The following is a 45,175-nucleotide window of genomic DNA, read 5'->3' as shown; positions in this document are numbered from 1 at the left end:
CCTCGACGCGCTCACCGTCGCCGCCGTCGTGATCGCGGTGGCGACCGGCTTCTACACGCTGTACCACCGGTACGCGTCGGGGGTCGGACAGGAGGAGACCCACGACCACGAGGACGACAGCCGCGTCGCGGACGCGCACCGGGCCGACCTCGAGGGCTTCCGCGCGTTCCTGCGCAGCCTCCTGATGCACGCCATGGTCGGCACCGCGCTCGGCGGCCTGGCGACGCTCGTGGGCGAACCGCAGAACCTCCTGATCGGCGAGACGGTCGGGTGGGGGTTCGGCGAGTTCCTGACCCGCATGCTCCCGATCTCGATCCCGGTCCTCCTCGCCGGTCTCGCCGTCACGGCCCTGCTCGAGCGCACGAGGCGGTTCGGCTACGGTGCCGAGCTGCCCGCCTCCGTCCGTGCCGTGATGGAGGAGGAGGACCGGCGCCGCACCCGCGACCGCACGCCGCGCGGGCAGGCGAAGCTGGTCGTCCAGCTCGTCACGGCGCTGCTGCTCATCGCGGGGCTGGCGCTCCACGTCGCCGAGGTCGGGATCATCGGCCTCGCCGTGATCGTGCTCGCGACCGCCTTCAACGGGGTCACGGGCGAGCACGCGCTCGGCCACGCGTTCCAGGAGGCGCTGCCGTTCACGGCGCTCCTCGTGACATTCTTCGCGATCGTCGCCGTCATCCACGACCAGCACCTGTTCGAGCCCGTCATCTCCGCGGTGCTCGCGCTGGGCGGCACGCAGCAGATCGCGGCGCTGTTCGCGGCCTCGGGCGTGCTCTCCGCGATCAGCGACAACGTGTTCGTCGCCACCGTCTACATCGGGGAGGTGGCGCGGGAGTTCGACGCGGGCACGATCGCCCGCGGGCAGTTCGAGCACCTCGCGATCGCGATCAACGCCGGCACGAACATCCCGAGCGTCGCCACCCCGAACGGCCAGGCGGCCTTCCTGTTCCTGCTCACCTCCGGCATCGCGCCGCTCGTGCGGCTCGGCTACCTCCGGATGCTGTGGATGGCCCTCCCCTACGCCGTGGTGATGACGGTGGTCGGCTTCCTCGCGGTCACCCTGCTGCTCTGACCGGTGACTCGCCCGACGGCGGTGCGGTTCAGTTCTGCGGGAACCCGAGGTCGACGCCGCCGTGGGAGGGGTCGAGCCAGCGGGAGGTGATCGCCTTCTGCTGCGTGAAGAACTTCACGCCCTCGGCGCCGTGGGCCTTCGTGTCGCCGAAGAGCGACTGCCGCCAGCCGCCGAACGAGAACGTCGCGACCGGGACGGGGATCGGCACGTTGATGCCGATCATCCCGACCTCGACCTCGTTCTGGAACCGCCGGGCGGCCCCGCCGTCGTTCGTGAAGATCGCGGTGCCGTTGCCGAACGCGCCCCGGTTGATGAGCGCGACGCCGTCCTCGTACGACGCGACGCGGACCACCGAGAGCACCGGGCCGAAGATCTCCTCCGTGTACACGCGGGAGGTGGTGGGGACCCGGTCGATCAGGGTCGGGCCGAGCCAGAACCCGTTCGGGTCCCCGTCGACGTCCACGCCGCGGCCGTCCACGACGACCTCCGCGCCGTCCTCGATCGCGACCTCGATGAACGAGGCGACCTTGTCGCGGTGCCGCTACGTCACGAGGGGACCCATGTCGCAGGATCGGCGCCCGTCGCCGATCCGGAGCGCGGCCATGCGCTCCGCGATCCTCGGGATGAGGGCATCGGCCGCCTGGCCGACCGCGACGACGACCGAGACGGCCATGCACCGCTCCCCCGCCGACCCGAACCCGGCGCTCACCGCCGAGTCCGCGACCAGGTCGAGGTCCGCGTCCGGCAGCACCAGCATGTGGTTCTTCGCCCCGCCGAGCGCCTGCACCCGCTTGCCGTGCCGGGCCGCGGTCTCGTAGATGTACCGCGCGATCGGGGTCGAGCCGACGAACGAGATCGACTTCACGTCCTCGTGCGTGAGCAGACCGTCGACGGCGACCTTGTCGCCGTGCAGGACGTTGAACACGCCGTCCGGCAGCCCCGCCTCCCGGAACAGCTCGCCGATCCACACCGCCGCGGACGGGTCCTTCTCGGAGGGCTTCAGCACCACCGTGTTCCCCGCCGCGATCGCGATGGGGAAGAACCACATCGGCACCATCGCCGGGAAGTTGAACGGGCTGATGATGCCGACGACCCCGAGCGGCTGACGGATCGAGTAGACGTCCACGCCGGTCGAGACCTGCTCCGAGTACTCGCCCTTCAGGTGGTGCGCGAGCCCGGTCGCGAACTCGACGACCTCCTGGCCGCGCGAGATCTCCCCGAGCGCGTCGGAGACGACCTTGCCGTGCTCGCTCGTGATCAGCTCCGCGAGCTCGCCCTTCCTCGCCTCCAGCAGCTCCCGGAACCGGAACATGACCGCCTGGCGCTTCGCCAGCGACGTCGCCCGCCAGCCGGGGAACGCCGCCTTCGCCGCGGCGACGGCGGCCGCGACGTCGGCCTCGTCCGCGAACGCGACCCTGCGGGTCACGACGCCCCGCGCCGGGTCGAACACGTCCCCCGCCCGCGCTCCCGAGCCCGCTTCGCGTCGCCCGCCGATCCAGTGCGGCACGACGGCGAGGTCGGTCCGTGCGGTGGGTGCGGTGCTGGTCATGGCGGCTCCTCGTTCCGGCTGCTGCGGCAAGCCTCCCACCGGATCAGGCGTGCTCGACACGCGGCGGGAAGGAGGCGCGGAGGACGAGCACCAGCACCGCCGCGGCGGCGAACGCGGCCGCCGACACCACCACGAGCGCGGGGAGGCCGGCCGCCGCGAGGACGCCGCCGCCGACCGCGGCGCCGAGCCCGATGCCGACGTTCGAGGCCGAGTTGTTGACCGCGGCGGAGAGGTCGGGCGACAGGCTCCGCGTCCGGAGGCACGCGGCCGTGCAGAAGACCGGGATCGCGCCGAACCCGACCACCCAGGCGCTCACCGCTCCGACGGTGCCGCCGGTCGACGCCTGCAGCATGAGCACCGCGGAGACGGCGCCGGCCGCGAGGACCAGTGCGCCGAGCATCCCGGCGCGCGGACGCCGATCGATCACGAGGCCCGCAAGCCACAGCCCGACCACACCCGCCGCGCCGAACAGGAACAGCGCGGGCGCGATGGCCGCCTCCGCCACGCCCGCGTCGAGCAGGACCGTGGAGACGTACGTGTACAGGGCGTAGTGCCCGAAGAACGCGAGGCCGTTCACGACGGCCGCCCCGATCAGCGCGCCGCGGCGCCCGCGCTCGGCCCGGGGCGCGGGGCCTGCGGAGGGCACCGCCGGCAGCGCCGCCGCCGTCGCGAGCACCGCCAGCACCCCGCCGACCGCGAGCGCGCCGAACGCCGCCCGCCAGCCGAGCGCCGCGCCGATCGAGGTCACGAGCGGCACGCCGAGCACGTAGCCGAGGGAGGCCCCCGCTGCGGCGATCGCGAGCGCCCGGCCCTGCACCCGCGCCGGCACGAGCGCGGCGGCGTAGGAGGAGGACAGCGAGAAGAACAGCGCGTGCGCGACGCCGCCGATCGCCCGGCCCGCGCAGAGCAGCGCGAAGCTCGGCGCCAGGGCGATCGCGAGGTTCCCGACGCTGTACAGCGCGATGGTCGCGAGCAGCAGCGGCTTGCGCGCGAACCGGTCGGTGATGCGGGTCAGCGGCACTGCGAGCACCGCGACCAGGGCGGCGTAGACGGTCACGAGCAGCCCCGTGACCGCGGTCGGCGTCCCGAAGGCGCGGCTGAGCTGCGGGAGCACGCCGACGGGCACGATCTCGGTGGTCACCGCGACGAACGTGGCGAGCACGAGCGCGCCGAGCCCCACGGCCGCGTCGAACCGGATCCGGTCATCGCCGCGCGCCACGGGACGATCCTCGCGGACCTGGCGGGGAGGTGCGGCACGCGGGCTCAGGACGCGCGGCGGTCCAGCACCACGTGCACGACGCCGGAGGGCGAGGGCGTCGAGACGATGTCGAACCGCTCCTCCAGCCCCTCCTGCCCGTCCCAGATGCGCACGCCCCTGCCGAGCACGATCGGCACGACGACCAGGTGGAGGTGGTCGACGAGGTCGGCGTCGAGGAACTCGCGGATCATCGATGGGCCGCCGCCCAGGCGGACGTCGAGGCCGCCCGCCAGCTCGGTCGCCTCCGCGAGCGCCGCCTCCGGGGCCGCGTCCCGGAACAGGAAGGTCGTGTCGCCCACCGCGATGTCCGGGCGCGGATGATGCGTGAGCACGACGACCGGGGTGTGGAACGGCGGCTCGTCGCCCCACCAGCCGCGCCAGGACTCGTCCTCCCACGGGCCGCGCTGCCAGCCGAACTTGTTGCGCCCCATGATCTCGGCGCCGATGCCCTCCCACGCGGCCGCCGCGAAGTCGTCGTCGACGCCGGTGGTGCCGCCCTCCTGCCCGGTGATCCGGTGGAAGGTGCGGGTCGGGAAGAACCAGCCCATGAGCCGGCCGCCGGCGTGACCGAAGGGCGTCTCGAGCGACTGCCCCTCGCCGGTGCCGAACCCGTCCAGCGAGACGGCGATGTTGTGGGCGCGCAGCTTCGGCACCCGGCCGACGGTAGCGCCGAACCCTCCCGCGGGTCGAGACTCTGGGCGGGAGGATCCGTCATGACGCTCACGTGCACCGGCGCGTTCGGTGGGATGTCCGTGCGGGACGTGCCGGAGGCGGTGCGCTTCTGGCGGGAGCGGATCGGCCTCACGGTCGAGGACGGGCCGATCGCGACCCTGCTGCTGCCCGGCGGCGGCCGCGTGATCCTCTACCCGAAGCAGGACCACGAGCCGGCGACCTTCACCGTGCTGAACCTCGAGGTCGACGACGTCGGCGCGGCGATCCGCGAGCTCGGCGAGGTCGGCCTCGAGCCCGTGCGCTACCCGGGGATGCCGCAGGACGAGGACGGCGCGATGCGCGGGCACGGGCCTGACATCGCGTGGTTCACGGACCCCTCCGGCAACGTCTTCTCGGTGCTGCACTCCTGACCCCCTTCGTGGTTCAGGAGATTCCGGCGGGGGCGGCGCATATCTCCTGAACGACGAAGGAGGGGTCAGGCGGCGGGCTGCTGCACCTTGCCCCAGATCGCGGTGAGCAGCTGCTCCACCCACTCGATGAGCGCGGTGTCGGCGAGCGGCTCCCCCGCCGTCTGCGGCCACGGCACGTTCACCGCGCCTTGGATGAGCCGCGCGCCCGGGTACATCCGCTGCAGCCGCACCTGCATCGAGTCGGGCAGGTCGGCCGGCGCGATGCGGAGGAACTTCGGCAGCGCCACCACGTCGGACAACCCGGCGTGCTGGGCGAGCCGGCGGAGCTTGGAGATGCGGACGAGGTTCTCCACCTCCTCCGGGGCCGAGCCGTAGCGGTCGACGAGCTCCTCGAGCACCAGGTCGATCCGGCCCTCCGCGGAGGCGGGCCCTGCGGCGGCGGACAGCTTCTGGTACGCCTCGAGCCGCAGCCGCTCGCTGTCGATGTAGTGCTCCGGGATCCGGGCGTCGACCGGCAGCTCGAGCCGCAGCTCGGTCTGGCCCTCCGCGACCTCGCCGCGGAAGTCGTTCACCGCCTCGCCGATCATCCGCAGGTACAGGTCGAACCCGACGCCCGCGATGTGGCCGGACTGCTCGCCGCCGAGCAGGTTGCCCGCCCCGCGGATCTCGAGGTCCTTCAGCGCCACCTGCATGCCGGAGCCCAGGTCGTTGTTCGCCGCGATCGTCTCGAGCCGGTCGACCGCGGTCTCCGACAGCGGCTTCTCCGCCTCGTAGAGGAAGTACGCGTACGCGCGCTCCCGCCCGCGCCCGACCCGCCCGCGCAGCTGATGCAGCTGGCTGAGCCCGTACTTGTCGGCCCGATCGACGATCAGGGTGTTCGCGTTCGCGATGTCGAGCCCGGTCTCGATGATCGTCGTGGAGACGAGCACGTCGTACCTCCGCTCCCAGAAGTCGACCATCACCTGCTCGAGCTGGTGCTCGCCCATCTGGCCGTGCGCGACGGCGACGCGCGCCTCCGGCACCAGCTCGGCGATCTCCGCGGCGATGCGCTGGATGGAGGAGACCCGGTTGTGGACGTAGAACACCTGGCCCTCGCGGAGCAGCTCGCGCCGGATCGCCGCCGTGATCTGCCCGGCCGACCGCGCCCCGACGTAGGTGAGGATCGGGTGCCGGTCCTCGGGCGGGGTCGCGAGCGTCGACATCTCGCGGATCCCGGTGACCGCCATCTCGAGCGTGCGCGGGATCGGCGTCGCGCTCATCGCGAGCACGTCGACGTTCGTCTTCAGCTTCTTCAGCTGGTCCTTGTGCTCGACCCCGAACCGCTGCTCCTCGTCGATGATCACGAGGCCGACGTCCTTGAACTGCACCTGCTTGGCGAGGATCGCGTGCGTGCCGATCACCATGTCGACGGTGCCGTCGGCGAGGCCCTTCAGGGTCTCCTTCGCCTCCTTGTCGGTCTGGAAGCGGGACAGCGGCCGCACATTCACGGGGAAGCCGGCGAACCGCTCCTGGAACGTCTCGAGGTGCTGGCGGACCAGGAGGGTCGTCGGCACGAGCATCGCGACCTGCTTGCCGTCCTGGATCGCCTTGAACGCCGCCCGCACCGCGATCTCGGTCTTGCCGAAGCCGACGTCGCCGGAGATGAGGCGATCCATCGGGATCGGCTTCTCCATGTCGGCCTTGACCGCGTCGATCGTCTCGAGCTGATCCGGCGTCTCCGCGAACGGGAACGCCTCCTCGAGCTCGTGCTGCCACGGGCTGTCCGGGCCGAACGCGTGCCCCTTCGACGCCATGCGCGCGGAGTAGAGCTTCACGAGCTCGACCGCGATGTCGCGCACGGCCTTCCGCGCGCGGCCCTTCGCCGCAGCCCAGTCCGAACCGCCCATCTTCGACAGCTGCGGCGCCTCCCCGCCGACGTAGCGCGTGAGCAGGTCGAGCTGGTCGGTCGGCACGTACAGCTTGTCGCCCGGGTAGCCGCGCTTGGACGGCGCGTACTCCAGCAGCAGGAACTCGCGGACGACCTTCTCCGGCGCCTTGTCGCCGATCCGCCTGGGTCCCGCCTTCTGCACCGGGGCGACCTCGCGCCGGACCAGCTCGACGAAGCGGCCGATGCCGTGCGTCTGGTGCACGACGTGGTCGCCGGCCTTCAGCTGCAGCGGGTCGACGACGTTCTTGCGCCGGGAGGCGAGCTTGCGCGGCGCGCGGTTGTCCACGGAGGCGGCCCGGCCGTAGAACTCGCGCTCGCTGACGACCGCGAGCGAGACCTCCGGCTGCTCGAACCCGGTCTCGAGGTCGCCGATGAGCACGTAGGCGACGCCCGATTCGAGCTCCTCCGGCAGCTGCTCGACGATGCGGGCCGCGGCGCCGCGCTCGGCGAGCACGTCGCGCGCCCGCTCCACGAGGCCCTTCCCCGCCGAGGTGACGACCGTCGACCAGCCGTGCCGGAGGCGGGAGGTGATGTGGTCGAGCAGCTCGGCGGGGCGCCCCGGCGTGACCGGGGTCGCGCCGCCCTTGACCCGGAGGTACTCGGCCGAGTCGGCGAGCAGCGCCGCGGCCTTCGCCGGGTCGAGGTCCGCGACGGTCTCGGCGGCGTCGGGCTGCGATTCGAACGAGCTGATCGTCCACCAGGTGCCCTCCGGCACCGCCTCCCGCAGCTGGTTCACGGTGAGGAAGTCGCCCGACTCGAGGTCGATCGGCGCCTGCGCGCCCGCGGTCGCGGCGCTCCACGCGGCGTGCAGGAACTCCCGGTTCGTCTCCGCGAGGCTCACTGCGCGGCTCGCGACCCGCTCGGGCGACAGGATGCAGACCGCGGCGCCCTCCGGCAGGTACTCGGTGATCGGGACGAGTCCGTCGGCGAGCACGGGCGCCAGCGACTCCATCCCCTCCACGGGGATGCCCTCCGCGACCTTCGCCAGCATCTGGGCGAGGTTCGGGAACTCGTGCTGCAGCTCCCTGGCGCGCTGCTGCACGGCGTCGGTGAGCAGCAGCTCGCGGGCCGGCACCAGCTCCGCCACCTCGACCGGCACGTCGAGGGTGCGCTGATCGGCGACCGAGAAGCCCCGGAGGCCGTCGACCTCGTCGCCGAAGAAGTCGACCCGGACCGGGTGCTCCGCGATCGGCGAGAACACGTCGAGGATGCCGCCGCGCACCGCGAACTCGCCCCGCCTGGTCACGAGGTCGACGCGCGTGTAGGCGAGCGCGACGAGGCGCTCGACGAGCGCGTTCAGGTCGACGCCGCGCTGCCCGAGCCGCAGCTCCACCGGCTCGACGTCGGCGAGGCCCGCGACGATCGGCTGCAGCGCGGCGCGCACCGGCGCGACGACGACGAGCGGGGCGTCCCCCGGCTGCCAGAGGCGCATCCGGCGGATCGCGTGCAGGCGCCGGCCGACGGTCTCCACGCCGGGGCTGAGCCGCTCGTGCGGCAGCGTCTCCCAGGCGGGCAGGTCGAGCAGCTCGGCGTCGGGCAGGAGGCACTCGAACGCGCTCCGCAGCGCGTCCGCCTCCCGCTCGGTCGCCGTGACGACGAGCAGCGCGTCCGCGTCGCCGCGCTCACGCCGCCGGTGCAGCAGGGCCGCGATCAGCGGCGCGTGCAGGCCTGGGGTCGCGGAGAAGTCGGCAGGGCGCGATGCGGCGACGAGCGCGTCGCTCATCGAGTCGGCGTGCGAGAGCAGACGTGGCAGACCCGAAAGACTCACTCGTCCCATTTTATGGGCCGGTCCGACACCGGGAGCGTGCGGATCAGGCGAGGTGCCCGGTCAGCCGCTCCCATGCGCCGGCACCGACCGACGCCTTCTCGGCCTCGGTGAAGGGCGCCGTCTCGAGGAACGCGCGCGCCCGACCGCCGCCGGTCGGCACGTACGGGTAGTCGGTGGCGTACAGGATGCGCTCGACGCCCACGACCTCGGCCGTCCACCGGAGGTACCGCTCGCTGAGCATCCCGCTCCCGGTCACGCCCACGTTCTGCCGGAACACCTCCTGGATCCCCCGCTCGAGGTGGAGGCCCGTGCGCCCCATGCCTGCCTCGAACCGCTCGAGGAAGAAGAGCACGACCTCACCCCAGTGCCCCACGATCACCTGCAGCTCGGGGTGCCGGTCGAAGACGCCGCCGAGGATCATCCGAAGCAGCTGCACGCCGGTCTCGTAGTGCCAGCCGATCCCGTGGTTCGCGAAGGCGAAGTCCACGTCGTCGCCGAGCCCCGAGTAGTACTGCGTCCTGACCGGGGCGACCGGGGTCTGCGGGTGGAGGTAGAGCGGCGCGCGGAGGCGGGCCGCGACGCCGTACAGGTCGTCGAACTCCCGCGCGTCCGCGTTCGTCGTCCCGGTGCGCCCGTTGAGGAGCGCGCCCCGGAACCGCAGGCCGGTCACCGCCCGCTCGAGCTCGGCCGCCGCCTGCTCCGGGTCAGGGGTGGGGATCGCCGCGAAGGCCTGGAACCGGTCCGGATGCGCGGCGACGATCCCGGCGAGCGCATCGTTCGCCTCCCGCGCGACGTGCACCGCGTCCGCCGCGCCGAGGTTCTGCACGCCGGGGCTCGTGAGGGACAGCACCTGGACGTCGACCCCCTGGTCGTCCATCGCGGCGATGCGCTCCTCCCCGACCTCCCGGAGCCGCCGGGAGAGCGGGTCGTCGCCCGCGCCGTGCACCTCGCCTCCCGACACCCGACGCCAGGCGTCGAGCAGCTCGGGGACGACGAAGTGCTCCTCCAGGGCCACGATGCGCATGCGCTCCTCCTCCTGCGGCTCAGGACTACCCTCCCCCTCCTGAGCACCCCCTCCTGAGCACCCCGGTCAGGCGCAGCGCGCACACTGCCGCGATGGCGACGGATCTCTCCGGCCGCGTCGCGCTCGTCACGGGTGCGTCTGGCGGCATCGGCTCGGACCTCGCGGTGCGGCTCGCCGGCGCGGGCTGCGACGTGGCCGTCCACTGGTCGGGGCACGAGGACGCGGCTCGGGCGGTCGCCGACCGCGTCGCGGCGCTCGGGGTGCGCGCGGTGACGCTGCAGGCGGACCTCGCCGAGCCTGAGGCGACCGGAGGTCTCGTGGCCGCGGTCGAGGAGCGGCTCGGCCCGATCGACGTGCTCGTCCCGAACGCGGGGATCGGCCCGGCGGCCGCATCGATCGAGGACGTGTCGCTCGACGCGTGGAACCGGACGATCGCGGTCAACCTCACCGCCCCGTTCCTCCTGGCGCAGCGGGTCGTGCCGGGGATGATCGAGCGCGGGTTCGGCCGGCTGCTCCTCGTCTCCTCCGTCGCGGCGTACACCGGAGGCATGGTCGGTCCGCACTACGCGGCGAGCAAGGCGGGGCTGCACGGCCTCGTGCACTGGCTCGCAGCGCGGACCGCGCCGCACGGCGTCACCGTGAACGCGATCGCGCCGGCGCTGGTCGCGAGCGGCATGGTGCCCGAGGACTTCGATGCGTCCCGGATCCCGGTGGGCCGGATCGGCCGGCCTGAGGAGGTCGGCGAGCTCGCGATGGCGATGCTCACGAACGCGTACCTGACGGACAAGGTGTTCCTCGCCGACGGCGGCATGCGCCCGGAGTGATGCGGGCGGTGGTTCCCACCCTCCGGAAGGACACGCCGTGAACACACGGCGAAATGCGCGACACGCGTGTCGCATCCGGGCCCCCTCTTCTGGGGGTGCCTAGCGTCCTGCGCGTCGACCCGGCGGGCCGACCGCACGGGAAGGGGCTCGCGCTGGGCTGGAACGAGGATCCGACGGGGGACGGCGCGCAGCCGGGCCCCGATCGACGCATCTCGTGGCAGGCCCCCCGTGAGCTCCGCGGCCCGAGGATCCCGCAGGACCCGCGCGCCGCCCGGCCCGCCGACCGCCCCGCCCGGCCCGCCCCCGAGCAGGACCCGCGCCAGGCGGCGCCGCGACCGCGCCCGGCGGGCACGGCCTCCACGGGGCAGCTCCCCGCGGCCCGCACGCGCCAGACCCCCGGCGGCCCGACCGGCACCGCGCGGATCCCCATCGTGCGGCAGACCCCGGCCGGCCCCGCAGCACCCCGCCCGGGCGTCCGGCAGCCGGAGGGTCCCGGCCACGGCGGTCAGCCGCCGGTCCGGTCACGCCTCCGGACCCCGCCGCCCGTCGCGGCGCCGCCGCGCACCCTCCCGGGCGCGCCCGCGGTGCCGCAGCCCTCGCCCGTCCTGCCGGCTCCCCCGGCTCCGTCGGCGGCCGTCCCCCAGCCCCTGGGGATGCGGCCGTTCTCGCAGCTCACCCCGATCGCCGTCCCGGCGCCCCCGAGCGCGCCGGCCGTCGCGGCGCCTCCGGCCCCTCGCCGCAGCCGGCGTCACCTCGGTCGCGGCCTCCTCGCGCTCGTGGCCGTCATGGCGCTGAGCGTGCTGTGGGGCCTGCCCGCGTTCGCGAGCGAGGCGCTCGACGCGCCGCCCGTGCTCGGCGTCTCGACCACCGGCGGGCTGCAGCGCCTCCAGGTCGGGCAGGTGAACGGCGGCGGGGCGACCACCGACGCCGTGAGCGGCTCGCTCCCGGTCGCGCCGGCGCCGATCTGGATCAAGCCGGTCATCGGGCACCTCGGCGATCCGTTCGGCCCGCGCCCGATCCAGCCCGTGCCGGGCGTCAACCTCTTCCACCGCGGGCAGGACATCGTCGCGCCGTGCGGGGAGCCGATCCACGCCGCGCACGACGGCGTCGTCCAGACCGCCAGCTACTGGGGCACGTACGGCAACTGGATCCTGCTCGACAACGGCGGTGGGATCGCCACCGGGTACGCGCACGCCTCCCAGATCCTGGTGTCGGTCGGGCAGCACGTGAAGACCGGTCAGGTGATCGGGCTCGTCGGCCAGACCGGTGCCGCCACGGGATGCCATCTCCACCTCGAGGTGCACATCAACGGCGTGGCGGTCAACCCCGTGCCGTTCTTCGCCGCGAAGCACATCTCGCTCGGCTGACCCGCGCCCGGCGGCCGCGACACGCCCCCGGGAGCACGACAGCAGGATCCAGGAGCATCAGCAGGACGCTGCGGGCGCCTGGATCCTGCCGTCGGCGCTCCGTCCTGCTGTCGTGCTCGGGCGGAGGCTCAGCCGCGGCCGATGTAGGGCATGGCGGTCGCCGTCACGGTCAGCCACTGGACGTTCGCGGACAGCGGCAGCGACGCCATGTACACGAGCGCATCGGCCACCGCGGCGACATCCATGGTCGGCTCAGGGCGCTTGGTACCGTCGGCCTGCAGCACCCCCGCGTCCATGCTCCTGGTCATCGCGGTCGCGGCGTTGCCGATGTCGATCTGGCCGGCGGCGATCGAGAACTCGCGGCCGTCGAGGGACGTCGACCTGGTCAGCCCCGTGACCGCGTGCTTGGTCGCGGTGTACGCGATCGAGCGCGGCCGCGGCACCTGCGCCGAGATCGAGCCGTTGTTCACGATCCTGCCGCCCTGCGGGTCCTGGGCGCGCATGATGCGGAAGGCGGCGCGGGTGCACAGGAACGTGCCGGTGACGTTGACGTCGACCACCTCCCGCCATTCGTCGACGTCGACCTCGTCGACCTGCACGGTGCTGCCGCCGCGGCCCGCGTTGTTGAACAGCAGGTCGAGCCGGCCGAACCGGTCAGCGACCTCGCCGAAGGCGCGCTCGACCTGGTCCGCGTCCGTCACGTCGGCCGGGAACGCGTGGATGCGCTCCACCTCCGCGGCGAGCGCGTCGAGCGGGTCACGGCGCCTGCCGAGCACCGCCACGGTCCAGCCCGCCGCCGCGAGCGCTCGCGCGCACGCCGCCCCCACGCCGCTGCCGCCTCCGGTCACGATCGCGATGCGCTCCGCCATGGCACGGGTCTACCTGCCGCGACCTGGGGAGGCCTGCAGGCGCGGTCAGCGGGAGGCGCGGGGCGCGTTCCAGCGCTGCTGCGCGGCGTCGAGGCCGAGCGCCGCGAGGTCGACCACCGCGTCGGCGGCGTCGCCGACGAGCAGCGGCAGCTCCTTGCGCTCCGTCGGGCTGAAGTCGCGGAGCACGAAGTCCGCGGCGGGCTGCCTGCCAGGCGGGCGACCGATGCCGACCCGCACGCGCGGGAACTCGGGGGTGCCGAGCACGGCGGCGATGTCCCGCACGCCGTTGTGCCCGCCGTGACCGCCTCCGGTCTTCAGCCGGAGGTCGCCGAACGGGATGTCGAGCTCGTCGTGCACGACGACGACGCGCTCCGGCGGCAGCGAGTAGAACTTCGCCAGGGCCCCGACCGGGCGACCGGACTCGTTCATGTAGGTCTGCGGCGCGGCGAGCACGAACCGGGTGCCGCCGGGCCGGTCGCGCCCCTCAGCGACGCCGGCACCGGTGCGGTGCCGGGCGAAGCGGGCTCCGAACCGCGCCGCGAGCTCGTCGACGACCATGCGGCCGACGTTGTGCCGGTTCCCGGCGTACTGCGAGCCGGGGTTGCCGAGCCCGACGACGAGCCAGGCGTCGTCGGGCATCGGCGGTCAGACGTTGTGGCTCAGGAGGCGCTGGCGACGGGCTCGGCGGCCTCGGGCTCGGACGCCTCAGCGGCGGACTCGTTCTCGAGGGCCTCCTCGGCCGGAGCGAGCGAGACGCCGACGACGAGCAGCTCCGGGTCGGAGCCGAGCTCCACACCCTCCGGCAGCGTCACGTCGGCCGCGGTGATCCGGGTGCCGTCCTGAGCGCCCTCGATGTCGACGACGACGTGCTCGGGAATCGCGGTGGCCGAGACCTTCAGGAGCAGGTGCTGCGCGTCGAGCGTCGCGACCGTGCCGGGGAACGACTCGCCGTGCAGGACGACGGGGACCTCGACCTCGACCTTCTCGCCCGCGCGCACGACGAGCAGGTCGATGTGCTCGATGATCTGGCGCACCGGGTCCTTCTGCACGTCCTTGACCAGCGCGAGCTGGCTGCCGCTCGGCAGCGCGAGCTCGAGCACCGCGTTCGCGCGGCGGATGATCAGGGCGGTCTCGTGGCCCGGGAGGGAGATGTGCACGGGGTCCGTGCCGTGCCCGTAGACGACGGCCGGGATCCGGCCCGCGGCGCGCAGCTTGCGGGCCGCGCCCTTCCCGAACGACGTCCGCGCCTCGGCGGCGATCTTGTCAGCCATGCTGGTCCCTCCACACGGGGCCGCAGCGCGACCCGCTCGAATACGGTCGGCGGTGCCGCAGTGGCCCGAAGCCGGGCGCCCTGCGTCGATCACGGCCGTGGCGGACGCCACGACCCTCGCCGAAGTCCAGCCGTCGAGCATAGCGGACCGCGGAGGCCCGGAGTTCCGCCTCCGGGCGTCAGCGGGAGGTGAGGATGTGCGCCAGCACGGTCTCGGTCACGTCGTCGCTCGGGTTCGTGACGTGCACGGTCAGCCCCGGCTCGTCGGGGCCGAGCGGCTCCAGCGTCGCGAGCTGCGAGTTGAGGAGGGAGGCGGGCATGAAGTGCCCCTTCCGCTCGTGCAGGCGCCGCTCGAGCTCGGTGCGCTCCACGTCGAGCAGGACGAAGAGCGCCGCGGGCTCCCCGGCGAGGATCCGCCGCCGGTAGTCGCGCTTCAGCGCGGAGCAGGCCATCACCGGCACCCCTCCGGCCCGCGTGACGTCGCCCATGGCCCGGCCCACGGCGTCGAGCCAGGGCGCCCGGTCGACGTCGGTGAGCGGGACACCGCCGTGCATCTTCGCCCGGTTCGCGGCGGAGTGCAGGTCGTCCGCATCGAGGTACGTGCCGCCGCCGATGCGCGCCGCGAGGGCGGCGGCGACGGTCGACTTCCCGGATGCGGAGACGCCCATGATCACGAGCGGCGGCGTCGACATGCCGCCATCCTCCACGGATCAGGCTGGATCTCCGACCGGCCGCGTCGACGGATCAGTAGAACTCGTGCGTGTTCACGGGGTTGATCAGGGGCTCCCCGTCGAGGTACCGGGTCGCGTTGCGGGCGAACAGGTCGGCGATCAGCTCGTCCTCACGGTCGCTGAGGGCCGCGGTGTGCGGGCTGATGAGCACGTTCGGGAGGTCCCACAGCGGCGAGTCCGCGGGCAGCGGCTCCGGATCGGTGACGTCTAGGCCGGCGAAGCCGATCCGGCCGCGCTGCAGCTCGGCGATCAGCGCCTCCTGGTCGATGACCGTGCCCCGGCCCACGTTCGTCACGACCACGCCGGGCTTGGCGGCGGCGAGCACCTCGGCGCTCACCAGGTGCCGCGTCTCCTCGGTGCCGGGCAGCGTGACGACGATGCCGTCGACGTCGCCGACCGCGGCGGCGAGGTCACGGGGGTCCACGACCTGCTCGACGCCCTCGACGACGACGGGACGCCGGCTCGTGCCGAGCACGTGCACGCCCTGCCGCGCGAGCCGCTCCGCGACGAGCCGCCCGATGGAGCCCAGCCCGACGACGATGACCCTGCTGCCCTCGAGCCGGCGCATCATCCAGCGGGACTCGGCCCACTCGTGCGCGCGCTGCGCCTCCTGCAGCCGCGGCAGCGTCTTGAACCCGGCCAGCAGCGCGAACTCGCACCACTCCGCGAGCGGCACCGCGTGCACGCCGGCGGTCGTGGTGAATCGGACGCGGCCGAGCTCCTCCGCCGTGAGCCCCGCCGCCTTCACCTGCGAACCGCCGCCCGCGGGCATCAGCTGGACCCACTCGATCGCCGGGTTCGCCCTGAGGGCCGCGGCCAGCTGCGCGGGCCGCTCCCCGGGGATCCCGTAGAGCACCTGCGCGGAGGCGATCAGCTCCTGGAACCGCCGCTCGTCCGCCTCCGACCGCACGAAGTCCGGGTCGCCCTGGTGGTCTCCCGGGTGCCGCATCGGCGGCAGGAGGTCCTGCTCGACGATCAGGTCGAGCCGCGGCTCAGCGGCGCGCACACGGTCCGCGAGCGCCTCCGGCAGCGGGGTCACGGCGACGGCACGGAGTCGGCGATCGGTCATGGCTCGAGCCTAGAGAGCGCCTCCCGGTCAGGCTGACGCCGGGCCTCCGGCGATACGCTCCAAGACGGCATCCACGAAGGAGATACACGTGAGCGAGAAGCCGGTCGGCGTCGCCGACATCGGGGTCGTCGGGATGGCGGTCATGGGGTCGAACCTGGCGAGGAACCTCGCCCACCACGGCAACGTGACCGCGATCTACAACCGCACCGCGTCCAAGACCGACGAGGTCATCGCGGAGCACGGCTCGGAGGGCGAGTTCGTCCCCTCCCACGACATCGACGACTTCGTCGCGAGCCTGAAGAAGCCGCGGGTCGCGATCATCATGGTCCAGGCCGGGAAGGGCACGGACGCGGTCATCGACCAGCTCGCCGACCGGTTCGAGCCGGGCGACATCATCGTCGACGGCGGCAACGCGAACTTCCTCGACACTATCCGTCGCGAGCAGGACCTCAGGAAGCGGAACCTCAACTTCGCCGGCACCGGGATCTCCGGCGGCGAGGAGGGCGCGCTGAACGGGCCGTCGATCATGCCCGGCGGCTCCGACGACGCGTGGAAGCGGCTGAAGCCGATCCTCGAGTCGATCGCGGCGGAGGCGGAGGGCGAACCCTGCGTCACGCACATCGGCCACGACGGCGCCGGCCACTTCGTGAAGATGGTCCACAACGGCATCGAGTACGCCGACATGCAGCTGATCGCGGAGGCGTACGACCTCCTCCGTCGGGTCGGCGGTCACGACACGGCCGCGCTCGCCGAGGTGTTCGACGAGTGGAACCAGGGCGACCTGGAGTCCTACCTGATCGAGATCACCGCCGAGGTGCTGCGGCAGCAGGACGCGGAGACCGGCAAGCCGCTCGTCGACGTGATCGTCGACCAGGCGGGCAGCAAGGGCACCGGCGTCTGGACGGTCCAGAACGCGGTCGGGCTCGGCATCCCCGTCTCCGGCATCGGCGAGGCCGTGTTCGCGCGGGCCGTCTCCTCCAAGCCGGACCAGCGCAAGGCGGTGCAGGCGCTCGAGAAGGGCCGTCCCGAGCCGGTCGCGAAGCCGGACGGCTTCGAGGACGACGTGCGCGCCGCGCTCTACGCCTCGAAGGTCGTCGCGTACGCGCAGGGCTTCGACATCATCATCGCCGGCGCCGAGCAGTACGACTGGCAGATCGACAAGGGTGCGGTCGCGAAGATCTGGCGGGCCGGCTGCATCATCCGCGCGAAGTTCCTGAACCGGATCGTGGAGGCGTACGAGCGGAATCCGGAGCTGCCGACGCTGCTCGCCGACGAGTACTTCGCGAAGATCGTCGCCGACGGCGAGGCGGCCTGGCGCCGCGTCGTGTCGACCGCGGCGCTGTCGGGCGTGCCCGCGCCGGGCTTCGCCTCCGCGCTGTCGTACTACGACTCGCTCTCCTCCGACCGCCTCCCGGCGGCGCTGATCCAGGGCCAGCGGGACTTCTTCGGCGCGCACACGTACGGCCGCATCGACAAGCCGGGCGTCTTCCACACCCTCTGGAGCGGCGACCGCAGCGAGATCCAGACGGAGGGCTCCGGCCACTGAACCTTGCTCACGCTTCTGGACGCCGCCGCGGCGATGCGACGTCCAGAAGCGTGAGCAAAGTCACCGGGTGAAGGTGGCGCTCGTCCCGCCCTTCGTGAAGGTGATGCCGCTGCCGGTCGTCGACAGCGTCAGCTCACCGCGGAAGCACGCGGACACCGCCGCATCGTGCGCGCCGGCGACGCCGAAGCAGCCCATCGCCGTGGACGCCCCCGGGATCGCGACGACGAGCCCGGCCGGGCCCGGCTCCGGCTCGACCACGACGCTCATCGTGTTGCACTTCCCGGCCAGCACGGCGGTCAGCTCACCGTTGCTGTGCTCGAACCGCAGCGTGTAGGGGGCCGCGGCGAGGAAGGCGAGCGTGCCGGTCCCCTTCGTCGACCGGGACACGGCGCAGGTGAACGGCTGCACGTGAGCCGGGACGCACGTGCGGTCGGTGCGCGGCAGCTGCGCCTCCCCGATCCCCGCGGCGCCCTCGTACTGGAACGTCACCATCGCGCTCGACGAGTCGAACGCGATGCCGCCGACGCTCGCGTCGACCTCGAGCGGCCCCCGGAGGAACGCGTCCGCCCAGTGCTTCGCGTCGTTCGTCCCCGGCCCGGTGCACCCGGAGGCCTCGCCGACGAGCAGCGTTCCGGTGCGGATCAGCCGCTTCCCGTCGTACCGGACCGGGACGACCGCCGCGAAGCAGCTCGCGCTGCGGACGGTGAGGAGCAGGCCGCCCTGCGCCGTGGTGAAGGACATCGACAGCGGGTCCTTCGCCGGGCCGCCGGTGTCACCGGTGACCGAGGGCGCCCCGTACACCGAGCGGTAGGTGCCGCACTCGAACGGAAGCACCTTCTGGGGCGCGCAGTCCTCGGCGATGTAGGGCGGCTGGATCGACGACGTGTTCGGCGACGCCGGGGTCGTCCCACCGACGTCGGTGCGCGGGTGCACGATCGCCAGCGCCGTCGCGGGGACCGCTATCACCGCAGCGGCGACGACCGCGGTCACGAGGAGGGGGCCGATCGCACGGCGCTCAGGCCGGCGAGCCGGGGCCGAAGCAGGCCGGGCCTCGGCGAGCAGCAGGCGGAGGTCCGCCTCCGCTCGCTCGTCCGGCTGCGCCCCGAGTCCGGCTGCGGGATCGGCCGCGCGCAGCCGGTCGATCGGCGCGCTCATGGCTGCGCCTCCCACGCCGCGGCGAACGCGGCCCGCGCCCGGTGGAGGCGCACCCACACCGCGGCCGCGCTGCAGCCGAGCACTCGGCCCGCCTCTGCGGCGGGCAACCCGTCCCAGTAGGTCAGCATCAGGACCTCCTTCGCCGCCTCGGGCAGCCCGTCGAGCACCTCACCGACCCGCGGGTCCGGGGCTGCACGGTCGCCGATCCGCGCCTCGCCCTCGAGCGCGCGATGCAGCAACCGGTCGCGCTCGCGGCTCCGGTAGGCGTCGCCGATCCGGTTCCGCGCCACCCGGAGCAGCCACGCGCGCGTCGGCGCGGGACCGGCGGGGAACGCCTGCCATGCGACCCGGAAGACGTCGGCCGCGATCTCCCGTGTGGTCTCGGCGTCGTCGATCCGCCGGACGGCGTAGCCGAGCACCGCCCCGTAGTGCTGCCGGTAGAACGCGGTGAACGCGGGCGCGATCGTGGTGTCGCTCACCTCGTCGGTCGGTCCCACACCGTGCATGTTGTCGGGTCGCCCCGGATCCTTACATCCCACTTTGCTCACGCTTCGTGACGCCGCTGCAGCGACGCGGCTTCCAGAAGCGTGAGCAAAGCCCGGTCCGTGGACGGAGAAGCCGCCGTCGACGTGGATCGACTGGCCCGTGACGTAGCCGGAGGCGGGGCTCGTGAGGAAGAGCGCCGCGGTCGCGAAGTCCTCCGGCACCCCGTTCCGGCCCACCATCGTGCGGGCCGCGAGCGCGGCCACCCTGGCCGGGTCCTCCTGCAGCCGCGCGTTGAGCGGGGTGAGCACGAACCCCGGCACGAGCACGTTGCTCGTGACGCCGGAGGCGGACCACGCCTCCGCCTGCGATCGCGCGAGCGCCTCGAGCGCCGCCTTCGAGACGCCGTACGCGCCGCTGTCGACGAACGCGCGATGCGCCTGCTGCGAGCTGATCGCGATGAGCCGACCGTAGCCGCGCGCCGCCATGCCCGGCGCGAAGCGCTGGCCCAGGAGGAACGGGGCGTCGAGGTTCAGCCGCATCGTCGCGTCCCAGACCGGCTCGTCGAGCTCCGTCATCGGGGGCCGCAGGTTCACCCCCGCGGCGGAGACGACGATGTCGGGCTCGCCCACCGCGGCCGTGATGGCCGAGCATGCCGCGCGCACGCCGTCGCGCGAGCCGAGGTCCGCGGGCACGACCGCGACGTCGGCGCCGTCCGCGCGCAGGGCGGCGGCGGTCTCGGCGAGCCGCTCCGGGTCCCTGGCGACCAGTGCGGTGCGCGCACCGGCTCCCGCGATGGCCGCGGCGATCGCGCGCCCGATGCCGGAGCTGCCGCCCGTGACGACGGCCGTGCGTCCGGTCAGTGAGAACAGGGCGGCGAGGCGGTCGTTCGGCTGCACACCCCGAGCATGCCGGGTCGGCGCCGGGCCCGGGGCTCAGCCTCCCAACACCCGCAGCACGATCACGAGCGCCAGCTGCGCCACGGCGAGCGGGAGGAGGACGGCCACGGCCAGCCGGGTGCGGCGCGCGAGGCCGAGCAGCGGCACGCGCCGCTCCAGGACCAGGAGCGCGCAGGCGAGCAGCGCCGCTCCGACGAGCACGGCGGTCCGGCCGCCGCCGAGGAACACGGCGGACGCCGTCGCCGCGCCGGCGACGAGCTGCGCGGCGACGGCGGCGCGGACGAGCAGCAGGGCGATCCCCCCGAGCCGATCGGCGGGGCCCGCGACCGACCAGGGCAGCAGGACGCCCTCGACGACGAGCAGGACCAGGAACGCGACCGGCGCCTCCACGACGAGCGGCAGCGTCGAGCCCGGCAGCGCGAAGACGGTCACGAGCAGCGCCGCGACGACCGGGAGCTCCAGCGCGACCGCACCACGGAGGCGCGCGGCCGGCGGTCGCCGCTCGGTGAGCAGGAGCACGCCCGCCCACCACGCGAGGTCCGCGACGAGGGCCGGCAGGAGGGCATCCGCCAGCGGGCGCCCGTCGAACGGCAGCGCGAGCACCCGCAGGACCGGCGACGCGAGCAGGAGGACGCCCGCCACGACGGTCCGCGCACCGGGACGAGTCCCCCTCGTGCGGACGAGCCGGGCCGCCTCCGCGAGCGGCGCGAGCACCGCGATCGATGCGGGCGTGCCGGTGCGCCTCCCGTCGAGCACGGCCCTGAGCGCCGCGGCGCCGGCGGCGAGCACGAGGAGCGCGAGGAGCGCCCCCGCCTCAGCCACGGACCGGCTCCGTGACGGCGAGCAGCAGCGGCAGCGTCTCCGGCCGGGTGCCGATCAGGGGCCGCGCCTCGGGCGCCGGTGCGGGCTCGCCGCGCAGGGCGGCGTCGAGGAGCGCGAGCACCCGCCCTCGCAGGTCCCCGTCCGGCAGGTCGCGCGCGGCCGCCCAGCGGAACGTCGCCGAGCGCCGCACCTGCGCCGCGGCGCGGCGGACGCGGGGCAGGAGGGTGTCGAACGCGGCCCCGCCGACGGCGAGATCGACGACCCGGTCGAGCCGCGCGGCCGGGACCGCCCAGCCCGCGAGGCGCAGCAGCCGGGCGGCGGCCGCCACCGCGAGCACCGGAGCCGCGATCGGGTCCGGGTCCTCCTCGGCCTCCGCGATCAGCCGCCGGACGCCGACCGCCGCGATCCGGTTGTCCGGCCCGGCGGCCCGGTCGACGACGAGCCCGGGCGGCCAGTCGACGCCGACGGGCCCGAGACGGCCGGGGTCCGGAGGCGTGCGCGGGGCGCCCGGCAGGGCCGACCGCTGCAGCTCGCGATCGGCGAGCACGCGGGCGGCGCTGTCCAGCGCCTCCTGCAGGGCCCCGGCGGACCGGACCGTGCGACGGGCCCGCGGTGCGGGAACCTCGGCCCAGATCGCGTCGACCGCGTCGCGCAGGTCGCCTGCCGCCGCGCCGCAGACGAGGAGCAGATCGGCGTCCGCGGGTCCGCGGGCGAGCGCCCATCCCCTCGCCCGCACGGCGGCCTCCGCGCGGAGGCGCAGCATCGGGCTCCCCGGCAGCTCGAGCACCAGCACGTGGGGCCGGAGGAGCGCGAGGGACGCGATCAGCGCCACGGAGGCGTCACGGGCGGAATCGGGCGAGCCGGAGGCTGTTGCCGACGACCAGTACGGAGGAGGCGGCCATGGCACCTCCGGCGACGATCGGGTTCAGCAGGCCCAGCACCGCGATCGGCAGCGCTGCGGCGTTGTACGCGAACGCCCAGAACAGGTTGCCGCGGATGATCCTGAGCGTCGCCCTGGAGAGGCGCACCGCGGTCGCGATGAGCGCCGGATCGTCGCGGACGAGCACGAGGTCGGCCGCGGCGCCTGCCACGTCCGTGCCGCCGCCCATCGCGATGCCGAGATCCGCCGCGGCGAGCGCGGCCGCGTCGTTCACCCCGTCACCGACCATCGCGACCACGTGCCCGTCCGCCTGCAGCGTCCGGACCCGATCGAGCTTGCCCTGGGGCGTCTCCCCCGCGAACACCGTCCCGATGCCGGTCGCCGCGGCCACCGCACCGGCCGCGCCGGCGTTGTCGCCGGTCGCGAGGATCGGCTCCAGCCCGAGCCGGCGGAGGCGGGCGACGGCGTCCGCGGCGCCGGCGCGGACCGGGTCCGCGACCTCGAGCACGCCGATCGCCGCCTCCTCACGCGCGACGACGACGGCCGTCGCGCCGCGGGACTCGGCCTCGAGCACGCGGGGCAGCGCCGCGGTCACGTCGGTCCCGTCCTCCGCCAGCCATCCGGCGCGGCCGACCCGGATCCGCGCGCCGTCGACCTCGGCGACCACCCCGCCGCCGGCGACGGCCGTGAACGAGGTCGCGGCGGGCGCGCCCGTGCCGGTGAGTGCTCGTGCGACCGGGTGCTCGGAGTGCCGTTCGGCCGCGGCGGCGAGCCGGCGCAGCTCGTCCTCCGGGACGTCCGCGACCGGCACGACGGCCAGGAGGGCCATGTGCCCGGTCGTGAGCGTGCCGGTCTTGTCGAGCACGACGGTGTCGATGCGGCGCGTGCGCTCGAGCACCTCCGGGCCGCGGATGAGCACCCCGAGCTGCGCGCCGCGACCCGTGCCGACCAGCAGCGCCGTCGGGGTCGCGAGGCCGAGGGCGCACGGGCAGGCGATGATGAGCGTCGTCACCGCGGCGGTGACGGCGCGCGCGGGGTCGCCCGCGAGCAGCCAGCCGACGAGCGCGGCGACCGCGAGCACGAGCACGACGGGCACGAACACCGCGGAGATCCGGTCGGCGAGCCGCTGCACGGACGCCTTCCCCTCCTGCGCCCGGGCCACGAGCCGGCCGATGCGCGCGAGCTCGGTGTCCGCGCCGACGCGGGTGAGCTCGATCAGGAGGCGGCCGCCGCCGACCGCGACCGTGCCACCGGTGACGGGGTCGCCGGGTCCCGCCTCGACCGGCACCGACTCGCCGGTGAGCAGGGAGGCGTCCACCGCCGTGCGCCCGTCGAGGACCCGGCCGTCGCTCGGGACCGTGTCGCCCGGCCGCACCACCACGTGGTCGCCGACCGCGAGGGCGCCGACGGGCACCCGGGACTCGACGCCGCCCCGCACCCGCAGCGCGTCCTTCGCGCCGAGGGCGATCAGCGCCCGCAGCGCGGCACCGGCCCGGCGGCGGGCCGCCGCCTCGGCGACCCGACCCGCGAGCACGAACGTCGTCACCACCACCCCGACCTCGAGGTAGGTGTCGCCCGCGCCGCGGATCAGCGCGACCGCCGACCAGGCACTCGCGGCGAGCACGCCGAGGCTGACCAGGGTGTCCATGGTCGTGGACCCGTGGCGCAGCCCGATGGCCGCTGCGCGGTGGAACGGCCACGCGCACCACGTCACGACCGGCAGCGCGAGCACCGCGACGGCCCATGCCGGCGCGTGCAGCGCGGGGACCATCGAGAGCAGCACGACGGGCACGGCGAGCACGACCGCGACGGCGAGGCGGGGTCGCAGCCGGCGGGCGTCGCGCTGCAGTCGCGCCGTGCCGGCGGGCCGCGCACCGTACCCGGCCGCCTCGACGGCCGCCACGAGGTCCGGCAGCGGCACCGCACCGCGCACGGTGGCCACCTCGGTCGCGAAGTTCACCGTCGCGGTCGCGCCCGGCACCCGGTTGAGCTTCCGCTCGACCCGCGTGGCGCACGCCGCGCAGGTCATCCCGGTGATGTCGAGCCGGACCTCGGTGGTCGCGGCCATCAGTGGGCGAGCGTGTAGCCCGCCTCCTCCACCGCGGCGCGCACCTCGTCGCCGTCGAGCGGCCGGGAGGCGGTCACGACCACCGTCGACGCGGCGCCGGGCTTCAGGTCGACCGACACGCCCTCGACCCCGTCGAGCGCGGAGAGCTCCTCGGTCACGCTCGCGACGCAGTGCTCGCAGGTCATGCCGGCGACCGCGAAGGTCTGGCCGCCCTCGGCCGCGTGGCGGGCACCGTGCCCGGCGTGGTGCGCGCCGCCGTGGCCGCCGCACGCCCCGCCGCAACCGCAGCCGCCGCCCGCGTGCACGTCCGTGATACCGAGCTCCTGCATGCTTCCTCCTCGATCGATGGTCATCGCACGAGCCGCGCGATCGCGGCCGACGCCTCGCGCAGCTTCTCCTCCGCGACCGGGCCACCCTCGGCGCTCGCCTCCGCGACGCAGTGGGCGAGGTGGTCGTCGAGCAGCGCCAGCGCGACGGTCTCGAGCGCCTTCGTGGTCGCCGAGACCTGGGTGAGCACGTCGATGCAGTACGTCTCCTCCTCCACCATGCGCTGGAGGCCCCGCACCTGTCCTTCGGCGCGGCGGAGGCGCTTCAACAGGTCGTCCTTGTTCGCGACGTACCCGACGTGCTCCTGCATGCCTCCACAGTACCCCCCTGGGGTACCCGGTTCGGATGAGACGACCACCCGCCGGCGGGACACTCAGCAGTATGCGCACCTCGACGGCGCCCCTGCTGGCCGCGCTCCTGCTCGTCGGCTCGCTGTCGGCCTGCAGCGGCGGTTCGACGACGGCGGACGCCACGGCGGGGTCCCGGACGGCGGTCGCGCCCACGATGCAGACGCCCACGGCGCCCACCGCGCTCGACGGCCGGTGGGTCGTCGACGGCGACGTGCGCGCGACGATCACCTTCCACGACGGGAGGTGGACGGCGACCACCTCCTGCACCTCCGGCGCCCTCGGCGGCGCGGGCCGCTACGAGGTGCTCCCCGGCGGCCGGCTGCACGTGGTGCGGACCATGGCGCCCGTCCGCGGCTGCCCGGTGGTCGACGGGCCGTTGCTCGGGAAGGCGAGTGCGATCACGCAGGTCGAGCGCGCCGCCTCGTTCCGGGTCGAGGGCGGCACGCTGACCCTGTTCGAGACGTCGGGGGCCCCGCTCGGCTCGCTGGTGCGCGGCTGAACGGGGCCCGGCGGCCTCCATCGATCTCGATCACGAAGTCCCACGTGACGAGATCGCTCGCCGATCCGGAGATTTTGCGCGACACGCCGCGTGGGCGACGTGTTCTCCGGCGTGTCGCCCAGGAATTCCGGATCGGCGAGGCTCAGGAGGCGGGGGTGATGCCCGCCTCCCCGACGCCCTGGAAGGACTCGATCGCCTCCTCCAGCACGCCGGCCGCGTCGTCGATGAGCGCGTCGGAGATGACCACCGACGGCAGCAGGCGCAGCACGCTGTCCCAGCTGCCGGCGTCGAGCGGGATGACCCCGTGCTCGGTCGCGTACTTCAGCACGTGCTTGAGCAGCGCCGGGTTCGGCTTGCGGGTGCCGGGCTCGACGAGCTCGACGCCGAACATCGCGCCCTTGCCGCGCACCTCGCCGACGGTGTCGTACTTCGCGGCCCACCCGCCGATCCGGGCGACCAGCGCCCGCTCGACGCGCTGCGCCTCCCCGATCAGGTCCTCGCGCTCGATCAGGTCGAACACCGCGAGCGCCGCCGCGGTGGAGACCGGGTTGCCGCCGAAGGTGCCGCCGATGCCGCCCGGCTGGACGGCGTCCATGATCTCGGCGCGACCCGTGACGGCCGCCAGGGGCATGCCGCCCGCGATGCCCTTGGCGGAGGTGACGAGGTCGGGGACGACGCCGTGGTGCTCGATCGAGTACCACGCGCCCGTGCGCGCGATGCCCGCCTGGATCTCGTCGGCCACGAACACGATGCCGTTGTCGCGGCAGTACTGCGCGATGCGGGCGAAGTACCCGGGCGCCGGGATCACGATGCCGCCGTCGCCCTGGATGGGCTCGGCGAAGAACGCGGCGACCTCGCGGGGCCCGATGTGGGTCTCGATGTAGTCGATCGTGCGCTCCGCCGCCTCCTCGCCGGTGAGGCCGTCCCGGAACGGGTAGCTGATCGGCACGGAGTAGATCTCGCCGGGGAAGGGGCCCATGCCCTCCCGCTCCGGCCACGGCCGGTAGGTCATCGCCATCGTCATGTTCGTGCGGCCGTGGAAGGCGTGGTCGAGCACCACGAGGGCTCGGCGCCCGGTGTAGCGGCGGGCGATCTTCGCGGCGTTCTCGACCGCCTCGGCGCCCGAGTTGACGAGGACCGAGTGCTTCTCGAAGTCGCCGGGGGTGATCTCCGCGAGCTTCTCCGCGACCTTCACGTAGTTCTCGTACGGGGTCACGGTGAAGAGGGTGTGCGTGAGCTTGCCCGCCTGCTCCGCGACCGCCGCCTGCACCGCCGGATGGGCGTGGCCGATCGTGGTGACGCCGATACCGCAGCCGAGGTCGATCAGCTGGTTGCCGTCCACGTCGACGAGGATCGCCCCGGCGCCGTGGTCCATGTAGATGTTCGCGAGCGTGCCCGCGCCCCGGCTGACGGCGGCGACGCGGCGCGCCTGCAGCGCGAGGGAGTTCGGGCCGGGCAGCGCCGTGACGACCTTGCGCTCCTGGGGGACGGCGAACGTGCGTGGCTCTGCGAGCGTCATGCGTCCAACGTAGGCATCGCCGCCGACTGCGAGCCGCGAGAACCGCCGCCGTGCTCACGCTTCTGGACGCCCGAGCGGCGATCCGACGTCCAGAAGCGTGAGCAGAGTGGAGGCAGAGTGGAGGGGTGGACTTCACGACGGCGCTCGACCGGGTGCGCTCGATGCTCGGCGGCGGCGAGCGGGTGCTGCTCGGGATCGCGGGATCGCCCGACGCGGGCAAGACGACCCTCGCGGAGCGCCTGGTCGCCGCGGTCGAGGCGGACGGCCGCTTCCGCGCGGCCCACGTGCCGATGGACGGCTTCCACCTCGCGGACGTCGCGCTCGAGGAGCTGGGTCGGCGCGACCGCAAGGGTGCGATCGACACGTTCGACGGCTGGGGCTACCGGAGCCTGCTGCGGCGCCTCTGCGACCGCGCCGACGAGCCGGTCTACGCCCCCGGGTTCGAACGGGTGCTGGAGCAGCCGATCGCGGCGAGCATCGCGGTGGGCCCGGAGGTGGACCTCGTCGTGTCGGAGGGGAACTACCTCCTCGTCGACGAAGCGCCGTGGCGCGACGCCGCCGACCTGTTCGACGAGGTGTGGTTCGCGGACGCACCCGAGGACCTCCTCCGGTCCCGCCTGATCGCGAGGCACGTCGCGTTCGGCAAGGAACCCGCCGCGGCGGAGGCGTGGGTCGACGCGGTCGACCTCCCGAACGCGGCGCTCATCGCGCCGACGCGCGCGCGAGCGGACGCGGTCGTCGCCACCGGCTGACCCCGGCGGCGGGCCCGGTCAGGGGGCGAGCCGCTGGAACAGGTCGTGGTCCTGCCACTCCCCCGCGATCCGCAGGTAGGCGGGCGCCATCCCGATCCGCTCGAAGCCGTTCTTCTCGAGCACGCGCTGCGACCGCACGTTGTGCCGCAGCGTCTCCGCCTGCACGCGGTGCAGCCGGAGGTCCCGGAACGCGAGGTCGAGCATCGCGGCGACCGCGCGGGAGGCGAGGCCGCGGCCGTTGCGCTCGCGGTCCACCCAGTACCCCATGACGCACGACTCGAACGCGCCGCGGACGACGCCGTTCAGCCGGATCACGCCCGCGAGCCGGCCCTCGTCATCGAGGATCGCCCGGGCCACGGCCGTGCCCGCGACCTCGTGGTCGAGCATCCGCTGCACCTCCACCGCCTGCCCCGGCTCGGTGTAGAACGCGTCGGGCCGCACGGCGTCCCACGGCGCGAGGAACGCGCGGTTCGCGGCCTGCAGCCTGGCGATCTCGGCGGCGTCGCCGGGTACGAGCGGGCGGACGGAGGGTGGCACCGTCCGATCGTGCCATCCACGGCGGGTGCGGCGGCGACGTCAGCCGAGCTCGGACACGACCGGCACGTCCACGCCGAACACGGCAGGACGCCTGGACACGAGCACCGCGTCGCCCCCGACCGACCGCGCGAGCCGGCGCGCGAGCGCCAGCCCGAGCCCCGCGCCCTCGCTCGCCGCGTCCCGCACGCCGGGTTCGAACACGTCGCCCACCTCGTCCGGCACCCCGTCGCCGTCGTCGGTCACCGACACGGTGATCCGCTCGCCGTGCCTCGCTGCGGACAGGTGGACGGCGGTGCGCCCGTAGCGGGCCGCGTTGTCCACGATCGGCGCGAGGGCCCGGCCGAGCACGTCGGCGGGCACGGCGGCCATCAGCCCCTCGGGCACCGGATCGACCTCGACCGGGAGGGGGATGCCGTCGCGCGCCGCCACCGCGGTGAGCACGGCTCCGACGTCCGCCGTCGCGGTGGAGCCGGACCCCCGCGCGGCGTCGAGCAGCGTCGTCATCGCGGAGCCCATGTCGTCGGCGGCCGCCACGATGCGCTCGAAGCGCTCCCGCTCGGTCTTCCGGAGGCGCGGGGTCGCCGCGCCCAGCTCCGCCTCGCCGCGCATCACCGTGAGCGGGGTGCGCAGCTCGTGGGCGACCTCCGCCGTGAGGCGCTGCTCGGCGCGGATCGCCCTGTCGACCCGGTCGAGCAGCCCGTCGAGCACCGCGGCGAGCCCGGTGATCTCGTCGCGCGGCGCCCCGAGCCCGAAGCGGCGGTCGGGGCGCTCGTGGGACCAGGCCAGCGCCGTGGCCGTCATCGTGGCGACCGGCTGGAGCGCGCGCCGCACGATCAGCCCGGCGAGCAGCGTGACGCCGGCCACGACGACCACGCCCGTGACGATCGAGCCCGCGATGAGCCGGCTCAGCCCGGAGCGGTACGGCCCCGTGTCGATCGCCACGATCACGCGCCCCACGTGCTGGTGCGGCCGGAGCGCGGCGCCCTGCAGTCGCCAGGACCCCACCTCCACGACCCCGCTGCCGCCGCCGCCGCGGGCGAGCGCGGCGACCTCCGGCCGCAGCTCGGCGGGCACCGACGGCCCCGCGACGATCCTGCCGGTCGTGTCCGCGATCCAGTTCGAGGTGTCGAAGGTCGGGTCGTCCGCGTCCGGGACGCTGGGCTTGCCGTGGATGACCTCGGCGGAGTCCTGCACCGCGACGACCCGCGCCGCCAGGACCTGATCCATCTCGTGGTCCGTGGTCCGCCACGCGACCCAGAGCACGGCGACGACGAGCACGATCATGCCGATCGAGCTGAGGGCGGCGGTCGTCCCGATCAGCCGGCGACGGATGGAGGCGCTGGAGCGGAGCGACCCGTCGGTCATCCCAGCCGGAACCCGACGCCGCGCGCCGTGTGCAGCTGGTCGTCGGAACCGACCTGCTCCAGCAGCCGGCGGATCCGTCGCATGTAGGAGTCGAGGGTGTTGGCCTGCACGACGGCGCCGACGGGCCAGGCCGCCGCGACGAGCTCGCGCCGGCGCACCACCTCGCCGGGTCGCGCGAGCAGCGTCGCGAGCAGCCGGAACTCGGTGGGCGTCAGGCGCTCCTCCGCGTCCCCGCGCCGCACCGAGTAGCGCTCGGGGTCGAGGTGCAGGGCCCGCGGCGAGGCCGCGACGGTCGGCGCACGGCGCACGAGGGCCGTGACCCGCGCCTGCAGCTCCGCGACGGCGAACGGCTTGACGAGGTAGTCGTCGCCGCCGGCTCCGAAGCCCGCGACGACCTCGTGCGTGCCGCCACGAGCGGTGAGGAACAGGACGGGCGCGGAGACGCCGCTCGCCCGCAGCGCCTGGCACAGGTCGCGCCCGTCGCCGTCCGGCAGCCCGATGTCGAGCACGATCGCGCGGAGGCCCGCGTCGGGCGTGAACTCCTTGATCGCCTCCGCTGCCCGGTGGGCGACGACGACGTCGAGATCCACCGCACCGAGCGCCTCGACGACGACGCGGCGCACCTGCGGATCGTCCTCGCACAGGCCGACCGAGACCATTGGATCCTCCTTGTGCGCAGTCGCCAGCGGGGCAGAGGCTACCGCTGGCGCGCGCAGCCGCCTGCGCAGGCGAGCGACTCCGTTGCGATGCCGTCCAGGTCGATGGTCCGCGGTGCGGTCGGCACTGGACACCGGAATCAGGACGGCGTTCACTGCGTTGCACCGGTGATCAGGAGGCAGGCACCATGCGCAGGAAGCACCACGACCCATCGCCCGCGGCGAAGCCGTGGGTGCACCTCGTCGACGACGACGAGAAGCCGTTCGATCAGACGAACGGCATGGTCGACTTCGACACGGAAGCGAAGCCGGACGCCTCGGACACCGACCTGATCGGCAAGGCGGTCGCCTCGAACACGGTGAACGTCGGGTTCTTCGGCGGCGGAGGGTTCTGACCCGCCCAGGACGAGGTCACGCCGCGCGGCGGCGGGCGAGGTTCCCGGCGCGGATCGGCCGACAGGCCGGGTCGAGGAGCGCGGGCGGAATGAACCACGGAATGCGGTCGTCATCGAATTCGATGGCCCAGCCGTCCTCCATGAGCCGGTTATGGAATCCGCAGAGCGGGATCCCGTTGTCGAGATCCGTACCGCGTCCGTGATCGTGTCGTCTCCGCCATTGCCCGACGTGATGGAATTCGAGCATGGAAGACGGGATGTCGCAGTTCGGGAACGCGCAGCCGGTGAATGCGGCCAATATCGCGTAGCGCTGCGCCTTCGTGAACCGCCGTTTCGACTCGCCCTGATCGAGGAGCTGGGATCTGCCGTTCAGCACCTGCGGGATGAGATCCGCTTCGGCCGCCAATCGCCGAGCCGCCGATGCGGAGATGGGCTTCGCGACCCCGTCGATCTTCGCCTGGCCGATCCCGGAGAGCAGCGCCTCGAGGTCGATCCGCACGAGGATCGTCGTGTCCACCCCGGCCTGCTTGCCGTTCGTCGCCTTGACCGCGTCGCGCATGATGCCGATGAAGGCCGCGACCCGCGCCTCCATCGCGGTGGGCTGCCGCATCGCGCGCCGGGCACCGAGATCGGCCACACCGTCGCCCTTCGCTCCGCCCTTCCGCTTCGGGTTCGTCCTCGCCCGCACGGCGGCGCGGTAGAAGGCCGCCGCCTCGGGGTCCAGCTCCGCGACGATCCGGAGCATCCCGTTCGGTAGCCACGTCTCGGTGATCGACGCCTTCCTGCGGAGTGCGTCGTCGCGCCCCTTCGCACCGGCGGCGTCGAACAGCTCGACGATCTCGTGGCAGTGCGCCGTGAAGTCGGCGACCGAGTACCGACCGGAGAGGAACTCCGTGACGAGGTCCTGCTCCAGCCGCGCGAGCAGGTCGCGTTCCACGCGCGCGCCCAGCTGCTCCAGGGTCCGGTCGACCAGCCGGGCGACCGGCAGGATCAGGTCGCCCGCGAGCACCGCTGCCGCGATGTGGGGGCGGTCCGGGGGCAGGTCCTCGCCCGAGGATGCGACGTTCGGCCGGATCGCCTCCCCCACCGCCACCGCACGGGCGGCCGCCCCCAGCGGGATCCCGGCCTTCGCCGCGATGACGCCGCGGGCCGTCTTCCACCCGAGCCGGTGCGCGAGCGACTGCTGTCCCGATCCGCTCGAACGACGGTCGAGCTCGCCCGCGCCTGCCGCCAGGATGCCCTCGGCGGACTGCAGCACGAGCTGCGCGGATTCGATGAGTTCGACCACATCACGGTCCGTCGCGGCGGTCATTCCGGAGATGCCGCCGGGAATGCGCGCAGCGATCTCCAGCAACGCGGAGACGCGTTCCTGAAGAATTCCGCCCGGGTCGGCCATGCCGATACATTCGCATCCCCCTCCGACATCGAATGCCCGATTCAGCCCTTTCGAGGACGCCGAATTCCGGCCACCGGAAGCATCCGGAAGCTGATTTCAGAAAGGGCCCGAGCAGCGGTCCGCATTCGGGATGCGGCCGGCTCAGCGCACCGCACAAGCGGGTCAGGGCTCGAGCAGCTCCAGATCCTCGAGGAGGCTCGGGTGCGTCGGGGTCCAGCCGAGCACCGCGCGCGTCCGTGCGGAGGAGGCCGGCTGGTCCGCGGCGAAGATCGGTCCGACCGGGCCGTAGGTCTCCGCGGGCACCTGCTGCACCGGCAGAGCGAGCCGCCGCCCGATGACCTCCGCGATCGAGCGCACGGTGTCGCCCTCGTCCGCGACCGCGTGCCATGCCGTGCCGGGCTCCGCGCCCTCGAGCACCAGCCGGAACAGCACCGCCGCGTCGAGCGCGTGCACGGCCGGCCACCGCTGCTCGCCGGTGCCCGGGTACCCGGAGACGCCGGTCCGGCGCGCCACCTGCGTCAGCAGACCCGCGAAGCCGCCGTTCCCGTCCCGGTGCACCGTGCGCGGGAGGCGGACGGAGGCGGTGCGGATCCCGCGCGACGCGGCGGCGAGCGTGCGCTCCACGGTGATCCCGCGGCCGCCGACCGGGCCGCCCGTGGGCAGCGGGTCCGTCTCCACGGATGGCCGTCCCTCCGCGCTCGGCGTGCCCGAGACCACCACGAAGGGGCGATCGGTGCCGGCGAGCACGTCGACGATCGTGTCGATCGCGGCCGTCTCCTCCGCGATGTTCGCGGCGAGGGCCTCCGGGCTCGAGAAGTCGTTGCCGAACGCGAGGTGGATCACCCCGTCGGCCGCGCCCGCCGCCTCCCGGACGACGTCGAGGTCGGCGAGACCGCCACGGACGATCGCGGCGCCGGCTCGCTCGGCGGCCTCGGCGGAGGCGTCGGAGCGGGCGAGCGCGGTGACCCCGTGCCCGTTCGCGAGCAGCTCGGCGACGACGGCCGAGCCGATGAGCCCGGTGCCGCCGGTGATGAAGACCTGCATGGGTTCCTCCCGAAGAGTGATGGGACGGTTGTCCCATGACCGTAGCACCTCGACGGGACAAGCGTCCCATCACTACGATGGGCGCATGGGTCGCTGGGAACCGGGCGCACGGGAGCGCCTCGTCATGGCCGCGGTCGACCTCTTCCACGAGCAGGGCTACGACGAGACGACGGTGACGCAGATCGCCGAGCGGGCCGGCGTCACGAAGAGCACGTTCTTCCGCCACTTCCCCGACAAGCGGGAGCTGCTCGTCGCAGGGCAGGCGGCGATGAGCGCGCTGCTCGCGGAGGGCATCCGGGATGCGCCGGAGGGCGCGGGCCCGCTCGACGCGGTCGCGCTCGGGCTGCGCCGCGCGGCCACCGCGTACGGGCCCATGAGTCGCGAGATCGCACCCCGGATGGCGGCGGTCGTGGCCGCCAGCGAGGAGCTCCGGCAGCGGAGCGCCCAGAAGTCCGTCGGCCTCGCGGCGGCGATGGAGGAGGCCCTCATGGCGCGGGGCGTGCCGGAGGTCGTCGCCCGCCTCGCGGCCGAGCTCGGCGTGCTCGCGCACCATCGCGCCTTCACCCGGTGGGCGGCCGAGCCCGACGCGACGACGGAGGCGATGGCCGACTACTCGGTCGAGGCGCTGCAGGACCTCCGCGCCGCGGCCGCCGCGCTCGCCTGAAGCGCGACCGTCACTGGTAGGTGATCAGGTCCGGCGTCGGGTGGACCTGCTGGACGGTCTGCGCCGGCGTGAGCACGGGGTGGTCCTTCTTCAGGAAGTTCTTCCATCCCCACCCGACGGCCGGCGCGCCGGCCCGGACCGCACGCCAGGTGGCCTGCTTCGCGGGCTGCGATCCCTGCCCGTCGACGTGGATGAGGGTGTCGAGCTCCGGGCGGTCGACGACGATGTCCTGCCGCTGCTGCAGCATCGTGAGGCGGAACTCGTGCAGCACGAAGGGCTTGGGCGGCAGCCCGTGCTGCTGCACCAGCTGCGCGAGCCACGCCGAGGTGGCGTTGACCTCCGCCGCCGACACCCGGCCGATCTGCTTCAGCGGCTTCTGCTTCGGCCCGAGCCGCCACTCCGGATCGAGGGCGAGCCCCACGCCGGGCTTCTCGAGCAGCGAGGCGTACTCCTTCGCCTGCGTCAGGAACGTGCTGCGACCCGGTTGCAGATCGAGGATCACCGGGATCCCGGCCGCGAGCGCCCGGTCGACGTACGGTTCGAGGGACGAGGGCGGGATCTCGCTCGAGTAGTCGCCGTTGCCGGTCGGGCCCCCTGCCGCCACGGTCGCGATGACCTCCAGCATCGGCGAGACACGGCGGTCCGTGAGCCGCGCGTACTGCGACACGAGGGACCGGACGCGGTCGATGGTCGCGGGCTCCGCCTGCTGCCCGAGCACGCCGAGCCGGCCGTCGCTCGGGGTCCCGTAGAGGGCGACGTGGAGGCTCCTCCCGTCCCAGGCGCGCTGGGTGCCGCCCGCGTAGGTCCATCCGGAGCGCGCAGCGGTGACCGACCAGGCGAGGTCGGCACGCGCGGCGAACGCGCGGCCGACGAGCACGGCACGGGCGTGCTGCGCCTTGGCGAGCGCAGCGATCACCGCGGGCTGGCCGTTCAGGTCCGGCCCGCTCGCCTCGACGACCGACGCCCCCGCCGCGCGGGCGCTCGCGACGGCAGCCGCGTCGCCCGCGGGATCGGTCGCGACGAGGACGGCGCAGGGCTGCTGGGCGGGCTGCGGCTGCACCGCGTCCGCGGACCGCGAGCGCAGGCCCGGGATCGTGGCGCCCCCGTAGCCGACGCTCCAGCCCGCTCCGAGGCGCGCCGCCTCCGCCGCGACCCCGTCGGGGGCGGCCGGAGGCGGCGTCGACGTCACCGAGGCGGACGCGGACGGGACCGGATCGGTCAGCAGCATCGGCACGTGGAGGCGGGCCGCCTCGGTCGCCGCCGAGCGCTCCGCCGCGGTGTCCCCCTCCGGCGCCAGCACGATCCCGGGGGCCGCGGCGAAGAGCGCCCGGCTCGTCTCCACCGCGCGCCCGGCGGCCGTGGTCCCCGCCGCCACCGCGGTCGACGTGGAGCCGGCCAGCCGGACGACCGTGGTCGTCGTCGGCGTCGGCGAGGCGGAGGTGTCGGGCGACGGGTCCGGTGCGGCGGTGCAGCCGGCGAGCAGCAGCGCGGAGGCGGCCGTCAGGGCGAGGAGCAGTCGGCGCACCTGCTCCATCCTGCGCCTCCGGCGCTCGCGGCGGCGCCGCCACGCGCCGGGTGGCCACCTGGGTTGCAGCGTCCGCACCCAGCCGACGCGCGGTCCGCGGCCGGTCCACGCCCAGGATCGCGGGTCGCCCGCTGGTTACGGTGTGCCCCGTCCCACCAGGAAAGGTCCTCGATGCCCCGCTCCCTCCCCTACCCGCTCGGCGTGACCCTGGTGGAGGGCGGCGCGAACGTCGCCGTCTACTCGGAGACCGCCTCCGAGGTCCTCTTCTGCGCCTTCGACGGCGACGAGGAGCAGCGCACCCCGCTCCGCCATCGCACCGGATACGTGTGGCACGGGTTCGTGCCGGACGTCGCGGTGGGCACCCGGTACGGGCTGCGCGTCGACGGCCCGTGGGATCCGGAGCAGGGCCTCCGGCACAACGTGCACAAGCTGCTGCTCGACCCGCATGCGCTCGCGATCTCGGGCGGGTACACGTTCGACCAGCGCCTGTTCGGGCACGACATGAACGCGCCGACGGAGCGCGACGACTCCGACTCGGCGGCCGCGATGCCCCGTTGCGTCGTGGTCGACCGTGACTTCGACTGGGGTGACGACCGCGCGCCGCGCACCCCGCTCGAGGAGACGATCGTCTACGAGACGCACGTGAAGGGCTTCACCAAGCGCCTCCCGGGCATCCCCGAGCACCTGCAGGGCACCTACGCGGGCCTCGCGCGGCCGGAGGCGATCCAGCACCTCGTCGACCTCGGCGTCACCGCGGTCGAGCTCCTGCCGGTGCACCAGTTCGTGCAGGACTCGACCCTCGCGGACAAGGGGCTGTCGAACTACTGGGGCTACAACACCATCGGCTTCCTCGCCCCGAACGGCGCGTACAGCTCGGCCGGGGACACCGGCGAGCAGGTCGCCGAATTCAAGTCCCTGGTCAAGGCGCTGCACGCCGCGGGCCTCGAGGTCATCCTCGACGTGGTCTACAACCACACCGCCGAAGGCAACCACATGGGCCCGACGCTGTCGTTCAAGGGCATCGACAACGGCGCCTACTACCGGCTGGTCGACGACCAGAAGGACGCCTACTACGACACCACGGGCACGGGCAACAGCCTCAACACCCTCCACCCGGCGGCGCTCGGGCTGATCATGGACTCGCTGCGCTACTGGGTGCAGGAGATGCACGTCGACGGCTTCCGCTTCGACCTCGCCACGACGCTCACCCGGCAGGGGGCGGAGGTGGGGCTGCGCAGCGCGTTCCTCGACCTCACGCTGCAGGATCCGGTGCTCGCCCCGGTGAAGCTGATCGCCGAGCCGTGGGACACCGCCGGCTACCAGGTGGGCGAGTTCCCGGCGGAGTGGTCGGAGTGGAACGGCAAGTTCCGCGACGACGTCCGCGCCTTCTGGGCAGGCGGCGACAGCCTGCTCGGCACGACGAGTCAGCGCGTCCTCGGCAGCCCGGACGTCTACCAGGTGTCCCGTCGCTCCCCCCTCTGCAGCGTCAACTTCGTCACAGCCCACGACGGCTTCACCCTCGCCGACCTCACCGCCTACGCCGAGAAGCACAACGAGGCGAACGGGGAGGACAACAAGGACGGGGAGAGCAACAACACGTCCTTCAACTGCGGGGTCGAGGGGCCGACCGACGACCAGGAGGTGAACGCGCTCCGCCTCCGGCAGCGCAAGAACCTGCTCGCGACCCTCCTGCTGTCCACCGGCGTGCCGATGCTGCTCGGGGGCGACGAGCTCGGACGCACCCAGGGCGGCAACAACAACGCCTACTGCCAGGACAACGAGATCTCCTGGTACGACTGGTCCGCCGTCGACACCGACCTGCTCGAGTTCACGCGTCGGCTGACCGCCCTGCGCCGGGCGCAGCCGGCCCTCCGGCCGCCGTGGTACCGGTACGGCCCGGAGGAGCACGCCGAGGACACGGTCGTGATCAAGCGCTCCGACGACCAGGAGTTCACCGACGCGGACTGGGACGACCCGGAGGCCAGGACGATCACGTTCGTCCTCGAGCACGAGGGGGCGGACGCGTTCGCGCTGCTGCTGAACTCCGCCGAGAACGGGGTGGAGTTCCAGGTGCCCGCGGCGCCGAACCGCGAATGGGAGCTGGAGGTCTCGAGCGACCCGGAGCAGCGGGTCGAGGGCGAGGTGACGACGCTCATCGTGCGCGACGCGTCGTTCACCCTCCTCCGGTCCAGGGCCTGAAGCGTGGCGTCAGCGGCGGCGGCGGCGCCCGCCGTTCGCGACGCCGGTGATGAGCGCCGCGACGAGCACGTTCACCGCGCCGATGAGCAGCACCGCGGCGATCACGAGCGCCGCGACGGCGGGCGTGGGCGGCGCGGTGAGCACCGGGAGGGCGGACGCCGCCGCGATCACCCCGAGCGGACCGAGCGGCACGCCGGCGAGGGCGACGGCGGCCGGGTCCGCGAGCCCCGAAGCGGCCAGCGCGAGCAGGAGGACGGCGAAGCCGGCGACGGCGGCCACGTAGATCGCACCCGGCGTCGGCCGCCGTGTCGACCGGACGAGCAACCCTGCTGTCATGGCGGCGATCCTGCTGGTCACGCCGCGATTCGGCCAGCCCGTCTCCGGGTGCCCCGCGTTCGCGGCGCAGCGCCGTCCATCACGCGGGCCAGCACGGTGGGGCGCTGCCGAGCGGCGCGGGGCCCGCGTCGAAGCGCGCCGTGACCCCCGCCACGTCGATCGGGAACGGCAGCACGTCGGCGCTCCCCCACGGGGTGCCGATGCGGGTGCTGCCGCTCGCCTCGGCGCTCGCGCCGGTCCCGCCGGCCGGCTCGGTCGGCACCAGCTCGGCCGCCGTGCGGGCGAGGGAGAGGAACGCGTGCGATCCGCTCCCTCCGAGCAGACGGTCGCGCAGCCCGGCGACCGCGGCGGCGGCCATGAGCCACCCCGTCGCATGGTCGAGCGCCTGGACCGGGAGGGGGACGGGCCGGTCGGCACCCGTGAGCCGCGTCCCCCGCTCCGCGATCCCGGAGGACATCTGCACGAGCGAGTCGAAGCCCCGCCGACCGGTCCACGGGCCGCTCCAGCCGTAGGCGGTGAGCGCGACCTCGACGAGTCCGGGCCGGATGTCCTGCCGGTCGGCGTCCCCGAGCCCGATCGTCTCGAGCGCGCCGCGCCGGTAGCCGTGCACGAGCACGTCCGCGCCGGCCAGTAGGTCACCGAGGCGCTCCCGCCCCTCCGGCGTCCGCGCATCGATGCGGGCCGGCAGCTTGCCGAGCGTCATGTCCGGGACGACCGCGGGCTCGTCCCAGTCGGGCGGATCGACGCGGAGCACGGTCGCGCCGAGCGCCGCGAGGGCGCGGGTCGCGACCGGGCCGGCGAGCACGCGCGTGAGGTCGAGCACCCTGATGGCGGCGAGCGGCCGAGCCGGGTCCGGCTGCCACCGGGTCGACGCCGGCACCGTGTGGAGACGGTCGACGAGGGGCTCCCGGCGGCTCGCGACACCCTGCGGGTGCCGCAGCCACGCCTCCTGGCTCCGCATCGTCGCGGCGGCGCCGCCCGCCTCGACGACCCTCGTCTCGAGCTCGTCCGCGCGCCAGGCTGCGACCCGGGCCGAGACCGCGGCGCGATCCGCGGGCGCGCCGAGCACGCCGAGCGCCGCCTCGCGATGCCGCGGCGCGTTGGTGTGCAGGCGGATCCAGCCGTCCGCGGTCCGGTAGTCGCCTGCGACGGCGTCCCAGGGCGAGGGCAGGTCCCAGCCGACGGGCCGGAGGGCCTGCCGGAACCAGGCGCCGACGAGCGGGCCGCTGCTCGACGCGGTCGTCCGGGTCCCGGCGGCGGCCAGCAGGGCGACGACCGCGTCCGAGAAGGCCGCGACGGCGCCGGTCGCGAGCGCGTCGACGTCCCACGCCGCGGCGAGCCCGGTCGAGCCGCGGACCGCGGTCACCGGCTCCGTGTCGAGGAGCCGGGCCGACTCGAGCTGCACCGGTGAGGTCATCCTCGAAAGTGTCGACAGCGTCCCCGCGAGAACCCGGGGAGGCCCCTCAGGCGGCGCCGTTGAACATGCTCGTGACGGAGCCGTCCTCGAAGACCTCGTGGATCGCCTGCGCGATGAGCGGCGCCATCGAGAGCACCTCGAGCTTGTCGAGGCGCTTCTCCGGCGGGATCGGCAGCGTGTCCGTGACGATGAGCCGGTCGATCGCGGGCGACGCGAGCCGCTCCACGGCGGGGTCGGAGAAGATCGCGTGCGTCGCGGCGACGATCACGCCGGTCGCGCCGTTCGCCTTCAGCGCCTCCGCGCCCTTCACGATCGTGCCGCCGGTGTCGATCATGTCGTCGACGAGCAGGCACATCTTGCCCGCGACGTCGCCGACGATCTCGTGCACCGTGACCTGGTTCGGCACGGCGGGATCCCGGCGCTTGTGGATGATCGCGAGCGGCACGTCGAGGGTGTCGCTCCAGATGTCCGCGACGCGAACGCGGCCCATGTCCGGCGAGACGACGATCAGGTTCGACGGATCGACCGTGTTCCTGATGTGCTCGACGAGCACCGGCATCGCGAACAGCTGGTCGAGCGGCCCGTCGAAGAACCCCTGGATCTGCGCGGCGTGCAGGTCGACGGAGATGATCCGGTCGGCCCCTGCCGTCTTGAACAGGTCGGCCACGAGGCGCGCCGAGATCGGGTCGCGCCCGCGGCTCTTCTTGTCCTGGCGGGAGTACGGGTAGTACGGCACGACCGCGGTGATGCGCTTCGCGGAGGCGCGCTTGAGGGTGTCGATCATGATGAGCTGCTCGATGAGCCACTCGTTGACCGGGCCGGAGTACGACTGGATGACGAACGCGTCGCAGCCGCGGACGCTCTCCTCCATGCGCGTGTAGATCTCACCGGAGGCGAAGGTGCGCGCTTCGACGGGCAGGAGGCTCGTCTCCAGCTCCTCCGCGACCTTCTGCGCGAGCTCGGGGTGGGATCGGCCGCTGATCACCACGAGGCGCTTCTCGCCCTGGGACTTGATGCCGGTCACTTCGCTGGGTCCTCCTCGGGCACGCCCTGGGATCGGGCGGCGGTCTCGGCCGCGTCGGTGCCCGGTCGATGCGCCTCGACCCAGCCCTCGATGTTGCGCTGCGGCGCCACGTTCACGGCCAGCGCACCGGCGGGCACGTCCTTGCGGACGACCGTGCCGGCACCCGTGTAGACGCCGTCCCCGATCGTAACGGGGGCGACGAACACGTTGTGCGATCCGGTGCGGACCGCGGAGCCGACCGTGGTGCGGTGCTTGTGCACGCCGTCGTAGTTCGCGGTGATGGTGTTCGCCCCGATGTTCGAGCGCTCCCCCACCTCCGTGTCGCCGATGTAGGAGAGGTGCGGCACCTTCGAGCCCGCACCGATCACCGCGTTCTTCGTCTCGACGAATGTGCCGATCTTGCCCTCCGGGCCGAGCCGGGTGCCGGGCCGGAGGTAGGCCCACGGCCCGACGTCCGCACCCGCGCCGATCACCGCGAGGGTCGCGTCGGTGCGGTTCACGCGGGCGCCCTCCCCGACCTCGGTGTCGACGAGCGTCGTGTCCGGGCCGACGATCGCGCCGCGCTCGATCGCGGTCGCGCGCTGCAGCTGGGTGTTCGGGCGGATCTCCGCGTCCTCCCCGATCGTCACCGTGGCGTCGATCCAGGTCGTCAGCGGGTCGAGGATCGTGACCCCGGCGAGCTGGTGGCGGCGGACGATCGCGTCGTTCATCCGCCTCGCGGCCGCCGCGAGCTGCGCGCGGTCGTTGACCCCGGCAACGACGTCGAGATCCGGAGCCGTGAGCGCGCCGACGCGCTCCCCCGCCGCCCGCGCCGCGGCGACGACGTCCGTGAGGTACCGCTCGCCCTGGGCGTTCGAGGACCCGAGCGCCGCGAGGCGCGACGCGAGGCCAGTGCTCGAGAAGACGTAGAGCCCGGCGTTGATCTCCGCGACCGCGCGCTCCTCGTCGGTCGCGTCCTTGTGCTCGACGATCCGCTCGACGTCGCCGCCGTCGCCGCGGATCACCCGGCCGTACCCCGTGGGGTCCGCGACGACCGCGGTCACCATGGTGGTGGTGACCCCGCCGGCGCGGTGCGCGTCGAGCAGCGGCCCGAGCACGCGGTCGTCGACGAGCGGCACGTCCCCGGAGAGCACGAGCACGTCGCCCGCGAAGCCGTCGAGCGCCGCGACCGCGACCTCGAGCGCGCGCCCGGTGCCCGGGACCTCGTCCTGGTCGACGACGAGCGCCTCCGGGGCGTGCTCGAGCACCGCCGCCGCGACGGCGTCCCGCTCGTGGCGGACGACGACCGCGAGCCGCGCGGGCTGGAGGGCGCGGGCGGCGACGAGCACGTGCGCGAGCATCGGCAGCCCGGCGATCTCGTGCAGCACCTTCGGACGGCTCGACCGCATCCGGGTGCCCTGACCCGCTGCGAGGACGACCACCGCGAGCGGACGATCTGGGCTGGGGGTCACACGGCTCCTTCGCGTCGCACGGAACGGTGCTCCGCCTCCAGGATTCGAACCTAGTCCTCACAGCTCCAAAGGCTGTCGTGCTGCCGTTACACCAAGGCGGATCGTGCGGCCCAAGTCTGCCCCACGGTGTCCGTCGATCCGGGGATCCGGCCCGGTCCCCGGATCGAGGAACACCTTCAGGGGGTCTCGAGGCGCTCGGCGGCCTCCAGCCACTCGAGCTCGAGGGCTTCGCGCTCGTGGTCGCGGTCCCGGATCCGGCCCGCGATCGTCTCGAGGCCGACGTAGTCGCTCTGGTCGTGCGTCGCGAGCGCGTCGTGGTCCGCCCTGGTCTCCGCCGCGAGCCGCTGCATGCGGCGGTCGAGGGACGCGAGCTGCTTCTCCAGGTCGCGGCGCTCGGCCCCGGAGAGCCCGGGCCGCACCTCCTCAGCGGCCGCGGGCACGACGACGTCCGACGCGTCCCGCAGGGCGAGGTACTCGTCGACGCCGCCGGGCAGGTGCCGGAGGCGCCCGCCGACGACGGCGTACTGCTGGTCGGTGACGCGCTCGATGAGGTAGCGGTCGTGGCTGACCACGAGCAGCGTGCCCGGCCAGGTGTCGAGCACGTCCTCCATCGCGGTGAGCATGTCCGTGTCGAGGTCGTTCGTCGGCTCGTCGAGGATCAGCACGTTCGGCCCGTCGAGCAGCACGAGGAGCAGCTGCAGGCGGCGCTTCCAGCCGCCGGACAGCTCGCCGACCCTGGTCGAGAGCTGGGCGGAGGGGAAGCCGAGGCGCTCGAGCAGCTGCCCCGGCGCCAGCTCCGTGTCCCCGACCCGGTAGTTCGTGCGCAGCCGCCCGATCACGTCGAGCACGCGCTCGCCCGCCACGTCGGCGAGCTCGTCGAGCTGCTGGGTCAGCCGCCGCACCCGCACCGTCTTGCCGTGCTTCACCCGCCCCGCGGACGGGGCGAGCGTGCCGTCGACGAGCGCGAGCAGCGTCGACTTCCCCGCGCCGTTGCGGCCGAGGATTCCGGTCCGCTCGCCGGGCGCGATCCGCCATTCGACGTGCTCGAGCACCGGGTGGCCGCCGTAGCCGGCGGCGACGTCGATCAGGTCGACGACGTCCTTGCCGAGCCGGGCCGTCGCGAGGGCGGAGAGCTCGACGCCGTTCCTCGGCGGCGGCACGTCGGCGATCAGCTCGTTCGCGGCCTCGATGCGGAACTTCGGCTTCGCCGTGCGGGCTGGCGCACCGCGGCGCAGCCACGCGAGCTCCTTGCGCAGGAGGTTCTGCCGCCGCTCCTCCGTCGTGCGGGCCTGCCGGTCGCGCTCCACGCGCTGCAGCACGTAGGCGGCGTACCCGCCGTCGAAGGCGTCGACGGTCGCGTCGTGCACCTCCCACATCCGCGTGCAGACGGCGTCGAGGAACCAGCGGTCGTGGCTCACGGTGACGAGCGCGCCCTGGCCGGCGGCCCACCGCGCGTTGAGGTGCGCCGCGAGCCAGCGCACGCCCTCGATGTCGAGGTGGTTCGTGGGCTCGTCGAGCAGCAGCACGTCCGTGTCGGTCGTGAGCAGCGCCGCGAGCGCGACGCGGCGCCGCTGGCCGCCGGAGAGCCCGGCGAGGTCCGCGTCCGGGTCGACCCCGTGCAGGAGGCCGGAGAGCACCTCCCGCACCCGGCGGTCGCCCGCCCACTCGTGCTCGGCGCGACCGCCGACGACGGCGTCGAGGACGGTGCCCGAGCCGAGCCGGTCCTCCTGGTCGAGCACCCCGATCCGGACCCCGCCGCGCCGCGTGACGCGACCCTCGTCGGGCTCGCGGGTGCCGGCGAGCACCCCGAGCAGGGTCGACTTGCCCTCGCCGTTGCGGCCGACGACCCCGATGCGGTCGCCGGTCTCGAGCCCCAGGGACAGCTCGTCCAGGATCACGCGGGTCGGGGTCTCGAGTCGGATCCGTTCCGCGCCGACCAGGTGAGCCATGACGTTCAAGCCTACGGAGGCACCGGGCGCCCCCGTGCGCGAGCGGCCTCGTGCGGGGGAATCGCATCGGGCGGCTGCGAGGATCCCCCCGTGGGCGTCCTCCTGGTCACCGGCGGCGCCGGGTTCATCGGCGGTGCGGTCGTGCGCGGTGCGCTCGCCCTGGGCACCGAGGTCCGTGTGCTCGACTCCTTCCGCGCGGACGTGCACGCCGGCGTCACGAGCCCGCCGGAGGGCGTGGAGCTGCGCACCGGTGACGTGACCGACCCGGAGGCGGTCGCGGCCGCGCTCGCCGGGGTCGACGCCGTCTGCCACCAGGCCGCGAAGGTCGGCCTCGGGGTGGACTTCGCGGATGCGCCCGACTACGTCCGCACGAACGACCTCGGCACCGCGGTGCTGCTCGCCGGGATGGCGGCCGCGGGGATCGACCGGCTCGTCCTCGCGTCCTCGATGGTGGTCTACGGCGAGGGCGCGTACGCCTCCTCCCGCGGGCCGGTCGCCGTGCCGCCGCGCCGGATCGAGGACCTCGAGGCGGGTCGGTTCGAGCCGATCGACCCGGTGACCGGCGAGGCGCTCGAGCCGCGTCTCGTCACCGAGGACGCTCCGCTCGATCCGCGCAACGTGTACGCCGCGACGAAGGCGCAGCAGGAGGCGCTCGCCGCCGTCTGGGCGCGCGAGACCGGTGGCCGCGTCGCCGCCCTCCGCTACCACAACGTCTACGGGCCCGGCATGCCGAGGGACACCCCGTACGCGGGCGTCGCCGCGCTGTTCCGCTCGCAGCTCGAGCGCGGCGAGGCCCCCACCGTGCTCGAGGACGGCCGGCAGCGGCGCGACTTCGTGCACGTCGACGACGTCGCGGCCGCGAACCTCGCCGCGCTGGACTGGACCCGCGCGCAGCAGCCGGGTGCCGTCCGCGCGTTCAACGTCGGCAGCGGGACGGTGCACACGATCGGCGACCTCGCCACCGCCCTCGCCGCCGCCAGCGGCGGCCCGGCACCCGTCGTCACCGGCGGCTACCGGCTCGGCGACGTGCGGCACATCACCGCCTCCTCCGCCCGGCTGCGGGCGGAGCTGGACGTGCCGCCGCCCGTCCCGTTCGAGCAGGGCGTGCGCGCGTTCGCGACCGCGCCGCTGCGGGGCGCCCCGTGACCGTGGACGTCGTGCTGCCCTGCCTCGACGAGGCGGCCGCACTGCCCGGCGTGCTCGCGGCGCTGCCGGAGGGGTACCGGGCGATCGTCGTCGACAACGGCTCCACCGACGGGTCCGCCGAGGTGGCGCGCGCGCACGGCGCCCGGGTCGTGACCGAGCCGCGCCGGGGCTTCGGCGCCGCCGTGCACGCCGGGCTGCTGGCCGCGGAGGCGGACCTCGTCGCGAGCCTCGACGCCGACGGCTCGCTCGACCCCGGGGACCTGCCCCGGCTCGCAGCGCTCGTGCTCGCGGGGGACGCGGATCTCGTGCTGGGCCGCAGGCGACCGACGCCCAGGTCCGCATGGCCGTTCCACGCACGGGTCGCGAACCGCGCGCTGGCCCGCGCGATCCGGAGGGCGACGGGCGTCGCGCTCCACGACCTCGGCCCGATGCGGGTGGCGCGGCGCGGCGACCTGCTCGCGCTCGACCTGCAGGACCGGCGCAGCGGCTACCCGCTCGAGATGCTGCTGCTCGCGGTCGCGGCGGGCCTCCGGGTCCGCGAGCTCGACGTGCCGTACCGGCCCCGCACGGGCCGCTCGAAGGTGACGGGCACGCTGCGCGGCACCGTCGTCGCGATCGCCGACATGCGCCGCATCCTGAGTGCGCACCGCGAGCGACCCGCGCACGGACGTCAGGGCTCCGAACCACGGTCATGACGACCGTGATCGTGCTGGCCAAGGCGTGCGTCCCCGGCCGGGTCAAGACCAGGCTGACGCCGCCCTTCACGCCGGAGGAGGCGGCCGCGCTCGCGGCGGCGGCGCTCGCCGACACCATGGCGGCGGCGCGGCGCGTGCGCGCCGACCGGCACCTGCTGTGGTTCGACGGTGCGGCGCCCGGGGCAGGCGGCTTCACCGTCGCGCAGCAGCCGGCGGGCGGACTCGACGAGCGGATCGCCGCGGCGTTCGACGCGGTGGACGACAGGGCG

General features: G+C 74.1%; 41 protein-coding genes, 1 tRNA gene and 1 pseudogene (1 of these 43 cut by a window edge). 13 read left to right on the top strand and 30 right to left on the bottom strand.

All coding sequences use genetic code 11. From position 1 onward, the window contains the following. Window positions 1–1,069, top strand: a 1,069-nt coding sequence (locus tag ACTHLI_RS06840; protein ID WP_440182394.1) for an SLC13 family permease, incomplete at its 5' end; no start/stop codon positions are given. A 28-nt stretch (window positions 1,070–1,097) separates the two neighbouring features. On the opposite strand, the pseudogene ACTHLI_RS06835 reads toward ACTHLI_RS06840, so the two are convergent. The 3 genes and pseudogenes from ACTHLI_RS06835 to ACTHLI_RS06825 all read right to left on the bottom strand — a co-directional run bounded on the left by ACTHLI_RS06835 (window position 1,098) and on the right by ACTHLI_RS06825 (window position 4,529). Continuing rightward, a pseudogene (locus ACTHLI_RS06835) lies at window positions 1,098–2,618 on the bottom strand (CoA-acylating methylmalonate-semialdehyde dehydrogenase). Window positions 2,619–2,661: 43 nt separating this feature from the next. Then, complete coding sequence (locus tag ACTHLI_RS06830) at window positions 2,662–3,837, bottom strand: MFS transporter (RefSeq protein ID WP_440182393.1); 1,176 nt, start codon at window positions 3,835–3,837, stop codon at window positions 2,662–2,664. 44 nt (window positions 3,838–3,881) lie between these two features. Further along, a complete protein-coding gene (locus ACTHLI_RS06825) occupies window positions 3,882–4,529 on the bottom strand; it encodes a dihydrofolate reductase family protein (RefSeq protein WP_440182392.1) in 648 nt (215 codons plus the stop codon). Window positions 4,530–4,589: 60 nt separating this feature from the next. On the opposite strand from ACTHLI_RS06825, the gene ACTHLI_RS06820 reads away from it, so the two are divergent. Further along, a complete protein-coding gene (locus ACTHLI_RS06820) occupies window positions 4,590–4,958 on the top strand; it encodes a VOC family protein (RefSeq protein ID WP_440182391.1) in 369 nt (122 codons plus the stop codon). 65 nt (window positions 4,959–5,023) lie between these two features. On the opposite strand, the gene mfd is transcribed toward ACTHLI_RS06820, so the two are convergent. Continuing rightward, window positions 5,024–8,653: a transcription-repair coupling factor gene (mfd, locus tag ACTHLI_RS06815; RefSeq protein WP_440182390.1), complete on the bottom strand. Its 3,630-nt coding sequence runs from the start codon at window positions 8,651–8,653 to the stop codon at window positions 5,024–5,026. A gap of 43 nt (window positions 8,654–8,696) precedes the next feature. Next, window positions 8,697–9,677 carry an amidohydrolase family protein gene (locus ACTHLI_RS06810; protein WP_440182389.1) on the bottom strand — a complete coding sequence of 327 codons (981 nt, stop codon included), beginning with the start codon at window positions 9,675–9,677 and terminating at the stop codon, window positions 8,697–8,699. Between the two features lie 92 nt (window positions 9,678–9,769). Here ACTHLI_RS06810 and ACTHLI_RS06805 point away from each other — a divergent pair, with 92 nt between their 5' ends. Further along, window positions 9,770–10,501 (top strand): SDR family NAD(P)-dependent oxidoreductase, encoded by a 732-nt coding sequence (locus ACTHLI_RS06805; protein ID WP_440182388.1) that lies wholly within the window; start codon window positions 9,770–9,772, stop codon window positions 10,499–10,501. A gap of 95 nt (window positions 10,502–10,596) precedes the next feature. Then, the gene (locus ACTHLI_RS06800) at window positions 10,597–11,868 is read left to right on the top strand and encodes a peptidoglycan DD-metalloendopeptidase family protein (protein ID WP_440182387.1); all 1,272 of its coding nucleotides are present in this window, start codon (window positions 10,597–10,599) and stop codon (window positions 11,866–11,868) included. A 128-nt stretch (window positions 11,869–11,996) separates the two neighbouring features. Here the strand turns inward: ACTHLI_RS06800 and ACTHLI_RS06795 are convergent, their stop codons facing one another. From ACTHLI_RS06795 to ACTHLI_RS06775, 5 genes are all read right to left on the bottom strand, one after another. After that, a complete protein-coding gene (locus ACTHLI_RS06795; RefSeq protein WP_440182386.1) occupies window positions 11,997–12,737 on the bottom strand; it encodes an SDR family oxidoreductase in 741 nt (246 codons plus the stop codon). A gap of 45 nt (window positions 12,738–12,782) precedes the next feature. Further along, the gene (pth, locus tag ACTHLI_RS06790) at window positions 12,783–13,376 is read right to left on the bottom strand and encodes an aminoacyl-tRNA hydrolase (protein ID WP_440182385.1); all 594 of its coding nucleotides are present in this window, start codon (window positions 13,374–13,376) and stop codon (window positions 12,783–12,785) included. 20 nt (window positions 13,377–13,396) lie between these two features. Beyond that, window positions 13,397–14,008, bottom strand: a complete 612-nt coding sequence (locus tag ACTHLI_RS06785) for a 50S ribosomal protein L25/general stress protein Ctc (RefSeq protein ID WP_440182384.1) — start codon at window positions 14,006–14,008, stop codon at window positions 13,397–13,399. Between the two features lie 178 nt (window positions 14,009–14,186). Then, entirely contained in the window at window positions 14,187–14,699 is a 513-nt protein-coding gene (locus ACTHLI_RS06780; RefSeq protein ID WP_440182383.1) for a gluconokinase, read from the bottom strand. A gap of 52 nt (window positions 14,700–14,751) precedes the next feature. Then, window positions 14,752–15,807, bottom strand: coding sequence for a D-2-hydroxyacid dehydrogenase (locus ACTHLI_RS06775; protein ID WP_440182382.1), 1,056 nt, complete (start codon window positions 15,805–15,807; stop codon window positions 14,752–14,754). Between the two features lie 88 nt (window positions 15,808–15,895). On the opposite strand from ACTHLI_RS06775, the gene gndA reads away from it, so the two are divergent. Beyond that, window positions 15,896–17,353, top strand: coding sequence for an NADP-dependent phosphogluconate dehydrogenase (gndA, locus tag ACTHLI_RS06770; protein WP_440182381.1), 1,458 nt, complete (start codon window positions 15,896–15,898; stop codon window positions 17,351–17,353). Between the two features lie 60 nt (window positions 17,354–17,413). On the opposite strand, the gene ACTHLI_RS06765 is transcribed toward gndA, so the two are convergent. The 7 genes from ACTHLI_RS06765 to ACTHLI_RS06735 are packed head-to-tail and all read right to left on the bottom strand — an operon-like array spanning window position 17,414 to window position 24,297. Beyond that, window positions 17,414–18,508, bottom strand: a complete 1,095-nt coding sequence (locus ACTHLI_RS06765; protein ID WP_440182380.1) for a hypothetical protein — start codon at window positions 18,506–18,508, stop codon at window positions 17,414–17,416. After that, complete coding sequence (locus tag ACTHLI_RS06760) at window positions 18,505–19,890, bottom strand: SDR family oxidoreductase (protein WP_440182379.1); 1,386 nt, start codon at window positions 19,888–19,890, stop codon at window positions 18,505–18,507. Before ACTHLI_RS06760 ends, ACTHLI_RS06765 begins: the two co-directional genes overlap by 4 nt. Window positions 19,891–19,926: 36 nt before the next feature. Beyond that, window positions 19,927–20,712, bottom strand: a complete 786-nt coding sequence (locus ACTHLI_RS06755; protein WP_440182378.1) for a hypothetical protein — start codon at window positions 20,710–20,712, stop codon at window positions 19,927–19,929. Then, window positions 20,705–21,544: a hypothetical protein gene (locus ACTHLI_RS06750; RefSeq protein ID WP_440182377.1), complete on the bottom strand. Its 840-nt coding sequence runs from the start codon at window positions 21,542–21,544 to the stop codon at window positions 20,705–20,707. The genes ACTHLI_RS06755 and ACTHLI_RS06750 overlap by 8 nt, the downstream gene beginning before the upstream one ends. A 7-nt stretch (window positions 21,545–21,551) precedes the next feature. Next, complete coding sequence (locus ACTHLI_RS06745) at window positions 21,552–23,660, bottom strand: heavy metal translocating P-type ATPase (protein ID WP_440182376.1); 2,109 nt, start codon at window positions 23,658–23,660, stop codon at window positions 21,552–21,554. Continuing rightward, window positions 23,660–23,989, bottom strand: a complete 330-nt coding sequence (locus ACTHLI_RS06740; protein WP_440182375.1) for a heavy-metal-associated domain-containing protein — start codon at window positions 23,987–23,989, stop codon at window positions 23,660–23,662. The genes ACTHLI_RS06745 and ACTHLI_RS06740 overlap by 1 nt, the downstream gene beginning before the upstream one ends. Before the next feature lie 20 nt (window positions 23,990–24,009). Then, the gene (locus ACTHLI_RS06735) at window positions 24,010–24,297 is read right to left on the bottom strand and encodes a metal-sensitive transcriptional regulator (protein WP_440182374.1); all 288 of its coding nucleotides are present in this window, start codon (window positions 24,295–24,297) and stop codon (window positions 24,010–24,012) included. A 71-nt stretch (window positions 24,298–24,368) separates the two neighbouring features. Here ACTHLI_RS06735 and ACTHLI_RS06730 point away from each other — a divergent pair, with 71 nt between their 5' ends. After that, window positions 24,369–24,836 carry a hypothetical protein gene (locus ACTHLI_RS06730; RefSeq protein WP_440182373.1) on the top strand — a complete coding sequence of 156 codons (468 nt, stop codon included), beginning with the start codon at window positions 24,369–24,371 and terminating at the stop codon, window positions 24,834–24,836. 142 nt (window positions 24,837–24,978) lie between these two features. On the opposite strand, the gene ACTHLI_RS06725 is transcribed toward ACTHLI_RS06730, so the two are convergent. Then, window positions 24,979–26,355, bottom strand: coding sequence for an aminotransferase class III-fold pyridoxal phosphate-dependent enzyme (locus ACTHLI_RS06725; RefSeq protein WP_440182372.1), 1,377 nt, complete (start codon window positions 26,353–26,355; stop codon window positions 24,979–24,981). A 125-nt stretch (window positions 26,356–26,480) separates the two neighbouring features. Between ACTHLI_RS06725 and ACTHLI_RS06720 the strand changes: the two genes are divergently transcribed. Then, window positions 26,481–27,107 (top strand): nucleoside/nucleotide kinase family protein, encoded by a 627-nt coding sequence (locus ACTHLI_RS06720; RefSeq protein ID WP_440182371.1) that lies wholly within the window; start codon window positions 26,481–26,483, stop codon window positions 27,105–27,107. 18 nt (window positions 27,108–27,125) lie between these two features. Here ACTHLI_RS06720 and ACTHLI_RS06715 read toward each other — a convergent pair whose 3' ends face one another. Genes ACTHLI_RS06715 through ACTHLI_RS06705 form a run of 3 tightly spaced genes read right to left on the bottom strand, consistent with a single transcriptional unit; the run spans window position 27,126 to window position 29,668 of the window. After that, the gene (locus tag ACTHLI_RS06715; RefSeq protein ID WP_440182370.1) at window positions 27,126–27,644 is read right to left on the bottom strand and encodes a GNAT family N-acetyltransferase; all 519 of its coding nucleotides are present in this window, start codon (window positions 27,642–27,644) and stop codon (window positions 27,126–27,128) included. A 39-nt stretch (window positions 27,645–27,683) separates the two neighbouring features. Next, complete coding sequence (locus tag ACTHLI_RS06710; protein ID WP_440182369.1) at window positions 27,684–29,009, bottom strand: sensor histidine kinase; 1,326 nt, start codon at window positions 29,007–29,009, stop codon at window positions 27,684–27,686. Further along, complete coding sequence (locus ACTHLI_RS06705; protein WP_440182368.1) at window positions 29,006–29,668, bottom strand: response regulator transcription factor; 663 nt, start codon at window positions 29,666–29,668, stop codon at window positions 29,006–29,008. The genes ACTHLI_RS06710 and ACTHLI_RS06705 overlap by 4 nt, the downstream gene beginning before the upstream one ends. Window positions 29,669–29,853: 185 nt before the next feature. Between ACTHLI_RS06705 and ACTHLI_RS06700 the strand changes: the two genes are divergently transcribed. Next, window positions 29,854–30,060, top strand: coding sequence for a hypothetical protein (locus ACTHLI_RS06700; RefSeq protein ID WP_440182367.1), 207 nt, complete (start codon window positions 29,854–29,856; stop codon window positions 30,058–30,060). A gap of 16 nt (window positions 30,061–30,076) precedes the next feature. Here the strand turns inward: ACTHLI_RS06700 and ACTHLI_RS06695 are convergent, their stop codons facing one another. Both ACTHLI_RS06695 and ACTHLI_RS06690 read right to left on the bottom strand, forming a co-directional pair. Beyond that, a complete protein-coding gene (locus ACTHLI_RS06695; RefSeq protein WP_440182366.1) occupies window positions 30,077–31,372 on the bottom strand; it encodes a DUF222 domain-containing protein in 1,296 nt (431 codons plus the stop codon). A 246-nt stretch (window positions 31,373–31,618) separates the two neighbouring features. Continuing rightward, window positions 31,619–32,500: an SDR family oxidoreductase gene (locus tag ACTHLI_RS06690; RefSeq protein ID WP_440182365.1), complete on the bottom strand. Its 882-nt coding sequence runs from the start codon at window positions 32,498–32,500 to the stop codon at window positions 31,619–31,621. Between the two features lie 85 nt (window positions 32,501–32,585). On the opposite strand from ACTHLI_RS06690, the gene ACTHLI_RS06685 reads away from it, so the two are divergent. After that, window positions 32,586–33,164 carry a TetR/AcrR family transcriptional regulator gene (locus ACTHLI_RS06685; protein WP_440182364.1) on the top strand — a complete coding sequence of 193 codons (579 nt, stop codon included), beginning with the start codon at window positions 32,586–32,588 and terminating at the stop codon, window positions 33,162–33,164. Window positions 33,165–33,174: 10 nt separating this feature from the next. Here ACTHLI_RS06685 and ACTHLI_RS06680 read toward each other — a convergent pair whose 3' ends face one another. Then, entirely contained in the window at window positions 33,175–34,689 is a 1,515-nt protein-coding gene (locus ACTHLI_RS06680; protein ID WP_440182363.1) for a hypothetical protein, read from the bottom strand. 171 nt (window positions 34,690–34,860) lie between these two features. On the opposite strand from ACTHLI_RS06680, the gene glgX reads away from it, so the two are divergent. Continuing rightward, complete coding sequence (gene glgX, locus ACTHLI_RS06675) at window positions 34,861–36,888, top strand: glycogen debranching protein GlgX (RefSeq protein WP_440182362.1); 2,028 nt, start codon at window positions 34,861–34,863, stop codon at window positions 36,886–36,888. A gap of 9 nt (window positions 36,889–36,897) precedes the next feature. Here glgX and ACTHLI_RS06670 read toward each other — a convergent pair whose 3' ends face one another. The 6 genes from ACTHLI_RS06670 to ACTHLI_RS06645 form a co-directional block, all read right to left on the bottom strand. Next, window positions 36,898–37,224: a hypothetical protein gene (locus ACTHLI_RS06670; protein ID WP_440182361.1), complete on the bottom strand. Its 327-nt coding sequence runs from the start codon at window positions 37,222–37,224 to the stop codon at window positions 36,898–36,900. Between the two features lie 79 nt (window positions 37,225–37,303). Further along, window positions 37,304–38,641, bottom strand: a complete 1,338-nt coding sequence (locus ACTHLI_RS06665; protein ID WP_440182360.1) for a CoA transferase — start codon at window positions 38,639–38,641, stop codon at window positions 37,304–37,306. A gap of 46 nt (window positions 38,642–38,687) precedes the next feature. Next, window positions 38,688–39,665 (bottom strand): ribose-phosphate diphosphokinase, encoded by a 978-nt coding sequence (locus ACTHLI_RS06660; RefSeq protein WP_440182359.1) that lies wholly within the window; start codon window positions 39,663–39,665, stop codon window positions 38,688–38,690. Next, entirely contained in the window at window positions 39,662–41,116 is a 1,455-nt protein-coding gene (gene glmU, locus ACTHLI_RS06655) for a bifunctional UDP-N-acetylglucosamine diphosphorylase/glucosamine-1-phosphate N-acetyltransferase GlmU (protein ID WP_440182358.1), read from the bottom strand. The genes ACTHLI_RS06660 and glmU overlap by 4 nt, the downstream gene beginning before the upstream one ends. Window positions 41,117–41,145: 29 nt before the next feature. Continuing rightward, window positions 41,146–41,217 (bottom strand) — tRNA-Gln (locus ACTHLI_RS06650). 75 nt (window positions 41,218–41,292) lie between these two features. Next, on the bottom strand, window positions 41,293–43,065 hold the full coding sequence (locus tag ACTHLI_RS06645) for an ABC-F family ATP-binding cassette domain-containing protein (RefSeq protein ID WP_440182357.1): 1,773 nt from the start codon (window positions 43,063–43,065) through the stop codon (window positions 41,293–41,295). A 90-nt stretch (window positions 43,066–43,155) separates the two neighbouring features. Here ACTHLI_RS06645 and ACTHLI_RS06640 point away from each other — a divergent pair, with 90 nt between their 5' ends. The 3 genes in view from ACTHLI_RS06640 to ACTHLI_RS06630 are tightly spaced (each overlapping or abutting the next) and all read left to right on the top strand, a layout consistent with a single transcriptional unit that may run on beyond the window. After that, window positions 43,156–44,211 carry an NAD-dependent epimerase/dehydratase family protein gene (locus ACTHLI_RS06640; RefSeq protein ID WP_440182356.1) on the top strand — a complete coding sequence of 352 codons (1,056 nt, stop codon included), beginning with the start codon at window positions 43,156–43,158 and terminating at the stop codon, window positions 44,209–44,211. Further along, window positions 44,208–44,906, top strand: coding sequence for a glycosyltransferase family 2 protein (locus ACTHLI_RS06635; RefSeq protein WP_440182355.1), 699 nt, complete (start codon window positions 44,208–44,210; stop codon window positions 44,904–44,906). The genes ACTHLI_RS06640 and ACTHLI_RS06635 overlap by 4 nt, the downstream gene beginning before the upstream one ends. Beyond that, on the top strand, window positions 44,903–45,175 hold the start of the coding sequence (locus ACTHLI_RS06630; protein ID WP_440182354.1) for a TIGR04282 family arsenosugar biosynthesis glycosyltransferase. It continues 357 nt past the right edge of the window; only the first 273 of its 630 coding nucleotides appear in the window; the start codon lies at window positions 44,903–44,905; its stop codon lies beyond the right edge, outside the window. Before ACTHLI_RS06635 ends, ACTHLI_RS06630 begins: the two co-directional genes overlap by 4 nt.

The organism is Amnibacterium sp., from assembly GCF_051956055.1.
GTDB lineage: Bacteria > Actinomycetota > Actinomycetes > Actinomycetales > Microbacteriaceae > Amnibacterium.
Note: the sequence above shows the minus strand (reverse complement) of the source record. Positions and strands in the feature narration are given on the sequence as shown.

Bases quoted from the DNA above. Each gene is read 5' to 3' on its own strand.
- ACTHLI_RS06665 (WP_440182360.1), bottom strand. From the start codon at position 38,641: ATGACCTCACCGGTGCAGCTCGAGTCGGCCCGGCTCCTCGACACGGAG.
- ACTHLI_RS06730 (WP_440182373.1), top strand. From the start codon at position 24,369: ATGCGCACCTCGACGGCGCCCCTGCTGGCCGCGCTCCTGCTCGTCGGC.
- ACTHLI_RS06700 (WP_440182367.1), top strand. From the start codon at position 29,854: ATGCGCAGGAAGCACCACGACCCATCGCCCGCGGCGAAGCCGTGGGTG.
- ACTHLI_RS06725 (WP_440182372.1), bottom strand. From the start codon at position 26,355: ATGACGCTCGCAGAGCCACGCACGTTCGCCGTCCCCCAGGAGCGCAAG.
- ACTHLI_RS06690 (WP_440182365.1), bottom strand. From the start codon at position 32,500: ATGCAGGTCTTCATCACCGGCGGCACCGGGCTCATCGGCTCGGCCGTC.
- ACTHLI_RS06775 (WP_440182382.1), bottom strand. From the start codon at position 15,807: ATGACCGATCGCCGACTCCGTGCCGTCGCCGTGACCCCGCTGCCGGAG.
- glgX (WP_440182362.1), top strand. From the start codon at position 34,861: ATGCCCCGCTCCCTCCCCTACCCGCTCGGCGTGACCCTGGTGGAGGGC.
- ACTHLI_RS06765 (WP_440182380.1), bottom strand. From the start codon at position 18,508: ATGAGCGCGCCGATCGACCGGCTGCGCGCGGCCGATCCCGCAGCCGGA.
- ACTHLI_RS06805 (WP_440182388.1), top strand. From the start codon at position 9,770: ATGGCGACGGATCTCTCCGGCCGCGTCGCGCTCGTCACGGGTGCGTCT.
- ACTHLI_RS06785 (WP_440182384.1), bottom strand. From the start codon at position 14,008: ATGGCTGACAAGATCGCCGCCGAGGCGCGGACGTCGTTCGGGAAGGGC.
- ACTHLI_RS06820 (WP_440182391.1), top strand. From the start codon at position 4,590: ATGACGCTCACGTGCACCGGCGCGTTCGGTGGGATGTCCGTGCGGGAC.
- ACTHLI_RS06740 (WP_440182375.1), bottom strand. From the start codon at position 23,989: ATGCAGGAGCTCGGTATCACGGACGTGCACGCGGGCGGCGGCTGCGGT.
- ACTHLI_RS06810 (WP_440182389.1), bottom strand. From the start codon at position 9,677: ATGCGCATCGTGGCCCTGGAGGAGCACTTCGTCGTCCCCGAGCTGCTC.
- ACTHLI_RS06705 (WP_440182368.1), bottom strand. From the start codon at position 29,668: ATGGTCTCGGTCGGCCTGTGCGAGGACGATCCGCAGGTGCGCCGCGTC.
- ACTHLI_RS06645 (WP_440182357.1), bottom strand. From the start codon at position 43,065: ATGGCTCACCTGGTCGGCGCGGAACGGATCCGACTCGAGACCCCGACC.
- ACTHLI_RS06710 (WP_440182369.1), bottom strand. From the start codon at position 29,009: ATGACCGACGGGTCGCTCCGCTCCAGCGCCTCCATCCGTCGCCGGCTG.
- pth (WP_440182385.1), bottom strand. From the start codon at position 13,376: ATGCCCGACGACGCCTGGCTCGTCGTCGGGCTCGGCAACCCCGGCTCG.
- ACTHLI_RS06780 (WP_440182383.1), bottom strand. From the start codon at position 14,699: ATGTCGACGCCGCCGCTCGTGATCATGGGCGTCTCCGCATCCGGGAAG.
- ACTHLI_RS06745 (WP_440182376.1), bottom strand. From the start codon at position 23,660: ATGGCCGCGACCACCGAGGTCCGGCTCGACATCACCGGGATGACCTGC.
- ACTHLI_RS06695 (WP_440182366.1), bottom strand. From the start codon at position 31,372: ATGACCGCCGCGACGGACCGTGATGTGGTCGAACTCATCGAATCCGCG.
- ACTHLI_RS06735 (WP_440182374.1), bottom strand. From the start codon at position 24,297: ATGCAGGAGCACGTCGGGTACGTCGCGAACAAGGACGACCTGTTGAAG.
- ACTHLI_RS06795 (WP_440182386.1), bottom strand. From the start codon at position 12,737: ATGGCGGAGCGCATCGCGATCGTGACCGGAGGCGGCAGCGGCGTGGGG.
- ACTHLI_RS06685 (WP_440182364.1), top strand. From the start codon at position 32,586: ATGGGTCGCTGGGAACCGGGCGCACGGGAGCGCCTCGTCATGGCCGCG.
- ACTHLI_RS06670 (WP_440182361.1), bottom strand. From the start codon at position 37,224: ATGACAGCAGGGTTGCTCGTCCGGTCGACACGGCGGCCGACGCCGGGT.